Below are 57,671 nucleotides of genomic sequence, written 5' to 3'. Positions count from 1 at the left end.
CGGGACAGGTCGTGGTTCTGCCCCGGGCGCTGGCCGGGGTCTTGCCGCGCAGCCGCTCTCCGACCGGCCGGACCATGTCCTGATCGAGGGGCGGGATTTCGATGCCGCCATCGCGCGGACCAATACGGCCTTCCACGCAGGAGATGTCAGGGGCATCATCGGGACGCAGGCCTTTCCGGGACAGGGATGGGACGCGTCCGGATTCAACGCGCTCGTGCTCGGCACCAATCTGGCCAGCTTCGTCGCGATCAACCAGCTGCGCGGGTGGGCCTTGCGCATCGACCGCCGCAACCCTTCGAAATGCTCGAATATCTGGCATATCGCCGTCGTTCCGGACGCGCATGTCTCGGGGAAGGATCTCGAGGCCCTCGCGAGGCCCTTTGCCTGTTTCGCCCGGATCGACCGCGAGGCCCTCGAGATCCGGTCCTGGTTCGCGCCCGAAGCCACCAGCACCGTCCAGAACGAGAAGGCGCGGCGGCTGGCGGCCACCCATGGGGATCTCGCCCGGGACTGGGACAGAGCGCTTGAAACCGGCGCAGAGATCGGCGGCCGCCTGATGCAGGAAACCGGCATCGCACAGAGACAGAGCCAGCTGGTCCTGCCCCGCAGCAGAGGTCTCGCCAGCCTGTGGCGCCGCCTGTCCGGCCGGCCGATCCCCGAGCCCGAGATCCGCAGAACACTCGGCCGGATGGGCCATCTGGTGCTGGAAAGCCTGCGCCAGCTTGGCGATATCGGCCCCGACCGGGACATCGCGCCCTATGTCCTCGAAGGCCCCGAGGGACACCGCATCGGCCTCGACCGGGCGAGCCGCTACGAGGAGACCCTGTTCCACGAGACCCTCCGGCGGGTTCTCCATCCCGTGACCAATCCGCGATACTTGGTCGTTGTCCCCGCGGGCTTCCTGCGCGGCCGCTCCCAGCTCTTCGCCGTGCCGCCCCGGTTCGACGGCAACAAGCGGCGGGCCGGGATCTTCTGGAAGAACTGGCAGGCCATGCTGGGCCGGGGCCAGCTCGTCTATACCCGCACCGTGGCCGGACGCGGCCTCCTGCAATCCGCAAGATTGCGGACTTTACGGAACCGGACCACGCATAACCCGCAATGGAAGTGACGGCTTTGCCTTCGGGCCGGCTCCGTTCCGCCATGCGCAACAAGGCCCGGACCCTCCGGGGAGACGGATCCAGCCTGCCAGCCCCCGGGGCTCCGAACCGCACCAGATCTCCGGGACCGGCCTGCCTTGCCCGCCCCGCTTCGGAATGAAGGCCCGGCGCGCGCATGTCCGTCGAGGCCTTCATACGGTTCCGCTTCTCTTCCGGCCAGGAACCCCCCGCCGAAAACGCCAAGATCAAATGGCCCTGTTTTCAACGGGCGGGCCTGCGTCTTGTGCGGATCACAAAGACTTCGTCGCGATCAGGACCGCACGGCCCCTCAGGTCCCTCAGACAGTCCCGCGCGTCGGCACAGGGAATAACGAGCATCGAGTGCCCGGACCATTTCACATGTCGGCCGATACGGTCGCGGGCCTCCGGAACCTGTTCTCATGTTTCAGAGCCCGGACGCTGCTTGCCCCCCCACAGGCCGGGACATCGATGCAGATCGCCTCCATTCCCGCCGCCTTGCCTGAGGGTGGCATCACGCGGGACCGCCCTGCCCTCGAGCTCTGGCGGGAGCGGGAGCGTTTCCCGTTGAAAAGCGATTTGCACGCGCCTCCCGAAGCCAGGCCCCCGCACCTTTGAGACAGGCATAGCGGAGGGCCTGCATCGCCCCGCAAGGCATACGGCGGGAGCCCGCGGGCCGGGCAAGGGGAAAGCGGGGCGGATCGGGGCGCCGCCGGTGGCGGGGATATCGATCGGGCGCGACACCCGACCCGTTCGGATGACGGTGCGGCGATGGCCGGGGCCGCGCGCAAGACAGCCAGAATGCGTCTCCCGGATTCCCTCGAAACCGGGCCTGACCTTCAGCTCCGCGAACACGGGCGGCGGCCGCGAAGACCGGTCGCCCTCGTCACCTGAAATGCGGTTCCGACCTTGCCCGGGATGCGGCTTCTGCCCTCGGCGCGACAGAGGCCAGCGACCATGCGCGCGCGTTCCGTTGCGCAAGGATTTACGACGGACGGGACCAGCACCACGGCGGGATTGGGGCGGCGCTCAAAGCGAGGCTTCCGCATAGCCAGACGCCGCGACCCTGCTGCAAAGCTCATGCCACTCGCATCCGCCGCAGGCCGACCGGATCTTGCCGGCGGCGAAGGCCTGTCGAAGCCGACGCACCAAGCCCGCATCGAATCGCAGGCGCGTGCCGGGCCGGATGGTCCGCCCCAGAAGGCGCCCGACAGCAGACGCTGCCGCACGGTCGCGCGCCGTGACGCTGCAGCGGTGGCAATGAGGTTCGGGGCCGTCAAGCAGAGGGGCGCAGAGATCGTCCGGCCCGTCGACGATCTCGGCCTCTTCCCCGGCCCGCAGCCGACCCACGCTGGCCGTCATGTTGGCGGTGAAGGCCGGGCTGTACCCCCTGCCGACAAAGGTCAGGAGGCACAGGAGATGGTGCGGACGCAGGCGCAGCGTCATTCGGCGGCGCGGCGGGTCCGGCCGCACAGCAGCCTCAGCACCATCGAGCCAAGCGCCGATTTCAGCACCGCGCCGAGAAGGAAGGGCAGCACCCCGGCGGTGAAGGCCGCCTCGGCGCCGATCAGCAGCGCAAGCCAGGCCGCACCCAGCAGAAGGCAGGCGGCATTGCAGGCCAGCATGCCGAGGAAGGCCAGACCCATGCGCCGCCCGGTCCAGCCACGCTCGGCCAGCCAGCCCACGATCATGCCCGCAACCGGGAAGGCGAAGAGATAGCCGCCGGTCGGCCCGAAGAAATGCGGCAGCCCGGCCGCGCCGCCCGCCAGCACCGGCAGGCCCATCGCGCCCTCGGCAAGCCAGGCCGCGATGGTGATGCCGCCCATCCGCCAGCCGTAAAGCGCGCCGACCAGCCCGACAGCCAGCGTCTGCAGCGTGACCGGAACCGGGATCATCGGCACCTCGGCCTGCGAGGCGAGGGCAAGGAAAAGCGTGCCGACAAGCACCGCGCCGATCTTCCAGAGCAACGGGCGGTTCTGAAGATCGAGCGGCGAGAAAGCGGTTTCGGCGGGGGTCACAAGCGCGGTCATGGAGGCATCCCTCAAGATTATAGATAAAGATTCCATCTTATATCCGAGATTGACCGCAACCCGCGCGCGAGCGCAAGGCCCAAGCCGCGGCGCGCCCCCCTGCGGAAGGGCGCGACCGGACGAAACCGGGGGCCCGTCAGGTCTTTCAGGTCTGTCGGGCCGGGCCGGCCGCGGGGCGGCGCCCGGGGGCCGGGCCGACCCAGGTCACATGTCGTTCCAGCAGGGCTGCTGCCTGCTCGACATTGCCCGCGCGCAGCGCAACCAGAATGGCGCGGTGGTCGCGATCGGTCGGGGCGTCCCATTCCGCACGCCAGCCCGACATCAGGAAACGCGTGCTGGCGCTGTGAAGATCCTCGATGCTGCGCAAGAGCCGCGGCATGCCGCAGGGGGCCAGGATCGAGCGGTGGAACCGGCGGTTCGCCGCGTCCCAGTTCTGCACGTCGCGGGCGCGGTCCCCGGCACGGGTGGCCTCTTCCGCCTCGTCGAGGATGGCCGGGGTCAGATGCGGCGCCGCGTTGCGAAGCGCCAGCACCTCGAGCGCACCGCGCATCTGCGCGACTTCGCGGACCTCTTCCAGCCCGAAGGCCGCGACCCGGACGCCCCGGCGCGGCAGGCTTTCGACCAGCCCCTGCGCCTCGAGCTGGCGGAAGGCTTCGCGCACCGGCACATGGCTCGAGCCGAACTCGGTGGCGATATGGTCCTGCCTCAGCCGGGCGCCGGGCGGGATCTCGCCCGAGACGATGCGGCTGGCAAGCTGGCGGCCGATCCGGGCGGCAAGCGATTCTGAGGGCATCTGCGGCATGGCTCATGGATAATTCAGCCCGCGCCGCAGGTCGAGAGCGCCACGCGGCCGGTGTTGCCGGGGCAGCGGCGGCCCGTGGAGGGCTCAGCCGGGTGCCGGATCCGGGCCGGTGGCGAGGGTGGGAACGAGGGCCGCGAGATCGAGCCGTATCGTCATCCGCCCGGGCCCGGCCTCATGCGACAGGCCGATGCCGTGCTGGTCGGCCAGGGCGCGCACGATCGAGAGGCCAAGCCCGGTGCCGTCCGAGCCGGGGCGCCGTGCGAACCGGTCGCCAAGCAGCTCGGCCGGGCCATCGGTCGGGTTCGCGATCACCAGCACCGGGCCGGGACGCAGGACGATCTCGACCGGTCCGGTGCCGTGGTCCCGGGCATTGTCGATGAGATTGGCCAGCAGGATCGCCAGGCTGTCGGGCGCCAGCGCCAGGTCGAGCCGGTCGTGGTCGCCATCGTCGAAGCGGATCGTCGCGCCCGGCCGGTCTCGGATCAGCAGATCGAGGATCGCGATCAGGTCGGCGCGATCGCTGTCCAGTCCTGTCGGGGCCTCGGCCCGGGCCAGTTGCAGCAGCCGTTCGACGATGCGCCCCAGCCGCTCGATCGCCCGCAAGAGCCGGGTTGCGGCCTCGGGCCCGGCCTTGGCTTCGGCGATCAGCTGGGCCTGGGCGGCGGCGCTGGCAATGGGGCTGCGCAGCTCATGCGCGGCATCGGCGGCAAAGCGGCGCTCGGCCGCCAGCAGCGCCTCGATCCGGCCGAGATAGCCGTTCAGCGCGCGCGGGATCGGCGCCAGCTCGGCCGGAAGATCCGCGGCCGGGACCGGAGAGAGATCGCCGGCATCGCGCCGGGCCATCTGGGCCGCGAAATCGCGCGCGGGCCTCAGCGCGGCACGGGTGCCCTGCCGCACCGCCAGCACCGCCGAGACCAGAACGGCCGCCATCAGAAGCAGGAAGGCCCGCGCGCTTTCCATCAGTTCCTCGCGGCGCCAGCCGGTCGACTGGCCAAGCTCGACCGCGACCCGGCCATCGGCGCTGTCGCGGCGCATCACATGCCAGGCGGAGGTTTCGAGATGTGCCCCCGGGCCGATCCCGGGCCAGGGGGCGGACGGTGTCGGCATGTCTGCGCGCAGCACCCGCAGGCGCAGCCCGGCAGAGAGCGGCGGCACCGGCCGGTCGGCCTCGACCAGCGCCAGGATCAGCTCGGTCTGGGTCCGGAGGCCGCGATCGAGAAGCTCGTTCATCTCATGCGCGATGACCCCGAGCCCGACCGCGAGGCTCAGCAACCAGCCGGCGCCGACCACGGCCAGCACCCGCCGCATCAGGCGCCCGCTCAGCGACCGGCCGCTCACGGGATCTGGTATCCGATGCCGCGCCGGGTCTCGATCAGCCCGCGCCCGAGCTTGCCGCGCAGCCGCGAGACATAGACCTCGACCGCATTGCCCGAGATCCCGGCATCGAAATCATACAATCGGTCTTCCAGCACCTGCCGCGACAGCACCCGGCCCCGCGCCGCCAGAAGCGCGTCGAGCACCGCCCATTCGCGCGCGGTCAGGCGGATCTCGGCACCGTCACGCCAGACCCGGGCGCGGGCGCGGTCGATCCGGAGCGGCCCGAACGCAAGCTCGACCCCCGGCGCGCCCTCGCCGCGCCGGGCATTGGCCCGAAGCCGCGCCGCCAGCTCGCCCAGATCGACGGGCTTGACCACGTAATCGTCGGCGCCGCTGTCGAGCCCGGCGATGCGGTCGCCGATCCGGTCGCGCGCGCTCAGGATGACGACCGGCGTGCGCAGCCCGTCGCGCCGCCGCGCCCGCAGCAAATCGAGACCCGAACCGTCGGGCAACCCGAGATCGAGCACGATGCCGTCATATTGCGCCAGATCGAGCAGAAGCCCGGCTTCGGCGCAGTCGGCGGCCAGATCGACGGCATGTCCGTCCCGGCTCAGATAGGTCCGGATCGCCTCGGCCAGATCGGCGCCATCCTCGATGACAAGCACTCTCATGCTGCGAACTAACCGTTTTTCCCCGGTTTCGGGAAGGGGGCGTTTTTTTGCGGCGACTGTAAGCCGGGCGCAAGGCTGGAAGAACATCCCGGGGCCATCGCAGCAGATGGAGGTCTTTCCCATGCATCCCGCCCTTCCGCGTCCAGCCCTCGCGCTGCCGACCCCGCCGCTGCTGGCCTCGTCGCTGCCGGCAAGCGCGCGCTGTTCCGTGCCCAGAACCGGCTGGCGCCCGACTGAGGAGCTGAAGGCCCGGCGTGCCGCCCGCAGCGGGCAAAGGCGCAAGGTCAAGGCCGAGACTGGCTGCCACGGGACCTGTGCCCATGATGCCGGGACAGGCGGGCCGAGGTCTTCCCCGGTCCGGAGACCTTCGAGGAGCGGGGCTCGGATGACCGACCGGCCGGGCGGTGACAGGGTTGCAATCCGGGAGCGTTTCTTCCGGGCCCGCGCCGAGGTCCGGCGGTTCGGGCGCAAGGCCGCGGCCCATCTCCCCGGCGGGCGTCGGACCGTGGGTATCGTCCGAATTGTCCGGCGCGTCATCGGACCCCGTCCTGCCCGCTTTGCCGGTTTCATCCCTGGCCCGCGCGCGGGTCTGGGCGATCCCGGCCGGCTGGCCGTAGGCCATGCGCCGCGGAATCCGGGCCACGATCCGGCGGGCGGCGCGACGCTCCCGGCGTGTTCCGGCCCGACCGCACCTGCGCGTCCCGGCGGCTGGCGACCGACCGCCGAGGCGTTCCGGGGGGCCGAGCCGATGGCCGAGCGGCCTGAAATCCCCCTCCCCGGGGCGGTTGCGCTGGTTGTCGCCGGAGGGATCGTCGAAAGCCCGCGCCAGCGCGAGGCCCTCGGCCGGGCGATGCCGAGCGGCCACAGGCGCCGCCCGTCGGGGCCGCGCGGATGAGCCGCCTTTCGGGGACGGGCCGGGCGTTTCGGGTGGCTTTGCTTGGGGCCGGGCTGGCGCTCAGCGCCGCTGCCGGATGGGCCGGGTATCTGCAGGCAGGCGGCAATTTCCACGAGGTTCGCCCGCAGGAGCTGTTCCGTTCGGCGCAGCTCGATCCGCAGGCGCTTGGCCGGGTGATCCGGACGCATGGCATACGGAGCGTGCTGAACCTGCGCGGTGCCCGCGAGGATCGCGGCTGGTATCGCGACGAACTGGCCGCGACGCGCCAGGCCGGAGCGGTTCATGCCGATTTCGGGCTCTCGGCCGGGCGCCCCGTCTCGGTGACGGAAGCCGGGGCGCTGCTTGCGCTGATGAAAAGCCTGCCGAAGCCGATCCTGATCCATTGCCGTCAGGGCGCCGACCGCACCGGCCTTGCCGCGGCGCTTTATCTTGCCGGGCTCGCCCATGACAGCGAGGACAGTGCCGAATTCCAGCTTTCCTTCCGCTTCGGCCATGTCGGCATTCCCTATCTGTCGGCCGCCTATGCGATGGATGAAAGCTGGGAGGCGCTGGAACCGACGCTGGGCTTCGGCCAGAGCTGAGCCTTTGCTAAGCCCGCGGTCGGCCTGCCGCAGCCCTGCTCCCGGTTTCCCGTGGCGAAGGGCAAGAGGCCGCCATGGGGGCCGGTCCACGACAGGCAGATCCGCTTTGCCGCCCGGAACGGCGCCTCGTGCATATGTTGCGTGCGTGCCCGCGCGGCCGAGCGCCGACCGAGCACCGTCCGGTCAGGTTCCGGCAGCTGCACATGCAGCGCCTGCGGCGCGGCAGCCGTCCCAATACGATCCCCATGAGGTCCTCATGAATCTCGGCGGGGCCGCATGGCTCGCCGACGGCCCGCCCGAGCGCCTTCCCGGGAAGGTCCTGCGCGGGTGCGAGCGGACCTCGGCAGGCAGCACGGGATACCGTCGGAAGCGAACGTGAAGGCGCCGAAACAGTTGCCGGGGGAGCCCGCGGCGGCGAAGACGCAAAGACGTTCCCGACTGGCCGGCGCTGTATCCCGCAGATCGACGCATGCCGGGCCTGCACCGGTCTGCCCCGCCCGTCGCGGATGCCGGAACGCACCCGCGCCCCGGGCCCGTGTCACGCCTTCAGCGGAACCATTCGTCCCAGCCGTCATTGCAATATCTGCCCAGGGCATGGGATTGCAGGGTGTTGGGCGCGGCATCGATGCGGGACATGTCGGCACCGAAGACCTGCGCGCCGCGCCATGTCTCGGGGGTCAGATAGCGCATCCGGTCGGCCTGCGGGAAACTCATCTCGCGCAGAGGCAGGGCCGAGGCCATGACGAAGCCCCATTCCCCGAAGCTCGGCACATAGCTGTGATAGGGGGTCACATGCCAATGGCCGTCCATGAGCTGCGGCAGCTCTGTGCCCTCGATCGTTTCGACCACCGACCAGAAGGCCTGGCGCGCGAAGAGCGGCGATCCGGCCTGGGTGACAAGCACGCCGCCCGCGCTCAGCCTTTCGCTGAGAAGACGGTAGAACTGTCGCGTATAAAGCTTTGACAGAGCGATGTTCTTCGGGTCGGGCAGATCGACGATGATCACGTCGAAACTGTCCGGAGCGGTTTCGGCAAAGCGCCAGGCATCGGTGTTCAGGACCGTCAGGCGCGGGTCGTTGAGTGCGCCGTGGTTGAGCACCGCCAGATCGGGGCGGCCGCGGAAGATCTCTGTCACGCGCGGATCGAGATCGACCAGCGTCACCTGCCGGACCTTCGGGTATTTCAGCACCTCGCGGGCGGCCATGCCGTCGCCGCCGCCGAGGATCAGGACCGAGGCGCGCCGCGGCGCCATGGTCATCCTCGCAGACCAGCGTAGTCTGGCAGAAATCACAGCTGACAAGCCCGATCGCGCGCAGATCGCCGTCAATCTGCGCGCCGCATTTCAGACAGTTCAACGCGGACAACTCTGGGCAGGGTCATTTGCCCGCGGCATGCTAAACGGCGATGTCTCCGAGACGACACCCGATCCGTGGAAACGTCGCGACCCCGGCCCTGGCGTAGCCCTGGCGCCCGGGAAGGGCCCGTGTCCCCGCGCCCACATGCGCTATCATTATGACGCCGCCCGCTGAAAGGAGAGCGTTTTGACAGCTTCGCCCGATACCGATCCCGACACCGATCCGGGCCGCCAGGCGCTGCCCCGCGACCCGGCCCAGCATGCCCGCGAGCTGACCGGACATCTTGCCTGGCTCGACAGCTTCACCGGGGTTGCGCTCGGGGTGCTGGCGGCGGCCTCTGGGATCTACACCTATATCGGCGTGCGCTCGCTGCTCGATGACAGCGGCGCCTGGACAACCTTTGCAGCACTCGCCTATTCGCTGGCGGTCTCGGTCGCGATCTTCGTGTTCTGGACCTACATGATGCGGCTGCTGCCGGCGATGCGGACCGCCGCGTCACGGACCGGGCTGCTGCTGTCGATGGCCCTGGGCAGCGTCGCGATCATCGCCATGTCCTCCTGGCTGAATGCGGCGGCGCTTGCGGGGGCGGCTGCGGTGGAACAGCACCTGGCCCAGACCGTGCAGGACTATCAGGCCGCGCTGGAGCGGACCCATGCCAACACCATCGCGGGCCAGAGCCTGTCGCGGGATGTCGCGCGGGTGCGGGCCAGTTTCGAAAGCCTGTCCGATCAGGAAGAGGTCGGCAATCTTTCGGGCCTTGCCGGGCGTGGCGCGGTGTTCCGCATCCTGACCCAGAAGGCGGCGGAACTGGCCGCACTCGAGGAGCAGATCGCCGACCAGGGCCGTGCCGTCGAGGAGGCCTTCGCCGAGGGCAATGCCATTCTCAGCCGGATGCGGGCACTGACCGTCCAGGCGGGCGCGGTCGAGAACCGGTCAGTGATGTTCTCGGAAGAAGCGGTGCGGCTTTCGGGGATCGTGGCGCGCCTGCGCCAGCTCAATGCGGCCCCCCTCGTGGTGCGGGCGGCGGGCGATCTGCGCGACTCGGTCGTGCTGCCCGAGCTCGATGCGGGCTCGGCCCTCGGACGCCGGTCGCAGGAGGCGACCATCGCCTCGGTGCTGCAGGCGCTTCGCGACCGGGCCGACACCCTGAAGGCCGCCGCCACCGAGGTCGCCACCCGGCCCGAACCGGCCGAGGTCGAATACACACCCCTCTCGGCCGCCGATGCGGTCATCCGCTATGCGGGGAATTTCGTGCCCTCTTGGGCAGGCGCCATCGCCATCGACCTGTTGCCCGGCGTGCTGGTCTTCATCCTCATGGTGACGCAGCAGGCGATCCGGTCGAGCCGCGGCGTCAGCCCCCTGCAGGACACGATGACGGTGGCCGAACTGCGCGCCGCGCTCGAGGCCGCCCGCGCGCTCGGCCTCGAGGAGCGCGCGGCCCCGGCGACCGGGGCCAGCCCCCCTGCCCGGCCGAAAGCCGTGCCGTTCGGCGGGGCGGATTAGGCGATGGACGAGATCCGGCCCCCTTCCGCGCGCAGCCTGCGCCGGGCCATCCTCGCCGTCCTCGCGGTGCAGGCGGGCATCGCGGCAGTTCTTGTCGCGATGGATCTGCTGGCGGCCCTTCCGCGGCCGGGCGGCGCGCCGGGGGCGGGGCCTGCGGACCCGTCGGTGCGCCCCTATGTCCCCGACCGCCATCCCGCCGGTCCCGACACGCCGCGCGGGCGTCCGATGGCAGAGCGGCTGACCTTCGAGGGAACCGGCGACCGGCTGCAGATCTCGGGCCAGATCGCGCCGGGCGATGCCGATCGCCTGCTCGGGGAACTGTCCCGGCGCGCCCGGAACGGCGACGCCATCCGCCTGCTGGAACTCGACAGCACCGGCGGCTCGGTGCGGGACGCGCTGGCCATCGGCCGCACGCTGCGCGAGCGCGGGATCGACACCGCGGTCGGCGATGGCGCCATCTGCTTCTCGGCCTGTCCCTACATGTTTGCCGGCGGGGTCGAACGGAGCGTGGCCCCGGATGGCCGCCTTGGCGTTCACCAGCACTATTTCGGCGAGAACACCTTCCTGCCCGCCTTCATGGCCGTCAAGGACATCCAGCGCGGGCAGGCCGAGGTCATGGCCCATCTGCGGGAAATGGGGATCGATCCCGCCCTCCTGGAACCTGCGATGCGCACCCCTCCCGGCGAGATCTACCTGCTCGACCGGCAAGAGCTGATCGCGTTCCGGCTGGTCACATCGGAGGACTAGCCGAAGATCGCTGTCCAATGCCGCCAGCCGGCCACCTGCGTGCCACCCACGCTCCGGGCAGGGTCCAGGCAAGGGTGTCCGGATCACCTCTTCGAGCAGAACTCGGATTGTGCTGCAAAGGCAGGGACAACCAGGTCCCCAACACCGGTCCCCATAACTGGCCCGCAAAACTGGCCCCATGACGAAGCCGCGATCGCGGCAAGTCGCGCCGCCGAGAGGCACCGCCCCACAAGGTGCAGCCTTTTTCATGGGGAAGGTCCGCGGCCACCCCGTCGGACCGCAGGCGCGCCCCTCCCGAAACAATGCCTGCCTCTAATCCAGCCCTATCCGTCCCCCCGCAGAGGCAGCCCGGCCCACTCGGCCCGACGGGCGCGAAGGTCGAATGCTTCCGGCTTCACGACCGACCGGCCATCCTCTGCGCAGCTTCCGGGCGGGGCCCGGTCAGTCCGGAACGGGTGTTGCCTTCGGAGCCAGGATGTCTGCCGGAGCCCCGGCACAGGCCGCGCTGTCTCCGCCGCAGCAATCCTGAAGCAGGAAATGCACCAGCCCGTTCACCGCCTCGAAACAGGGCGCGTAAAGGATCTCGCGGTGGCGCCGCTCGGTCGTCACCAGCCCTGCCCGCTTCAGCGTGGCGAGATGCCCCGACAGGGTGGAGGGCCTGAGCTCCAGCAGGCGGCCGATCTCCATCGCCGGCGTGCCGCCCGGCCCGCGCTGCACGAGCAGACGGAAGATCGCCAGCCGCGCGTCATGGGCAAGGGCGCCGAAGGCGTCGATGGCGTGGCTCTGTTCCATATTTCGCCATTACGCGAAATGAGACGTCTTGACAAGGCCGCGGCAAGGCGTCAGCAATGATATCAATTCGTTATTACCCGAAATAACGGATCTGTATCGTGAACCGTTCCCCGGAGACAGACATGGCCGATACCGCAGCCCCGATGGGCCCCTTCGAACGATTGCTGACGCTTTGGGTGGCGCTGGCCATGGTGGCGGGGATCGCCATCGGAGCCGTGGCACCGGGGCTGGTGGGCGCCATCGCCGCGGCCGAGATCGCCTCGATCAACCTCGTGGTGGCGGTGCTGATCTGGGCCATGGTCTATCCGATGATGGTCAGCGTCGATTTCCGGGCCGTCGCCGGTGTCGCGCGCCAGCCGAAGGGGCTTCTGATCACGCTGGCGGTGAACTGGCTGATCAAGCCCTTCACGATGGCTCTGCTGGCGGTGCTGTTCTTCGAGCACATCTTCGCGCCCTGGATCGCGCCCGCGGACGCGGCCCAGTATGTCGCGGGCCTGATCCTGCTGGGCGCGGCGCCCTGCACCGCCATGGTCTTCGTCTGGAGCCAGCTGACCCGGGGCGATGCCACCTATACGCTGGTGCAGGTCTCGGTGAACGACCTGATCATGGTCGTGGCCTTCGCCCCCATCGTGGCGCTGCTGCTGGGTGTCACGCAGATCGTGGTGCCCTGGGACACGCTGGTCCTGGCGACCGTGCTCTATGTCGTCCTGCCGCTGATCGCGGGGCTCCTCACGCGGCGGCTGCTGGGATCGGCCGAGGCCATCGGGGCCTTCACCGCCCGGATCAGGCCGCTGTCGATGGCCGGGCTGATCGCCACCGTCGCGATCCTGTTCGGGCTGCAGGGCGGCACCATCCTCGCCCGGCCGGGCGTCATCCTGCTGATCGCGGTGCCGATCCTGATCCAGAGCTATGCCATCTTCGCCCTCGCCTATGGCGCGGCCTTCGCCCTGCGCGTGCCGCACCGGATCGCCGCGCCCTGCGCCATGATCGGCACCTCGAACTTCTTCGAACTGGCGGTGGCCGTGGCGATCAGCCTGTTCGGCCTGAATTCTGGCGCGGCGCTGGCAACCGTGGTCGGCGTGCTGGTCGAGGTGCCGGTGATGCTGTCCCTGGTCGCCTTCGCCAACCGCACCCGCACCCGCTTCGCCGGGCACTAGGCGGTGTTGACAAAAGGGGTTCGCCCCGCGCGGCAAGTGTGATCGAAGCTGGTATCGGCGATGGAGACCAGCTTGGCCCCCGCCCTTATGTCGGACGGGGAATGGGCGTTCTTTGAGCGGTTCATCCTGACTGTCAGCGCGCCGAACGGACTCAAACCGACCAACCACCGCCTTGTTCCGGATGGAATTTTCCGAATCGTCTGCCCCGGCGCGCCATGGCGCGACCTGCCCGAAGCGTTTGGAGAATGGTCGAGCCTCTGCCGGCACATCCGGCGCTGGACAGTGGCGGGGCCTTGGGAGCAGATCATGCATGCCCTGAACGAAAGCGGCGCGGTGCTCCATGCACTTCAGATGATCGACGGAACCGAGGGTGACGCCCATCATCAGGCAGCGGGCGCTCAAGGGGGTCTCCGAGACAGGGTCTTGGCCGCTCACCCAGTGGCTTCGCGACCAGGATCCACCTCCTCGTCAATGCCGCCGGGCTGCCCATGAGAACCGAGATCCCCGCCGGGCAAGGCTCCGATTATCCCGGCTTCGATCCGGTCATCGCCGAGACCCTGCCCGCCCCAAGCGTCTTGCTGGCTGACCGCGGCCAAGATGCTGACATCATTCGGAAAAGCAATAGCAGGCGCGCTGTGCTTCCGGTGATCCCGATGCGGCAATCACGCAGGATGCGCGTCGGGATCGACCGCTCCCCCGACCGGCGACGCAACCCGGTTGAACGCTGCTTCAACAAATCGAAGAACGCCCGCCGAGCCGCCACCCGTTGCGACAGGACCGCAGAGCGCTTCGTGGCTGTCGTCGATATCACGTCAATCCGCCCATGGCTGCGCCAATTGGCAACATGACCTGGGATTCCCCTCCCCCGGACCAGGACCCCGCCCTTTACCGAAGCCGTCATGCCTGTTTCGCGATTTCCCGGCGACGAGGCGGAACGGGCCGCTGGCCGCACCGCCACCGGCCCCGGTCCCGGTCCCGGTCCCGGTCAGCCTGACCGCGCCGGGTGCGGCCCGGCCCCAACCTGGCAGCGGCCTCCATGCCGACCCGGCCGGATCTGCACCGGCGCGGCCGGGACAGCCCGCTGGCGCCGCGAGATGGCAGAGCCGAGGACCTTTCCCGGTCTCGTCTCCCGGTCCCGTCGCCGCCCTTCCGGGCAGCGGGGACGTCATTGGCCCACCTGCCCCTGCCCATCGGGCAGGCACGATCAGGCGGACGGGGGCGCGCAGCTCACGCCCCACCCTGCCATCAGCAGTCGCTGCTGCGCGCGGGATCGAGGCGGTATTCGCCGGTGGTGCCCCATTCACGGGTGAAATCATCGGCCGGCTTCAGGGCCGCGCCCTCATCCACCACGTCGAAGGTGAAGACGCCGTTCGAGTTCAGTACCAGCCGGGTCGTGCCATCCACCTCCTGCAGGTCGATATCGCGCCGCACGAAGCCTTCGACCAGCAGGCTGGACTGCGAGCAGACATGCAGCTCCTTCATCAGCCCGTCCTCCTGCGAATTGACGAAGACCCCGGTCTGCACCCCATCGGCCAGCGCCGGCAGCGCCAGGGCGGCAAGAGCGGCGGCAAGACCTGCAGCAGTCATCATCGTTTTCTTCATGTTTTCCTCGTCACGTCAGGGATATAGCCAAAAATCCGCGACCTTCTGACAGGCCGCCCGCGCGAGGACAAGGCCCGTCCGCGACCTTGCGCCACATCGGCGAATTCGCACCGTCCGGGGGGCAAGCCCCGCGCCGCACCGGCGATTGCGAGGCGGCAGGACAGATGTCATGGTGCCGCCATGCTGCGCCCGATCGGCCATCTTGCCGTCATGACGGCCCTGACCCTGCTCACCCAGATCGGCGGGCTGGCCTGGCTGATCTCGATCCCGTTTCGACGACGGCTGCTCGCATTCACCCTTGCCTATGCCACCCTGACCGCGGCCTCCGTCGCGCTCGCACCCCGGTTTGGCCGCGTCGCCCTGAACTGTTTCGCTGACGGGCCCGTCGAAGTCCAAAGCTGGATCTACTGCGCGCTCAATCGCAACTATGTCCGCCCCGAGCTCCGCGACCTGCTCGTCGAGACCGCCGCAGAGCTGGAGCGCCGCCTCCCCGGTACCAGGACGCTTGTCCTGGACGCGAATTTCCCCTTCCTGAACGGCTTTCCCCTGCTGCCCCACCTGTCTCATGACGATGGCAAGAAGGCCGATATCGCGCTGTTTTACCGGGACGAGACAGGCTACCTGCCGGGCGCGACCCGTTCGCCGACAGGCTATTTCGCCTTCGAAGAGGGCCCGAGCGACTGCCCGGAGACCTGGCCCTCGCTCAGATGGGATCTCGGGCCTCTGCAACCCCTGTGGCGCGACCATGACCTGGACCGGGCGCGCACCGCCGCGCTCCTGAGGCTCCTGTCGGAAGACCACCGGGTCGGCGCGATCTTCATCGAGCCGCACCTCCTCCGCGATCTGGGCGTGTCGCATCCGGTCATCCGCTTCCAGGGCTGCCGGGCGGCGCGGCATGACGACCATATCCACCTCCAGCTCCGGTAGTCGTCAGGTACGTCTCAAGACGGCAGCCCCCACACCACACCGTTCGAGCTCCGTCACGTCGCGCCGGCGCCCCTTGCCCCGGGGACCGGGGGCATGTCAGCCGCCTGCGCTATCCGGACCACGCCCGCGGTGCCGGCCGTTCTCGATCCGGTCGAGGGTGCGGCGGGCGGGTCCCTAGGATCGCCCCGGAAACGCTCCGGCGCCGCGCCCTCCGCTCCGCACGCGATCGGTCGCAGCGGCGGCACCGTACCGGGGCCGGTGTTCCCGGAGATCGCCGGGCGCGGGCCGGATGATCGCTCCGGAACCGGGCCGAACCCTGCCCGAGCGGATGCCGAAGCTGCCGCCGCATCCCCCGCGGCGGGGCGGCGGCAGGGCGGCGGCATGTGGGAGGGCCGCCATTGGGCGCGTCGGGGCGGGGCCGGAGCTTTACGGGACGACCGGCCGGTCAAGGCGGCGGCGCCGCGTCCGTGCGGGCCCGCAGATCCCGCGGTCCGGATATGCGGCCCGGAAACGGCAAGGGCCCGCGGCGGCGGGCCCTTCCGGCAACCGGCGCCTGGGGCTCAGAACGTCATCTTCACCCCGATCCCGATCATGCGCGGCTCGACCAGGGTCGCCTCGTAGCCGCCGACAACCGCCCGGCTGGCGCGCATATAGGTGACCGCGTCCTCGTCGAAGAGGTTGTTGACATAGCCGTAGAGCTGCAGGTTGTCCCGCAGGTCATAGGCGATGCGGGTATTCGCCACCGTGTAGGACTCGACGAAGCTTGCCGACAGGTTGTCGTCATCCGAGAAATAGGACCCGCTGTAGCGCACATTGCCCGACAGCGTCAGATCGGGGCGGATCTTCCAGTCCGCGCCGAGGCTGATGGTCTGGCCGGGGGCGCGGCCGAACTCGTTGCCGCTGTAATCGGCATCCGCGCCCGAGAATTTCTCGATCTCGGTCGAGAGCAGGCCGAGGCTGCCATACAGGCGCAGCGCCGGGCTGGCCTCGTAATCGAAGCCCAGCTCCAGCCCGTAGGCATTGGCCTTCTCGGCATTCACCGTCACCGCCTCGTAATAGCCCGCCACGGCCTCCGAGGTGACATAGCGCTGCATGTCCTTGAAATCGGTGTAGAACAGGTTGGCACTCAGCCCCAGGCGGCCATCCAGCACCCGGGTGCGGGCGAAGAGCTCGTAATCGGTCGAGGTCTCGGGATCGAAGGCGACCCATTCGCCCGAGGTCAGCCCCAGCGTCACGCCGCCCGGATTGTAGCCCCTCGACACCATCGCGCCGATGGTGGTCGCCTCGTTCACGTCATAGGACAGCGACAGCTTGGGCAGCCAGTCGTCGAAGGTCTCGTCATAATCCAGATCCTCGGTCGCGAACGGGCTCGACCCCTCGCGCTGCACCCGGTCGCGCTGGTAGCGCAGCGAGCCGCTGAGCGTCCAGCGATCGGCGAAATCGTAATCGAGGCCCGCGAACAGGCCGAGGCTGTCCTTGGTGTCGTCGAAGGCGGTCATGCCGCGCAGGTTCAGCGTCTCGTCGCTGTCGGTATGCGAGAGATAGAGCCCGGCGACGCCGCTCAGCGCAGAACCGTCATTGCCGAAGGTCAGCCGGGTCTCGTTGGAATAGCTGTCCTGGTCGATCACCGCAGAGCCCGACGTCTCGGGCGAGGTGGTGCGCCGGGTATAGAGCGACGAGAATTGCGACTGGTTGGTCAGGATCGCACCATTGTCGAATTCCTGCCTCAGGTCGAGGATCGTGGTATTGGTGAACTGCTTCCAGCTGGGGTTCTGGGTGACGGTGCTGTCATAGTCGGAAAACGGCACGGTCGCCGCCTCCCAGGTCGGGCGGTTGCCGTCGGTATGCGAGAAGGTCAGCATCGCCTCGAAGCCCGGCATCGCGGCGGGCGTCCACAGGAGCTTGAACCGCGCGGTCTGCGAGAGGTGGTCCTGATCGGTCCCGCCCAGCGAGAAGGCCGGGTTGACATAGTCGATGACATTGTCCCGCGCAGTGTAATCCAGCGCGATCCGCGCGGCCAGATCCGGCGCCACCGCGCCCGAGGCCATCAGCGAGGCGCGACGCTTGCCGCCCGAGCCGTATTCCAGCCGCGCCGCCCCCTCGCGCTCGAAGGTCGGGTCCTTGGTCTTCACCACCAGCGCGCCGGCGATGCTGTTGGCGCCCTGGCTGATGGTCTGCGGACCGCGGAACAGCTCGATATGGTCGACATCCCAGATCGAGGTCGAGGAATAGACCAGCTCGTTATAGCTCAGGTAATGGCCATCGAGGTTGACCGCGACCCGGGGCACCGAGCCGCCGAAGAAGGCCGGCGCGCCCGAATTCGGCCCCTCGCCGTCCTGGCCGCGGATCGTCGGCGCGCCGCCCTGACCGCCCGAGGCGGCATAGGTCACGTTGGCCATGTCGGCGACAAGATCCCTGACGCTGTCCTTGCCCTCGGCCGCGTCGATATCGGCCTGCTCCACCGCCGTCACCGAGGCCGCCGTCTTCTGGAAGCTGCGGGTCAGGGTGTCGCCGATGATGAAGAGCGTGCCGAGGGAATAGGCGTCCTCGGACAGCTCCTGCGCCATGGTGAGGGTGGGGGTGACTGCGCAAAGCGCGGAAATGCTGGCGCCGCCGACCAGGCGGGCGACTCGTCGCTGTACCATTTCAAAGCCTTGATGTTTCGTGCTTGCGATATGGCTGGCGACGAGAGGGTGGAGATCTGCCCGCGTGGGGGCGTTGAATCATGCGTTGACCTGCGCAATTTCTAGCGCATGGCCCCCCGAACGCAATATAGTATATCGAAACAGTCAGGATTGGGTCAGTCTGCCGCAGCCTGCCCCGCCATACCTGACCGAAAAACTAATCTTTCCTGTTGAGCGGTCCCCGCGGCTCTGACATGCTCTGCCCAGGCAGCCAGGCCCGTCGGGGCCGATGCGCAGCGGCCCCCGCCCGGCCGGGACGCCCGCGGCACGCATCGCGCGACCTCCTTACCCCGTTTCCCCGGTCCCTCCATGTCCCCTGCGGGCGGAAACGCCCCGGGTCCGGAAGGCCCGATCCCGATGCGAAACCCGCATGACAAGCAGAACGCGGAGGTTGATGCGTGACCCTGCCCTTCCCCGATCCCGCCCAGACAGAGGCGCCCTCGCTGCCGCCCGACCAGCCCTTCACCTTTCGCAATGCCCATGACAAGACCGGTGGCCCGATCTGCGCGACCGGCCCCGTCCGCCCCCTCCAGCCGGGCAGCACCACGACCCTGAAAGACAGAATCACCCCATTCTTCGATGCTGGCCGGGAGGCTGACATTGACGACGCGGCGCTGATCGGCGGCGCGCTGCCCTTCGACAAGGCCGGGTCCGACTGCCTCTGGCAGGTCGCGGGCGGCCACGGGGCATGGCCGGGCGAGACCGCCCTGGCCCGGCCCCGGCCGGTTCCGGCGACGGGCGCCGCACGGCTCGAACGCCAACCCAGCCCCCAGCCCCCGGCCCGTGGCTACATGGACAGCGTCGCCCGCGCGCTCGAGATCATGCGGGCCGAACGCGGCCTGCCCGATGCCCTGACCAAGGTCGTGCTGGCCCGCAGCCTGCTGGTCGAGGACCGGATGGCCTTCGCGCTGCCCGGACTGATGGCGCGGCTGGCCGAGGATCCCGCCGTGACCGTCTTCCAGGTCGCCCTGCCGCCTGACGCTCGGACCGGCGCCCCCCGTCATCTCGTCGGGGCCACGCCCGAGCTTCTGCTGCGCAAACGCGGGGACAGCGTCGTCTCGCACCCGCTGGCGGGCTCTGCGCGCCGGTGCGACGATCCCGAAGAGGACGCACGCGCCGCCAATGCCCTGGCCCGCTCGGAAAAGGACCGCCGCGAACACGGGCTGGTGGTCGAATACATCCTCGACACGCTGGCCCCCTGGTGCAAGAGCCTGGGCACGCCCGGAGGCATGGCTCTCGCCGCCACCCGCTCGATGTGGCATATCGGAACCCGGATCGAGGGACGGCTGAAGGCACCCGGAACGCCCGCCATCCTGCTGGCCGCCGCGCTGCATCCGACACCTGCCGTCTGCGGCCTGCCCTGCGCGCGCGCCGCCCGGCTGATCCGCGAGCTCGAACCCGTAGCGCGCGATTTCTACGCCGGCGCGGTGGGCTGGTGCGACCGGCGCGGCGACGGCGACTGGTACGTGGCGATCCGCTGCGCCGAGCTTTGCGGCGCGCGCGCGCGGCTGTTCGCGGGCGCGGGGATCGTGCTGGGCTCGGACCCCCATGCCGAAGCCTCCGAGACCGGCGCCAAGTTCGGCGCCTTCCTCAGCGCGCTGGGGCTGCCCCCCGACGCGGCGCTGTCCGAGCCCTCCCTCCCCAGCCAGCCGAACGGATGATCCATGACCCTTCCAAAGATTGCCTCCTACCCATTGCCCGCGCCCGACGCCCTGCCGGCCTCCCGCGCCCCCTGGCGGCCCGAGCCCGGCCGCGCCGCCCTTCTGATCCATGACATGCAGCGTTATTTCTGTGCCCCCTTCCCGCAAGGCGCGGCGCCCCTGCCCGGCGTCATCGCCAATATCGCGGCGCTGGCGCGGGCCGCGCGGGCCGCGGGAATGCCGGTCTTCTACACCGCGCAACAGGGCGATCAGCTGCCCGCCGACCGCGGCCTGCAGGCCGATCTCTGGGGGCCCGGCATGTCGCGCCGCCCCGAGGATCAGGACATCCTGCCCGGGCTTGCCCCGGCAGAGGACGACATCGTCCTCGTCAAGCACCGCTACAGCGCCTTCCGGCGCTCGAATCTCGAGCCCCTGCTGCGGGCGCGCGGCCGCGACCAGCTGCTGATTGCGGGCATCTATGCCCATATCGGCTGCCTCGCCACCGCCGCCGAGGCGTTCCAGCGCGACATCCAGCCCTTCGCCATCGCCGATGCCCAGGCCGATTTCGACGCCGCACGCCATGACATGGCGATGCGCTGGGTCGCCGGGTGCTGCGGCGGCGTGATCGCCACCCGCGACGCGCTGGCCGCCCTGCCCGCGGAGGCCGCATGCGCCTGACCGGGTTCGAGGGGCGCACGGCCCTGGTGACGGGGGCGGCTGGCGGGATCGGCCGGGCCTGCGTCGACTTGCTGAGCCAAGCGGGGACCCGGGTCGTGGCCACCGACACCGCCGCCGCGATCGCGGCGCTGGCCCATCGCCCGCAGGCCACGGCCTGGCTGCCCTGCGATCTTCGCGACCCGCAAGCGGTCGGCGCGATGGTCGGGGCGGCCGAGACCCGCGCCGGGCCGCTGAGCCTTGGCGTTCATGCCGCCGGAGTGCTGGCGACGGGGCCGCTTCTGGAGATGTCGCCCGAGGACTGGCGGCGGGTGCAGGGCATCAATCTCGATGGCAGCTTTCATCTGCTGCAGGCGCTGGGGCGGCGGCTCGTCCGCCGGCCGGGTTCGGCGCTGGTGGTGGTCAGCTCGAATGGCGGGGGCATTCCGCGGCTCGACATGGGCGCCTATTGCGCCTCGAAGGCGGCGCTGACCATGCTGACCCGCTGCCTCGGGCTGGAACTTGCCCGCCACGGGGTGCGCTGCAACGTGATCGCGCCGGGCTCGACCCTGACGCCGATGCAGACGGGCATGTGGCAGGACGAGGACGGCGCCGGGCGGGTCATCGCGGGCGATCCGCAAAGCTATCGTGCGGGCATCCCGCTGGGCAAGCTCGCTACGCCCGAGGACATCGCACGGGCGGCGATGTTCCTCCTGTCCGAGGAGGCGGGCCATGTCACCATGGCCGATCTCTACGTCGATGGCGGCGCAACCCTGCGGGGCTAGAGCGCGACCGCCGTCATCACCCCCTGCTCATGGGCGATCAGCACCGGTTCGATCTGGCGCCCGGCCTCCCAGCCCGGCGCCAGATCGCAGGTCAGGCACAGCAGCGGCGGCCGCCGCGCGCCGCCGGGCATCATCCGCGCCGCGTCGAAATCGAACCGCCGCCCGATCCTCGGGCTCAACGCCTTGAACAGGCTTTCCTTGGCCGAAAAGATCAGCCCCACCCAGACCGGATCGGTCCCGAAGCAGGCACGCTCGCCCGGGGTGAGCGCCACCGGCGCGATCTCGGCCGCCACCTGCGTCGACAGCGGGCCCTCTATATCCACGCCCAGCCCGGCCCGATGCGCCGACGACCCAACCAGCGCCAGCGCCTGCCCGGCCGCATGGCTGATCGAGCCGGTCAGCCCCGCAGGCCAGTGCGGCGCGCCGTCCGGGCCCCGCCCGGCCAGGCAGGGCATCCCGGTCAGGGCAGCACTTGCCGCCGCCGCCGCCAGCCGCCCGGCCCGGAACTCGGCCGACCGGCGCGCCCCCGGCCCCTCGGCCCGGGCAACCGGAACCGCCACCGCCCGGCAATCGGGCAGGGCCGCACCCAGCCGGGCCAGCGCGAGGTCGACCCCCGCCCGGACGGGCAAGCCGTCAGCCATCGCGCCGGGCGTCGATCAGCGCGGCCCAGGCATCCAGCGTCGGCTCCCGCGCCAGATCCTCGAAGCCGACATGGATGCCATGAGCCTTCAGCTCGGCCGCCAGCTTCATCACGCGCAGCGAATCGAGCCCGTAATAGATCAGGCTCTCGGCCGGATCGATCGGGCCCTCGTCCTCGAGCAGGCTGTTCAGCCGCGCGCTCAGCCAGTCGCGGTCGGGGGCCGGGCTTGTGGTGGTCCGGGTCATGTCATCCTCTCCTCTCGGGCGTTTCGGGGGCGTTTCAGTGGGCGTCATCGGAGGCACCATGGGGGCTGTCATTGGGGGTGCAGCAGGGCGGCGCGCAGGGCTGTCTTGTCGGGCTTGCCCACGGGCGTCAGCGGGATCGTCTCGGCAAAGGCGAAGCGGTCGGGCAGCTTGTACTCTGCCACCCCCAGCGCGATCAGATGGCGGCGCAGCTCGACCGCACGCAGCGGCTTGCGCGCCACCAGGACCGCGCAGCCGCGCTCGCCCAGCCGGGCATCGGGCTGGGCCACCAGCGCGGCCTGCAGGATGTCGGGATGGCGCAGCAGAAGGCCCTCGACCTCTTCGGCCGCGATCTTCTCGCCGCCCCGGTTGATCTGGTCCTTCACCCGGCCGACGACGCTGAGATAGCCTTGGGCATCGCGCCGCACCAGATCGCCGCTGTGATAGAAGCCCTCGGCATCGAACACCGCGGCATTCTGCGCGGGGCTGCGGAAATAGCCCCGGAAGGTATAGGGCCCGCGCACCCAGAGCCGCCCGGTCTGGCCGGGCGCGCAGGGGCGGCCATCGGCATCCAGCACCCGGACCTCGTCATCGGGGCTGATCGGGCGGCCCTGGGTGGCAAAAACCCGCCCGGGCGGATCGTCGAGCCTGGTATAATTGACCAGCCCCTCGGCCATGCCGAAGACCTGTTGCAGCGCGCAGCCCAGCAGCTCGGGCACCTGCCGCGCCTGCGCCTCGGCAAAGCTCGCCCCGCCGACCTGCACCAGACGCAGGCTGTCGGGCACCGGCAGGCCGTCGCGCGCGGCCTCGAGCCAGAGCGCCACCGCCGAGGGGACCAGAGCGGCCATCGTCACCCGGTGACGGCGCATGAGCCCGAAGCACAGATGCGGCTCGGGGCTTTCGGCCATCACCACGGTGCCGCCGGCCCGGAACACCCCCAGCGCGCCGGGCGAACTCAGCAGGTAATTATGCGGCGCGGGCAGCGCGACCAGAAAGCGGGTTCCTTCATCGACGCCGCAGATCTCGACGCTGGCGCGGACGGAGTAGTCGTAATCGTCATGGGTGCGCGGGATCAGCTTGGGCGTGCCGGTACTGCCCCCGGACAGCTGGAAGAAGGCGACGCCCGCAGGATCGGGCGCGGGCAGCGGCGCCTCGGGCAGATCGACCTCGGGGTCCATCCAGCGCGCAAGGTCATGATCGGGTCCGGTCTCGTCCAGCCACAGGCCGAGGCGTGGTGCCAGCCCGTCCCGCCGCAGCGCATCGGAAAAGCCGTCATCCGCGAACAGAGGATGGGCGCGCGAGCCGACCAGCAGCGCCGGTTCCAGTTGCTCGACATAGGCCCGCATCTCATGGGCGCGGTGGCTGTAAAGCGCGTTCACCGGGCGGATGCCCGCCTTCAGCAGGGCAAGGAAGGTGATGTAGAACTCGGCCCGGTTCGGCAGCTGCACCACCGCGTGATCGCCCGGGCGCAGCCCGGCCGCGATCAGCCGCCTGGCCAGGACCGAGGACATCCGCTCGAACGCCCCATAGCTGAAGGATCGATTGCCGCAGAGGATGGCAGTGGCATCGGGCCGGGTGGCCGCCTGCTGGCGCACGCCTTCGCTCAGGGGCAGGCCCAGCCAATAGCCCCGTTCGCGATAGCGACGCGCCAGATCCTCGGGCCAGGGGGTGAAATCGTCCATCAAGATCCGGTCCCTGTGCAGCGGCCGAAATCGGCCGGAAATCAATACCCTGCCCGCCGCCGATTGCGCGCGCCACAGCCATGAGGGCGCCAGTTGGCTTGCGCCGATTTGCTCCGGTTGACGGGCGCTGATAGTTGAGTATTTATGTCAGGAACTGTCAACAGGGTCGTTGCCGATGTATGATCTGACGCCGATGCAAGCGGCCAGCTGGGTCAACGGACATGCCGGGGGCCAGGGGGCGCAGGGTCCCTCGGCGCATCTTTATGTCGAGCTCGACCGCACGGATGGTGCCCTCGATCCCGACCGGCTGGAGCGCGCGATTGCCGCCCTGATCGCCCGCCATGCCAATCTGCGGCTGGCCGTCGCGGCGGATGGCACGGCCCGGATACTGCCGCCGCGCCCGGGGCCGTTCCTTGACCGGCACGATCTCAGCCGGCTTGGCGCGCTCGACTGCCAGCTGGCCCTCGAACGCATCCGCGCGGACCAAAGCCATCAGCGGCTGGCGCTGGAGCGGGGCGAGGCCGTGGCGTTTTCCCTCAGCCTGCTGCCCGGAGGCGGCAGCCGGTTGCATGTCGATCTGGACATGATCGCGGCCGATCCTTCCTGCTTTCCCGACCTGATGGAGGACCTGGCCCGGCTCTACGAGGACGGCCCCGGTTCTGCCCTGCCGGAGGCAGGCGATTTCGCCGCCCATCTCGAGGCGCGGCGCAGCGACCCGGACGGCCCCGCCCGCGCGGCCGCCGCCCGCGCCTGGTGGCAGGAGCGCATCGCCGCCCTGCCCGCGGCCCCGGAGCTGCCGCGCCCGCCCGGACGGCGGGAAGACGCCCCCCGCACCGCCCGCCTGGCCGAGCGGCTGGACCCAGCCCGGACCCGGGGCCTGATGCGCCGCGCCCGCGAGATGCGGGTCACGCCCACCGCGCTGACGCTGGCGCTTTTCGCACAGGAGCTGGCCCGCGCCTGCGGCCAGCCCGCCTTGCGCCTGACCGTGCCGATGTTCCACCGCCCAGAGGGCGAGACCCCGATCATCGGCGATTTTTCCGATTTCGCGCTTCTCGGGGTCGCGGGCGCAGAGCCCGATCTGGCCGCCCTTGCCCGCCGGGTGCAGGCCGATCTGGCAGGCGCGATCGGCCACAGCGCCCATCCCGGCCCCGGCCAGATGCGCGATCTGGCCCGCCATCTGGGCCATGTCCCCGAGGCCCCCGTGGTCTTCACCGCCGGGTTCGATCACCCGCGCGGCTCGGTCCTGTCCGACCGCGCGCGGCGCTGCCTTGGCGATCTGGTCTGGTCGGTCTCGCAGGGGCCGGGCGTGGCGCTCGACGCGCAGATCGCGCGGCTGGGGGAGGGGCTGCTCGTCAACTGGGACATCCGGCTGGATCTGATCAAGCAGGACTGGATTACCCGCCTTTTCAAGATCTTCATGGATCGCCTTCATGCGCTGGCAGATGCCCCGTCCGCACCGGAAAGCTGGCCTCTCAGTCCCTTGCAGCGTGCCTATCTGGCCGGGCGCGAGGAGGTGCTGCCGCTGGGGGGCATCGCCATGCACGAGGCGCGGCTCTTTCGCGGCAGGCTGGACGAGGCGGCCCTCGGCGCGCGGCTTCAGGCGCTCTGCGACGCGCATCCGGCGCTGCGGCTGCGCATCGATGCCGATGCCGGGCGGCAATATCTGGCCCGGCACCCCAAGCTGCCGCTCGTGACCCACGACCTGCGCGCCGCGCCCGATGCCGAGGCCCGGCTGCAGGCGGTCTGGCAGGACTTCGCCCGCAGCCCCTGTCCGCTGGATGGCCCGCTGGATGGCCCGCTCTGGCAGGTCTGCGCCCTGCCCATGCCCGAGGGACAGGAGGACGCGCTGGCCGTCAAGTTCGACGGCCTCGGGCTGGACGGGCCCGCCATCGCCCAGATCTGCGCCGAGCTTTTCGCCACCGACCCGCTGTCTGCCAGCACACCCGCCGCCGCGCGCCTGCCCGTTCCGCCGCCGGTTCCGGCCGAGGAGCGGGCCGCCGATGCCGCCTACTGGGCCGAGGCCCTGGCCCGCGTCGAAAGCGCGCCGCGCCTGCCCTGGCGAAGACCGCCCGACCGGCCGGGACCGGCGCGTTACCGGCGCAGCTCTCGGATCCTTTCGCCCGAACTGATCCGTCCCCTGCGCCGCACGGCCGCCCGCGAGGGGCTGTTCCTGAACACGCTTCTCGGCTTTGCGATCCTCGAGGTGCTGGCCCGCTTCACTCCCGATCTGCAGATCTGCGCGGGCCTGCCCACCGCCCCGGCGCTCGACCGCGAGGATCTGGGCAACCGCGCCTCCTTCATCGCGCTCGACCATGACGCCGGCTCGGGCACGCCGCGCGCGAGGGCCGCCGCACTTCAGGCCCGGACCATGGCGGGGCTCGGGCATATGGGTTTTTCCGGGGTCGATCTGGCGCGCCAGCTGCTGGCCCGGACCGGCGGGCCGCTGGCCCTGCCGGTGGTGCTGACCAACGGGCTCGACTGGGAGACACCGCCCAGGGGCGCGGCCATGCGACAGGTGGACGGGCTGACCCAGACGCCCCAGGTCGCGCTCGACATCCGCCTGATGCGCGCGCCCGGCGGCGGGATCGAGATCGCCGCCGATCATGCCGAGGACGTCCTTGCCCCCGCGACCGTGACCGCCATGCTGGAGGCCGCCCTGCGCGCGCTGGAAAGCATGGCCGAGACCGGCGCGCTGAGCCTGCCCGACCCGCTGGTCGCCGTGGATCTGCCGCCCGACCGCCCCCATGTGGCCGATCCCGCCCCCCATCTGGTGAGGATCGCGGAGGCCCTGAACCACGCGCAGGGCCCCGCGCTGATCTGCGGCGAGGAAAGGCTCGACTACCCTGCGCTTCGCGACCGGGTCGCCGCCGCCCTTGCGGGGCTTGCCGCAGAGGGGATGGGCCCGGGGGACGTGCTGGCCCTCCATCTGCCGCGCGGGATCGATCACGTGGTCCTGCAACTGGCCGCGGCGATGGCCGGGATCGTCTGGGTGCCGGTCGATGCCGCCGCACCGCCTGCCCGCCGGGATTATCTGCTCGACCGCGCGGCACCCGCGCTGATCGTCTCGGAGGAGGAACTTCCGGGGCGGCGCTGCCTGCGCCCCGGCGATCTGCCCCGGCCCGGCGGCGCGCTGCCGGACGCGGCCAGCCTGCGCGCGCGCAGCCTCGATACCGGGCCGGGCTATTACCTCTTCACCTCGGGCACCACCGGCGCACCCAAATGCGTGGTGCTGTCGAACCGCGCCACCGCCAATGTGCTGGATCAGACCCTTTCCGCCTGGCAGGTGGGCCCGGAAGACGTGCTGATCTCGGTCACGCCGCTGCATCACGACATGTCGCTTTTCGATCTTTTCGGCGGGCTTGCCGCCGGGGCCTCTGTGGTGCTGCCCGCCGCCGGGCACGAGAAGGACGCGGTGGAATGGGCGCGGCTGGTCGCGCGACACCGGGTGACGCTCTGGGTATCGGTGCCGGCGATCCTGGACATGCTGCTGGCCTGCGCCCGTCCCGGACAGATCGAAAGCCTGCGCCTGATCGCCCAGGGCGGCGACTATATCAAGCCCGCCACGCTGGCGGAGCTGCGCAGGCTCTGCCCCGCCGCGCGACTGATCTCGCTGGGCGGCCCGACCGAAACCACGATCTGGAGCATCTGGCACGAGATCGGTCCCGGCTTCGAGCCCGACGACGGACCTGCGCCCGGGACCGCGCCGGTGCCCTATGGCCGTCCCCTCGACGGCGCCGGATACCGGATCTGCAACCCGCTGGGAGAGCCCTGCCCGCCCGGCGTCACCGGCCGCATACACACCCTGGGCGACTGCCTGTCGCTGGGCTATCTGGAGCCGGGCGGCTTGAGCCAGGACGGCTTCGTCACCCTGCCGGGCGCCGACGGCACGCCCCAGCGCGCCTTCCGGACCGGCGATCTGGGCCAATGGTCGCCCGACAGGCCGGGACAGATCCTATTTGCCGGACGGGTGGGCGGCTATGTCAAGGTGCGGGGTGTCCGCGTGAGCCTTGGCGAGATCGAGGCCGCGCTGGCGGATCACCCCGCCTTGTCCCGGGCCATGGTCGTCGATCTCGCCCCCGGCGACGGACGCGAAACCACGCTGGCCGCGCTTTACGCCGCGCGCGAGGGCCAGCCCCCCGGTCCCGCCGAGCTGCGCGCCTGGCTGCGCAGCCGGCTGCCGCAATCGCACCTGCCCGACCGCTTCATCGCCGTAACGGCGCTGCCGCTCTCGCCCAACGGCAAGCCCGACCGCGCCGCCGCCCGGGCGCTTGCCCTGCCTCCCCACACCGCGCCATGCTCCGACAGGCTGGGACGCGCGGTGCTCGACATCTACCTGCGGCAGACCGGCCCGGCCCCCGAGGCCACCATCGACAGCCCGCTGATCGATCTGGGCCTTCTGCCCGAGCACCTGATCGGCGTGGCCGCGGCGCTGAATGCCCGCTTCGGCACCGCGCTGCGCCCCTCCCGGCTGATCCCGGCGCGCACCGCCCGGCAGGCCGCGCAGTTGATCCCGGCCCCTCCCGAACCGGAGGGACCCCGATGACCGCGGAATTCCGGGACGCCGCCTGGCTGGAGCTGACCCTCGCCCAGCTCGATTTCTGGGAGGAGTTCCGCTTTCACCCGGACCGGCCGCTGTCCACCGTCGCCCATTGCATCGCGATCGAGGGCGCGGCGGACGAGGTCGCGCTTGTCGCCGCCCTGTCCCGGCTTGCGCGCGAGGCCGAGGTGCTGGCGCTGCGCTTTCGCGACGGGCCGGGCGGGCCGCGCCAGCGGGTCGATCCCGGGCGCATCCCGGCGGTGCGCGTGCAGGACCTGCAACGGACCCCCGCCCCCGAGGCCCGCGCCCGCCGGATGATGGCAGAGGACATCGCCCGGCCCATCGATCTGGAGCGCGACCCGCTTTGCGCGCTCTGGCTCTTGCGGGTGGGGCCGCGTCGCTGGCTGTGGTATCTGCGCGGCCATCATATCCTGCTGGACGGCTACGGCATGTCGCTGATCGAGCGGCGCGCGGCCGCGCTTTATGCCGAAGCCCTTGGCCACCGCGCCGGTCCCGGACCGTTCCTGCCCTTCGCCCGCTACCTCGAGGAGGAAACCGCCTATCGCGCGGGGCCCCGCCATAACCGCGATCAGGCCCATTGGGCCGGGGTCCTGCGCGACATCCCCGATCTCGGCGTCCTGCCCAAGGGGGGCGAGGACTACGCCCCCCCGCCGCTGGCCGCCGCCCCCGACCTGCCCGCCGGGCTGGAAGCTCAGCTGCAGCAGGCGGCCCGCACGGCGGGGATGGGCTGGCCCGACCTCCTGACCCTGCTCAGCGCCGCCTGGATCGCGCGCGACCACCCCGCCGGGGCGCCGGGCCTGCCGGTCTGGCTGCCCTATCAGAGCCGTCTGGGCAGCGTCGCCGCCGCCATCCCGGCACTTGTGGTGAACATCCTGCCCCTGATCGTCTCGCACCGGCCCGGCGAAACCCTCGGCGCCTTTCTCGACCGCTCCGGGCAGACGTTGCGCGGGTTGCGCCGCCACGGCCGCTACCGGGTCGAGCAGATGGCCGCAGATCGTGGCCTGCGCGCGGGCGAACGGTTCTTCTTCTCGCCGCTTGTCAACGTGCTGCCCTTCGATCCGCCCGAATTCCCCGGTTGCACCGCCCAAAGCGAGGTGCTGGCCGCCGGTCCCGGCGACGGCTTCAACCTGACCTGGAGCGCGCGCAGCGACGGCTCGGAACTGGCCCTGTCGATCGACGCAGATCCCGCCTCGGCCGGCGAGGTCGCCGCCGCGGCCCGCGCGCTTGTCCCCTTCCTTGCGCGCGCCTGCGCCCCGGATGCGCGGGACCGTCCGCTCGCAGAGCTGCTTGCAGAGCACTCCGCCGGGCCCGCGCCATGCCATCCCGCCCGTACCGCCCGCCCCATCGCCAGCCGACAGGAGAAGACATGAACCGCCGTTCCTTCCTGACCCTCGCCACCTGCGCCGCAGCACTTGGCAGCTCTGCCCGGGCCAGTTCCACGGGCGCCGCCCCCGGCTGGCCGCGCCGCCTGGCCAATGCCGATGGCAGCGAAACCGTCCTGCCCGCGCCGCCTGCCCGGGTGCTGTCGAGCTCGGTCACGCTCACCGGCAGCCTCCTGGCCATCGGCGCGCCGGTGATCGCCAGCGCCACCACCGTGCGCGGCGCCTTCTTCGAGCAATGGCAGGCCGAGGCCCGGGCCCGCGGCGTCGAGAAGCTCTGGCGCGCGGGCTCGATCGATCTCGAGGCCGCCTGGGCGCTGGAGCCCGACCTGATCGTGGTCTCGGCCGGCGGCGCCGATTCCGCGCTGGCGCAGCGCGCGGCCCTGGCCGAGGTGGCCCCGGTGCTGGTCCTCGATTACGGCGCGATGGCCTGGGAGGAACTGACCGCACGCCTCGCCCGTGCCACCGGCCGCGCGGCCGAGGCCGAGGCCCTGCTGGCGGGCTTTGCCGAGAGCCTCGCCACCACCCGCGCCACCCTGACCCTGCCCGGGGGCCGCGCCAATATCGTCAGCTATAACGGCCCCGGCGCGCCCAATCCCGTGGCCCGGGCCGGGGGCGCCCATGGCCGCCTGCTGACGGGGCTGGGCTTCGATCTCGAAGACCCGCCGACCAGCTGGCAAAGCGCCTCGATGCCCGCCTCGGCCGATGTGGTGCGCGCCTCCTATGAGCATCTCACCCAGCTGAGCGCCGAGACCACCTTCCTGCTGGCGGGCACCGACGCCGATGCCGCGCGCTTCATGGCCGACCCGATCCTTGCCAACCTGCCCTCGGTCGGGCGCGGTCAGGTCTACGGGCTGGGCAAGAACTCTTTCCGCATCGACTATTACAGCGCCCGCGAGATCGTCGACAGCATCGCCCGCCGCTTTGGCGGGGCCTGAGCCCATGGTCCGCGGCTCCCGGATCTGGCTGACCCTCGGCCTGCTGGCGGCGGTGACGCTGGCCAGCCTGTTTTTCGGCCCGCGCCAGATCGCGCCCGATGTCACGCTCGAGGCCCTGCTGCGCTTCGACCCGGCCGAGGGCGCGCATCTGCTGGTGCGCGACCAGCGCCTGCCGCGCGCCCTGCTGGCGCTGGTGGTGGGGGCCGCGCTCGGGGCGGCGGGGGCGATGATGCAGACGCTCACCCGCAACCCGCTGGCCGATCCGGGGCTTCTGGGGGTCTCGGCCGGGGCGACGCTGGCCATCGTCTGCCTGATCGCGCTGACCGGGCGGATCGATATCGCGGGCTCGCTCTGGGCCGGGATCTTTGGCGCCGGGCTTGGCGGCGCGGCGGTCTTCGCGCTTGGCGGCATGGCGCAGACCCGCGATCCGGTCCGGCTGGTGCTGGCGGGGGCGGCGCTCTCGATCGTGCTGCTGACCCTGACCCGGCTTGTCACCGTCAATGTCGAGGCCCATGTCTTCGACCAGTTCCGCCACTGGGCGGTCGGCTCGCTGCAGGGGCGCGACTGGCAGGTGCTGGGGCCTGCCGCGGCCCTTGTCAGCCTTGGCGCGCTGGCCGCGCTGGCGCTTGCCCGTCCGCTCGACGCGCTGGCGCTGGGGCAGGATTTCGGCCAGAGCCTCGGCGCCGATCCGCGCCGGATCTGGCTCGCTGCCGCCGGCGTCATCGTGGTGCTGGGCGGCGTGGCGACTTCGGCCGCGGGCCCCATCGCCTTTGTCGGCCTCTCGGCCCCGCATCTCGCGCGCCATATCGTCGGCCCCGCCCATCGCGGGCTTCTGCTGGCCTCGATGATCCTCGGCGGCGCGCTGGTCGGCATTGCCGATCTGGCCGGACGGGTGATCGGCGGACCGAGCCAGATCGATGTCGGCATCATGGCCGCGCTGATCGGCGGGCCGGTCTTCGTGGCGCTTGCCCGCCGGATGCGGATGAACGCGCTGTGAGCGGGGCCGCGCATATCGTCTGGCGCTGGCGCGGCCTGTCGCTCCGGAGCGGGCGGCGGGCGCTTTGGGTCAATCTCGCGCTGATGCTCCTGCTCGCGGCCGGGGCGCTGGTCTCGCTGCGACTGGGGCGGATCGCCATCGGCCCGGCCGAGATCTGGCAGGTGCTGGCGGGCGAGGCGCCGTCGCGGATGCTGGCCCATGTGGTGATGGATATCCGCCTGCCGCGCCTCCTGGTGACGCTGGGCGCGGGGGCTGCGCTGGGGGCCTCGGGCGCGATCTTCCAGACAGTGTCGCGGAACCCGCTGGGCTCGCCCGACGTGATCGGCTTCACCGCGGGCGCGGCCAGCGGCGCGCTGGTCTGGATCATCGGCTTGGGCGGCAGCGGGGCGGGCGTGGTGCCCGCGGCGCTGGCGGGCGCGATGCTGACCGGGATCTGCGTCTACCTGCTGGCGCGCAAGGACGGGCGGGTCGGCGCCTACCGGCTGGTCCTGACCGGCATCGGCGTCGGCGCCGTCCTCAGCGCCCTCAACGCGCTTCTGCTGGTGCGCGGAGACCTCGACGCCGCGATTTCCGGCAATCTCTGGCTCGCGGGCTCGGTCGAGGGCCGGAGCTGGGGCCATGTCTGGCCGCTCTGGCTGGGGCTGGGGCTTTTGATGCCGCCGCTTCTGCTGGGAATGCGGCCGCTGGGGCTGATGACCATGGGCGACGATCTCGCCGGCCCCCTGGGCGTGCCGGTCGAGCGGGTGCGGCGGTGGATGCTGGCGGGCGCGGTGACGCTGGCCGCGCTGGCCACGGCGGCGGCGGGCCCCATCGCCTTCGTGGCGCTGGCCGCGCCGCAACTGGTCCGGAGGCTCGCCCGCATGCCCGACCAGCCCCTGATCGGCGCCGCGCTGATGGGGGCTGCGCTGATGCTGGGCGCGGATCTTCTCAGCCGCCTCGCCCCCTGGGGCGCGATCCTGCCGATCGGCCAGGTCACCGGCGTCATCGGCGGGCTTTACCTGATCTGGCTGCTGACCCGCAAAAGACGGCGGGGATAAGCGATGCCCCCGCCCATCAGGAAGGACAGACCATGACCGCCCACGGCCCCGACCATGCCCTGCCCAGCCGTCCGTCCCGGCCCGCCGAGGGACGGGCCTGGCTGGCGCATCAGCAATCCGACCAGGGGCTCGCCCCCCGGATCGCCCAGGTTGCACTGCCCGATCACGCCGAGCCGGGCGCGGTGGCCGTCGCCCTGGCCGGGCGGCTGGCCGGGCGGGCCGAGCTGACGCGGCTCTACCGCTTCGACGAGGCTTGCGGGCTGCTGGTGACGCCCGGCCGGGGCCGTCCCGACCTGCGCCTCCGCTGGGCCGCAAGCGCGGACGGGATCGGCCCCGTTATCGACAGCTGCACCGCCGCGCCCTGGGATCTGTCGCACGAGCCGCCCCTGCGCGTCGTGCTGGTGCTGGCCCCCGGCGCCACGCGGCTGGCCCTGATCCGCCATCCGGTGGCCGACGATCTGCCCGACAGCGCCGCGCTTCTGGCCGAGCTGGTCCCCGGGGCGCAGCCCGCATCCGAAACCGGGACCGGGGACGCCATCGCCCGGCTCATCCTCGCCGAATTCCGCAGCGCGCTGGAGGCGCCGCAGATGACGGCCGATTGCGATTTCTTCGACATGGGCGGGCATTCGCTGACCGCCACCCGGGTCATCGGCCGGCTGGCCGCGACCCACGGGATCGAGCTGCGCCTGAACGATCTCTTCCTCCACCCGACGGCCGCGGCGCTGGCCCCGTTCGCGCGCCGAACCGGGCCCGGCCCCGAAACGGCGCCCGACCGCTGCGCCGACCCCGCCGGGCGGGCGCCGCTTTCCCTTGCCCAGGCCTCGCTGTGGAAGATCTACGCCGCGCTCGGCTTCGGTCCGATCTTCAACATCCCCTTCGTCCTGCGCTTCCTGGACCCGGTCGACGAGGCCGTCTTCGCCACCGCCTTTCGCGACGTGATGGAACGTCACCCGGCGCTGCGCAGCCGGTTCGCCGACAGCCCGGGCGGGGTCTTCCAGGAGGCCGTTCCGATGGAGACGGTCGACCGCATCGGCTGGTTCAGGCGCTCGGGCGATGTCGAGGATCCGGCCCCGGTCCTGACCAGCGAGGCCGCCCATGATTTCGACCTGGCCCGCGAGCTGCCTGTCCGGCTCCGCTTCATCCGGACCGGCGAGGGACAGCTCTTGTCCTTTCTCTTCCACCACATCGTGTTGGACGAGTGGTCGGTCAACCTGATGATGGACGAGCTCGCCCGCGCCTATGCCGCCCGCGCCGCGGGACGACCGCCGCTCTGGGCCGCGCCCGCCGCGCCCTTCCATGCCTTCGCCCGCAATCAGGCCGCCCGGGGGCCCGATCCGCGCGCCCTGGATCACTGGCTGAATGCGCTGCGCGACGCCCCGCCGCCCTGTCCGATCCGCCGTCCCGATGCCCCGCCCCTTCCCGCGCCCCAAGGCCCGGATGCCGCCAATGACGCGGGCGGCGCCTGGTGCGAGATCGCGCTGGAGCCCCATGTCTCGGACGGGCTTTATGCCCTGTCCAGGGCCTGCTCGGCCTCGCTGTTCAACACCGTCTACGCGGCGATTTCCGTGGCGCTGCAACGGCTGGCGGGGCTCGACGCGCTGACCGTCGGCACCTCGGCCTCGGGCCGGACCGATCCCGGTTATTTCGACACGATCGGCTATTTCACCACCGTCACCGCGCATTGCCTCGGCGCGCAGGGCGGGCTGACCCCACGCGCCCTGATCGGCCGCGTGCGCGACATGATCAACGGCTCGCTGCCCCATTGCGAGATCCCCATCGATCTCGTCGAGGAAGCCCTCTCCGACGGCCCCGCCGCCCCCGGCGCGCATATGTTCGAGGTCTTCATCCAGATCCATGCCCGGAACGCCCTGAACGGCGTGCTGGAGGGCCCCGACGGCCCGGTCCGCTTCCGCCAGGTGGACCCGGACAAGACCGACTCGGTGCTGGGGCTGCAATTCGAAGTGGTCGAGGACGTGATCGGCGGCGAGCGGGGCCTGCGCATGATGATGAGCTATCGCCACGCCCATTACAGCGCCGATGACGTGGCCGGGCTGGTGGCCGCCGTCACCCGAACCTGCACCGCCTTCGCCGGCGAGGGGGCCGCCGACCGGCCACTCGACGCCCTTCTGTCCTGACCCCAACCGCGCCCGCGCCAAGCCAGCCCGAGGTTCCCATGACCCGACCCGATCCCCGCCCCTTCCTTGCCGACACCCCCGCGACCGCGCCCCGGCTGACCGCCCATGCCCTCGGCCTCAGCTATGCCGGCAAGCCGGTCTGCCGGGACATCACGCTGAAGGTGCCCGAGGGCCGCGTCTCGGTCATCCTGGGGCCGAATGGCTGCGGGAAATCGACCCTCTTGCGCGGGCTCTGCAACCTGCTGCCGCCACAGAGCGGGCGGGTGCTGCTCGATGGCAGGGACATCGCCCGGATGCCCGCGCGCGCGCTGGCCTGCCGGGTGGGGCTGCTGCCGCAAAGCGCGCAGGCGCCCGCCGGCATCACCGTGGGCGATCTGGTGGCGCGCGGCCGCTATCCCCATCAGGGCCCGTTCCGGCAATGGAGCGCAAGGGACGAACGGATCGTCGCCGAGGCCATGGCCGCCACCGGCATCGCCGATCTGGCCGGGCGCGATGTCGACGCGCTCTCGGGCGGACAGCGCCAGCGGGTCTGGATCGCGCTGGTGCTGGCGCAGGAGACCCCGATCCTGCTGCTGGACGAACCCACGACTTACCTGGACATCGCCCATCAGCTCGAGATGTTGCGCCTGCTGCAGCGGCTCAACCGCGAACGCGGGCGCACCATCGTCGCGGTGCTGCACGATCTGAACCAGGCCTGCCGCTATGCCGACCACCTGATCGTGATGGCGGAGGGCGCGCTGGTGGCCGAGGGCACGCCGCGCGCGCTGATGACGCCGGCGCTCTTGCAAAAGGTCTTCGGGCTCGACGCGGTGATCCTCGACGATCCGGTCAGCCATACGCCCCTGATCGTGGCGCGTTGATCAGCCCGCCACCGACCAGCGCTTGCGCGCGCCCTGCGCGGCCCACATCCGGGCATAGCGCCCGCCCTGCCCGATCAGCGCCCCGTGGCGGCCCGCCTGCACCAGCTTGCCGTCCTCGATGACAAGGATCTGGTCGGCCCCGACGATGGTCGACAGCCGGTGCGCGATCACGATCACCGTCTTCTCGGCCACCAGCGCATCCAGCGCGGTCTGCACCGCCAGCTCGCTTTCGGTATCGAGCGCCGCCGTCGGCTCGTCCAGCACCACGATGGGCGCGTCCTTCAGAAGCGCCCGCGCGATCGAGATCCGCTGACGCTCGCCGCCCGAAAGCCGCCCGCCGATCTCGCCCAAGGGCGTCTGCCAGCCCTGCGGCAGCCTTTCGATGAACTCAAGGCATTGCGCGGCGGCGGCAGCGGCGCGGACCTCGTCCTCGCTCGCCTCGGGGCGGCCCATCCGGATATTGGCCGCGACGGTGTCGTTGAACAGGTACACATCCTGGAACACGACCGAGACCAGCCCGTCGATCCGGTCGGCCGGGATCTGCCGCAGATCCACCCCGCCGATGGTGACGCGCCCCTGATCGGGATCGAAATGGCGCAGCAGCAGCCGCGTCAGCGTGGTCTTGCCGCAGCCCGAAGGCCCGACCAGCGCGGTCAGCGAGCGTTCGGGCAGCACCGCGTCGAAATCGCGGATCGTGGGGCTTTCGGCATTGGCATAGGTGAAGCTCACGCCCTCGAACCGGATCTCGTGGCTCTCCGGCATGGCGGGCGGGTCCATCTGCGGCGCGGGCCGGATCGCCATCAGCGCCGCGATCCGTTCCAGCGCGGCCTCCATCACCTCGAGCATGGCGGTATAGAGGATGAAGGTCGACAGGGGTTCCGACAGCCGCACCACGATCACGAAGACCGCTCCAAGGGCCGCCGGATGCAGGCTGCCCGCCACCACCAGCCAGAGCCCCACGCCAAGCACCGCGACCAGCCCCAGCTCGACCACGCTGGCCACGATGATATTGGGCTTGGCGCCCTTGCGATGGCCGAAGATCTGGATCTCCTCGAGCTTGCGGAAGGTGGCCGAGAGCCGCTCGGCCTTCTCGCCCGCCCGGCCCACGGCGCGCAGGATCGGCAACCCCTGGGTATATTCCAGCACGTCGGCGCTGGCCTCCTGATGGGCCTGTCCGAGGATGCGCTTGCCCCGCCCCAGCGCCGGACGCCGCCAGCGATAAAGCGGCACGATGGCCGGGAAGACCAGCAGCAGCAAGAGCCCCAGCCGCCAGTCGAACAGCAAGATCCCCAGTGCCGCGCAGAAGGGTGTCACCACCGCGGTGAAGACGAGGTTCAGCACCGTCAGCGCGTAAAGCAGGTTCTCGTCGACATTGCCCAGCACCATCGAATTCAGCTCGCCCGCGCGCCTGTCCTGAAGCTGCTCGAGCGGAATTTCCCGCAACTTGGCGCCCAGACGGCTGCGCAGCCGCCAGGTCGCGCGCACCATGCGCCCGTCGAAATCGAAGCCCTGCGCGACCCAGCGCAGGCCCGAGGCCGCGCCCATCAGAAGCACCATCACCCCGAACCAGACCAGCGCCTCGCCCAGCCCCGGCCCGGTGGCCGCCGCCGTGAACAAGGGCGCGATGGCCGCCAGCCCGAAGCCCTGAAGCGCGGCCGCGGCGATCAGGCCTGCCAGCGCCCGGCGCAGCCCCGGCGCATCCTCGGGCCCGACGCTGTCCGCCAGCTGGCGGAAGGTGGTGAGAAAGGAGGTGGCGCCAGTCTTTCCCGTCTTGCCGGTCTTGCGGGGGATTGCCCCGGCTTTTGCTGTCGCGGTCATTGGGCTGCCTCCCCTGTCACGGTGGCCCGAGCCGCGCCCAGCGACCAGCTCTGTGCCTTTTCGTAATTCCGCCAGAGCCTTGCATAGGTTCCCCCGGCCTCCAGCAGCGCGTCATGGCTGCCCCTCTCGGCGATGCGGCCGCGCTCGAAGACAAGGATCTGGTCGGCATCGCGGATCGTCGCCAGCCGGTGCGCCACCATGATCACCGTGCGCCCGCGCATCAGCTCGGACAGCGCCGCGATCAGCTCGGCCTCGTTCTCCGGATCGGCAAAGGCCGTGGCCTCGTCCAGCACCAGCAGGGGCCGGTCCTGCAACAGCGCGCGGGCGATGGCGATGCGTTGCCGCTGGCCACCCGACAGGAACACGCCGCGCTCGCCCACCGGCGTGTCATAGCCCTGCGGCAACGCGCGGATGAACCCGTCGGCCTGGGCCGCCCGCGCCGCCGCGATCACCTGATCGTCGCTGGCATCGGGCCGCCCGATCCGGATATTGCCCGCGATGGTGTCGGCGAAAAGGAAGCTCTCCTGGAAGACGAAGGCCACCTTTTCCAGAAGATCGTCGGGGGCAAGCGCCCGGATATCGGTGCCGTCAAGGCAGATCCGCCCCGCCGTGACATCCCAGAAGCGCGGGATCAGCCGCGCCACCGTGGTCTTGCCGGCCCCTGACGGCCCGACCAGCGCGGTCACGCTGCCCTGCGCCACCGCGAAGCTGACATCCTGCAAGGCGGGCGCCAGATCCGGGCCATAGGCGAAGCTCACACCCTCGAAGCTCAGCGCCGAAGGGCCTTCGGCGGCGTCCCTGGGGCTGGCGGCGGCCAGATCGGCGCGCCGCTCCAGCTCGGGGGCCTGCATCACCTCCTGGATCCGGGCGACGCTGAGCCCGACCTTCTCGATCATGTGGCGCAGCATCATCATCGGCATCATCGCCTCGGCCATGCCGGTGCAGATGAGAAGCACCCCCAGCCAGCGCGACATCTCGAGATCGCCCATGGCGGTCAGGATCAGCCCCGCGCCCAGCACCAGCGTCAGGGTCGGCATCGGGCTGAGAACCAGCCAGGAGAACCGCGCCGGGAAGCCCGCCGCGCGATACCAGTCGAGCATCACCTTCAGATAGCCGTCGAGCGCCGCCTGATAGCGTCCGAAGCTCTGCTGCCCGCTGTCGAAATTGCGCACCACCGGCATTGCCTGGACATATTCGACCACCGCCGCGCTGACCTTCTCGCGGGCCGCGTTATAGGCCCGGACCATGTCGCGCCGCCGGCGCTGCGCCCGCGTGAGAATGCCATAGCCCAGTCCCAGCACCGCCAGCGCGACCAGCGCCAGCCGCCAGTCGAGCCAGAGCAGCAGTGCCAGCGTCACCGCAGGCGTCACATAGGCGCGGGCATAAAGCGGCGTGCTGTCGGCCACGAAGACATGCAAGGCCTTGACGTCGTCATGGATCACCTTGGCCAGCGCGCCCGCGCCCTGGGCCTCGACATAGCCCAGAGGCACCCGCGCCAGCCGCGCGGCCAGCCCGTTGCGCAACAGGCGCTCGAGCCGGAAGGCGGCGTAATGGGCCTGGTTGAAGGCCCCGAGCCGCGCCACATAGGCCCCGATGGTGCAGATCGCGACGCCCGCGAAGGTCCCCCAGGGCACGCTGCCCGGCGCCGCGACCAATTGCCCGACCGCCGTCATCAGAAGGACCATCACCGCCAGCGTGAACAGCGCCGAGCCGGCCGAGATCGCCATCGCCAGCCAGATCCGGAAGCGCACCGGTTTCAGGATAGCCCATGGGGAGACCCGCCTGCGCCTTGCGGGCGGCGCGTCCTGTGGGGAAATCTCGTGCCGGAACCTGTCCTGCCGCGCCCCGAGGGCCTGTCCATCCATCGCCATATGCCTGCCTTGCCGTCGATCTGCTTGTGCTGGCTGAAAGCCTGACGGGCGGGCTTGTGGCTGGATATCGGGGCCGACAATGGAGCCCCGGACGGGGAAATTCAAGCCTCCCGGCCCGGGCGCGTGCGGGGCCTTGCGCAGGGCCTTCCACATCGGCAGCCGGGGCAGGGTTTCCGGCAGGGGCCGTCATCGGCGCGACTGGCCTGCCACGCATTGCCGGGCTGGTGGCTCGATATCCCGGGCTTCTGTTCCGGCCCGGATTTCATGGCGCCGGCGACCACCCCGGAGCGGTCGATCCTCCGGGGCGAGACCTGATCGGCGCAGGCGTGCCCGTCCCCTTCCCGGCGCCGATAGGCAGAGCCCCCCGGGGTCGCGCCCGAAGGATCTGCCCCCGGATGGGCCGGGACCGGAAAACCTGTCCTTCCAGCTCATCCCAGTTTGAGATCTTGGAAGGTTGCTCCCTGTTCGGGACCGGACCCAATCGCCAGGCTCGAACCCGAGCCTCACAGGAAGGAACGCGCCTTCCGGATTTCACAGCTAGAGATCGATATTCATGTCCCGCGAGAAGCAGGCCAGGAACGGGCCGCCGGGACGGCCCGCGAAATAGAGCGGCAGGGCCGACAGCACCTCGCCGCCCGCATCGGTCGCGGCAACCCGGCGGTCCGAGAATTCCACGAGCCGCCGGTCCGAGCCGAAGGCCAGCGTGGCGCTCCGCGCTTCCTGGCGCGACAAGAGCGGCACCATTCCCGCGGCACGCTCCGACGCCCAGGGCGACCGGGCCAGGATCGTGTCGGCCGCCGCCCCCGCATCGGGTTTGCCCCAGATATGCGCCATCCGCGCCAGATAGGGCCCCGCGATCTCGACGAAGCCCTCGCGGTCGCGCCGCTCGACGGCCTGATGCAGCCGCGCCATCGCCTGCCACAGCGCGTCGCGGGTTTCGCCGTCATCCTCGAGCGGCTCGGTCCCGGCCCAGGCGACATCGCCCAGCGGCGCATCGTCGATCCGGAACTCGACCGGAACGATCCGCGTGAACTCCCGCGAGGGCTTGCCGTCGCCGAACCAGATCGTGAAGGGCCGCTCGGCCTCGGGTCTGGGCCGCGAGATATTGCCCAGATCGGGCTGACGGCCGCCCGCTGAACAGGGTCAGGGGCTCGGATACCAGCCGTTCCTCCTCCATGCCGTAGCGCGCGTTCAGGAGCGTGGCCTCGCCCAGGCGCCCCTGCGACAGCTGGATCTGCACCGAGACCTCGGGCGTGGGCGTATAGCTGCGCTTCTCGACATCGAGGGGTTCATAGACCACATCCAGCCGGTTCGCCCCGTCGCGCAGCAGCTCGGTCGCCGGGAAGGAAAAGACCAGATCCCCGGGGCTGGCATGCAGGATCGTCGGCGCGCCGTTCAGATAGACCTCCAGAACCGCATGATGCCCCATGCAGATCAGGGAATAGGCATTCTCCGCGGGCGCGGGGCCCGCAAGAAGCCGCGACGCGCTCCCCGGTAACGCCGCGAGGCCAATCGCAGTGGCGAGGAAATGGCGACGTCCGGCCTCTGACGGGCCGCGTCCCGGTGCGGTCGGCCCAGGCGGGGCGGCAAAGGCCGGAGCGGCAGGCTTCACTTCATGTGCCGCGAGAAACTGACGAGGAACGGGCCGCCTGGTTGACGGGCGAAATAAAGCGGAAGCGCCGCAAGGAAATCGCCCTCGGCATCCAGCGCCGTGACCCGGTGATCGGCAAAACAGGCAAGCCGCCGGTCCGATCCGAAAAGCAGCGCCGCGCCCCTGGCCTCTTCTCGCGACAGGAGCGGACGCAGGCTGGCAACCTTGTCCGACGCCCATGGCGCGGAGTCGAGGATCATTGCCGCCGCCGCGTCCGCATCGGGCTTACCAAGCATGTAGGCCAACCGCGAAAGATACGGCCGGGCGATCTCTACCAAGGCCACGCGATCCTTTCGTTCCACTGCCCGATGCAGCCGCGCCATAGCCTGCCAGAGCGCATCGCGCATCCCGGGCGTATCGGTCAGCGGCTCGGTTCCGGCCCAGGCGACATCGCCCAGCGACGGATCGTCGACCTGAAACTCGATGGCGAGGATCCGCGTGTATTCGGGACGCGTGGCGTTGCCCTTGCCGGACCGGATCACGAAGGGCTCTTCGGCCCCGGCACGGATCCGAGAAATGGTGCCCGCATCGCGGCGCACCGGAATCCCGCTGAAGATCTCCGTCTCGCGCGGCGCGAGCCGGCCCTCGTCCATATCGTAACTGGCATTGAACAGGATGGCAGGCTCCTGCCGTCCCTGCGCCAGTTCGGCCTGGATCGCGACATCCGGGTTGGGGGTGTAGTTGCGCTCCTCGGGATTGAGCGGCTCATAGGCGATGTCGATCCGGTTCGCGCCATCGCGCAGGAAATCCGGCACGAAGAACGTCCAGGCCATGTCCTTGAGCGAGGTGTGAAGCGCCGTCGGAGCGCCGTTTACGTAAAGCTCGACCGTCGCGTTCCGGGCGAAACAGGAAAGCGTGTAATTGTTTTGCGGTGCAGAAGTCATGTTGTCCTTCGCCATCAGGATTACGGGAGTGCCGGACGTTGCGGCGGCACCCAGAGCGGATGCCAGAAAGCGTCGCCGGTTCGGCCCGGTGTCATCTCCATCCATCTTCCTCTCCCTCCGGCTCCATAAGCTCCACGACGACATCTGGTTCGGCAGCATTCGTCGTCGCCGTCACACTGTCCTTGGTCGATGTCGAAGAGACGGTGCTTTGCCCGAAATGATCAAGGCTGTCCTCGGATTCTTCCGTCACCGACATTTCGAACTTGGCATAGGCCCTGAGTATGACCCCCTCGAAATAGTAGAGCCGCTCGGTCTTGCGGCCGCCATCGGCGCTGCGAATGACGCGGCCGCCGAAATGCCAGCCGGTGCTGACTTCTGCCCCGGCCGATGCCTCGGCCTTGAAAAACCACAGATCCGCGTCGAGACGGGCGGCAGCCTTGATCTTGCCGGTGATCTTGGCCTTCGCGGTGAAGGTATGCTCGATCTCTTCCAGGCGGGCCTCCCAGTCATCGGCATTGCCGATGGTGAGGCTGGCGATATCGCCCATGCCATAGATCAAATCGCCTTCGCCGGCGACCTTTATGAAGCACTCGGCGCTGGCCGAAACCGCATTGCCCGGATTGGCCAGACGCCGCCGGATCTCGGGGCCCCTGGGGAAGCGCGACAGGAACAGATCCAACAGGTCCATCTTGCCGGTCACCGACAGCCCGTAGGTCACCTCGCAGCCCGACAGCGCCAGCGCCAGATCGGGCGAGGCCTCCTTGCCCTTCAGTTCGAGATTGCCGATCTTCAGCCCCAGCCTGAGCTCGATCCCGATCGACGAGCCGAAGGCATCCGATTGCGGCGCCCGCAGCGCATCCGGCGAACCCGATTCGCCGGCCAGACCGTTCATCGCGTCCTGAATATCCTCGATGAAGGAGATCAGCGGAGTGCTTTCGCCCTGCTGCTGCCGCTCCTGCGCCCGGGTCGGGGGCGCCTGCTTCTCCTCGGCCTGACCGGTCTTCTCGAATTCCAGGGTCTGGTTGCCGACCTCGCCGGTGATCTTCCCGGTCAGCTTGGCCGACAGCGTCGGCAGGCGGCTCGTGAAGATCTTGATGCCGACGCTGCCCTCGATCTCGGCCTCGAGCTTGGCATGGGGCAGCGGGCAGACCGTCAGCCCGCCGAAGCCCGCCCCGACGCATTGATTGGCCGCGGCCACCGGGTTGCGCTGCGACCGGTAGGTCGAGCTCTGGATCGCGAGCCCCATGATATAGACCGCCGTGATCACCTCTGGCGGCAGGATCTTGCCCGACAGCGCGGGCATCTGGAACGGCGTGGTGACGATCCGCTCGTCGCTGTCGGGAATGACGGAATTGTCGTCGGCGAAGTTCGAGGGCCGCAGCGAGGGCACGCCCGCCTTGCCCTGCTTGCAGTCCTCCTTGCTGGTGATCTTCAGCCTGGCCTTGGCCGAGGGTTGGCCGCCATAAGGGTCCTTGCAGGTCAGAAACAGCGTGCGCGGTCCCTTCTCGGGCACGGGCCAGGTCACCTTGCGGCTGGCATCCGCGGCATCCTCGATCACGAATTCCCTGAGACAGCAGGGCTCGCCCGGGGCGCAGTCGCAGGCCGCGCCGCCATTGGCCAGATCGAAGGCCTCGGCCTCTTCCTGCGCGCGCAGCGCGTTGGCCTGTTCCACCGCCTGGTCGAGCTGCTCCTGCAGCATCCGGCGATGGCCGGGCGAGGTCTCGGCCGCGATCATCGGCGGGTTCATGGTCAGCGTGTTCAGCATAAAGGGCGGCTGCGGCATGTCGGAGCCCAAAGCCCAAAGCAGCGCCTCTTCGGCATTCATCGTCGTTCCCGCCATCATCCCTGTCCTGTCCTGAGTGCCGGCGCGGCCAGGCCCGCGCCCCCGCGTTCGCCAAGCGCCAGCGCCAGCCAGCGCAGCAGCCGGTCCTTGCGCTGGAACGGCAGCGCGCGGCGATCTTCGAGGATCTCTGCGGCCCGGCGGTCCCTCTCCGCGAAATCGACGCCGAAGAACAGCACCGCACGGGCCAGCGCGCCGACCTGCGCCCGCGACGGCATGTCGTGGAGTTCGCCCAGCCGCATTGCCTGGGTGGCGGCTTCGAGGCAGGCCTCTGGGCCCTTGTCCTGCCCGAGCGAGCGGTAAAGCCCGCGCGCCACCGACTGCGCGGTGCGCTGCCGCTTGAGCCGGTCGAAGCGGGCGAATTCGGCCTCGGTCACATGCAGATTGCCCGGCGCCACCGCCCGCCCGCGCGGCGCCAGCCGCAACAGCCGTCCCTGCAGCGTCGCCGGGTCGTCGAGCGGCCCGACCGTGGCGCCCGGCAGATGCGCGGCCAGCGACAGCTCGGCCGAGAGCGGCAGGAAGAAGCGCTGCACAGGCGCCGCGAAGCCCGCGAAACGCGCGGGCTCCAGCGCCTGGGCCATGTCCGACAGCACCCGCGGGTCGTGAAAGCGGAAATACAGCGGCGCCGCCTCGCGCCCGGGCAGCCAGGCCATGGTGTAACGCCGGAAATGCGCCCGCAGCGCCATCGCCCCGGCCTGGCTCTGGAAGCAGATCCCGGCATGGCTGTCGGGCGCCAGCGCCATCAGCGCGCGGCTGACCTGATCGCGGCCCGACAGCGGCACCAGCCAGGGCGCGGCGGCCTGCCGCTCGGCATCGGGCGTGGCATAAAGGCAAAGCGCGCCCTGCGAGCTGTCGCGCACAAGTTCCAGCGCATCGGGCCAGCAGACCGGGTCGATCAGCGCCCAGGCCGGGCTCGGCCCCTCGAACAGCGCAGGCCAGCCGCATTCCGCGAGATCGAGCGCCCTCAGCCCGGCCGCCTGCGGCCGCTCGCGGCTCGGGGCCGGGCTGTCGAGAAAGACCGGACGCCCGCGCCCGAGCCGGAGGCTCAGGGCCGGATCGAGCGGAAGGCTCTGCGGATCGAGCGGCTCGAAACTTGTCATCCGGTAGCCCTGCCCGAGCAGCGCCTCGGCGACATGCGCCCTGAATTCGGGATGGTCCGGCGCGCGCATCGCGACCTGTCCGCCGACCTCGGCGGCAAGCCGGTCGCGGGCGGTATAGCGGGCCAGCAGAAGCGGGGCGTACAGACGTGTCACAGCTCCGCCCCCGACCGGCAGACCGCAGCATCGGACCGCCGGTTTTCGTTTGAAACGAACAGCATGGTTCTCACTCGTTACAGTCGGGCCAGTACGGCGCAACGGCAACATAGAGGCATTCCAAGCAGCAGCAATCGCCACGGCCCGGATTCTCGGCGAGATCCTGCCGGTGCGATCCGGAAACTACCCGTCTTCCGCCGAACCCGGCGGCAGCAGTTGCAGATGCGCCAGCGCGGCCCCGGCGCCGCCGCCCCGCCCGGCGATTTCCTCCAGCAGGGCCGGCAGAAGCTGCGCGGCGGGGGTGCCGTCGGCGGCGGTCGCGGCCGCCGCCAGCGGCCGGGTCGCGGCCACCGCCAGCAAGAGCTGCGGCGCGGCGGGGGCGCCCTCGGGCAGGCTCAGGCCGAAGCGCAGGCTGCCATCCGGCCCGATCCGGTCGGTCAGGTCGTAGACCGCCCCGTCGGGCGCGACCAGCGCCACCCAGACCCGCGCCGGACCCGGCGCCGCGACCGCGGCACGCACCTCCGCGCCGCTCGCCACCTGCTCGGGCGTGGCCGACAGGACCGGCAGCGGGCCGGGCCGGGCCTGAAGGCTGCGGGCGAAATCGAGCACGGCGCATTGCGCCTCGCTCACCGGCCGCTCGAGCACCGCCGGGCGGCTGCCGAAACGGGCCTCATAGGCCGCGGCCAGCGCTGCATTGTCTTTTCCCTTGCCTTCGGCCGCCCCGCCGCGCCCGTAGCGCTCGACCACACCGGCACGCGGCCCGGTTTCGACCCGGGTCAGATAGCTGCAGGGCCCGCCGTCCCAGGCGGCCAGGAACCCGGTCCGGCCGGCCTCCTGGCGCGGCGGCAGCCGGGCCTCGATCCCGGCCTGGGGGCCCTGGCTAGGTCCGATCAGCCCGGCGCTCCAGCCATACCAGCCAGCCGCGCCCAGAAGCGCCAGGAACACCGCCCCGAGCCCGCCGATCAGCCGCAGCGCGGCCCGGTCGCGGGGCGGCTCGGGCGCCGGCTCCGGTTGCGGCTCCGCCCGGGTCGCGCGCGCGGCTCCCGGCCGGCCCAGCCCCGGCGGCAGGGTCAGCCCGCCGGGCACCGCCGCGCTGGGGCCGCCATAGCGCGGCGGCAGCAGATGCGGATGCTCGATCAGCCGCAGCACCTCGTCCATCGAGGCCGGGCGCGCGGCCGGGTCGGGCTCGAGCATGTGGGTCAAGAGCGGCCGGAGCGCGGGCGAGACGCCGGACAGGTCGGGCACCCTCTGGCGGCGCTCGGCCGCCTCCTCGATGCTGTTGCCCATCGGCAGCGCACGACCGGACAGCGCCGCCCCCAGCAACAGCGCCAGCCCGTAGATATCGGTCTCGGGGCCGACATGGCCGCCGAAATGGCCAAGCTGCTCGGGCGCGACATATTTCAGCTTGCCCGCGAAGGTGCCGGGCGCCTCGTCCTCGGACAGCCGTGCCGAGCGGGCGATGCCGAAATCGATCAGCCGGGCCTCGGCCACCGCGCCGCCGGGCAGCATCACGTTGTCTGGCGACAGGTCGCGATGGATCACGCCATAGGCATGGGCCCGGGCCAGCGCCCCGGCAAGCCGGCGGATCAGCGCCTCGGCTGCGGCCGGCGGCAACGGCCCCGAGCGCGCCATATGGTCCGAAAGCGTGATGCCCTCGATGAATTCCATCACCAGGAAATAGCGGTCGAGCGCATGGTCGTGGACGTAGTTGTAATAGCGCACGATGGCATCGTCGGCGAGCTGGCGCAGCATCCGCGCCTCGCTGCGGAACAGCGCGCCCGCGCGCGGATCGGCGGCCAGATCCGGCAGGATCGCCTTGATCGCGACCGGATCGCCGGTGCCGATCTCGACCCCGCGATAGACCGAGCCCATGCCGCCCGAGCTGAGCACCCCCACGATCCGGTAATTGTTGTTGATGACGGTTCCGGCCGAGAGCATCGGCACGCGGGGCGCGGCTTGCGCGGCGCCTGCACCTGCTTCGGACGGCGCAGGGGAGGCCGAGATGCGGGTCACATCCTCCCCGCCATGCGCGCCGCCCCCGCCCGGCGCCACGAAGGCGGTGCGCTCGTCGTCCGCGCCTGCGTCTCCGGGCGCATCCTCCCCGGCCGCCGCAGGCGGGCAAGAGACCCGCGTGAGGTCTGGCCCGGGGCCGGCATCGTCCTGCCCCTCCTTCCGCGGCGCCTCGGGGTCGCTCATAGCGGCGGTGCCGTCTTCTCGTCATCGTCATCGCCGCTGCGGCAGGCCAGCACCACGGCGGTGACATTGTCGCGCGCGCCGCGCGCCACGGTCTCGGCGATCAGCGCGTCGCAGGCGGCCTGCGGCGGCAGATCCAGCAGGATATCGGCGATCTCGGCATCGTCCAGATGCTCGGTCAACCCGTCCGAGCAAAGCAGGAACTGATCGCCCGGGGCGATCTTGCCCGAGACGATGTCGCATTCGGGTTCCGCCCCGACCCCGATCGCCCGGGTGATGACATTGCGCCGGGGCCAGGTCTTCGCCTCTTCCGGCGTGATCCGCCCCGCCTCCAGCGCCGCGCGCAGCTCGGTATGGTCGCGGCTTTGCTGCACCAGATGGCCATCGCGCAGCAGATAGCCCCGGCTGTCACCGCACCAGACCACGGCATAGCCGTCCTCATGGACCAGCAGCGCCGCCACGGTCGAGCCGATCGGCCCCGCCGCCAGCTCGGCCGAATAGGCGCGGATGCGCTCATTGGCGCGGATCAGCCGCTCCATGAAGCGGGCCTGCAGATCGACCGCCGAGACGGGCAGCCCGGCCCCGGACAGTTCGGCGACGATGGCCTGGCTGGCAAACTCGCCCGCCGCATGCCCGCCCATGCCGTCCGCCACCGCCCAGAGCCCCAGATCGGGCCGGGCGATCATGTCGTCCTCGTTGATCTCGCGGCGGCAGCCGACATCGGTCGCCATCCCGGTCTCGAGCAGGAACCAGCCGTTCCAATGCGCCTCGGGCCTCATTGCCGTTCTCCCGTGTCGCAGCCATCGGCGGCCACCCCCGCCAGCATCCAGGCCAGCGCCCGGGCCTCGGGCAGCCCGGTTCCGGCCAGCCATTGCGCGGCAGAGCGCTCATTGCCCGGGGTCCAGAACTGCGCCCGCACAAGGGCGGCCCGCTCGGCCTCGACCGGGCGCGCCGCGCGCAACAGCGCGCCGAGATCGCCATCGGGCCGATGCGCCCAGACCACGGGGCCTTCGGATGCGCGCTCGGCCGGCTCGGCCTCGATGGCAAGCTCGAGCCCGCGCAGAAGCGCGCGCGCCCCGTGCCCCGGCTCTGCCCGGTCCAGATGCTCCGACAGCGCCTCCCAGAGATCCTGCCCGCCCTCGCCGGCGGTCGGCGGCGCCACCTCGGCACCCTCGGTCAGCAGAAGCAGCGGATAGCGCCGCCCGACCCGGTCGCGCGAGGGCCGCAGCACCCCCGCCAGCGTCCGGCCCAGAACCGCACGCCCGACCCGGAAGCGCAGCTCCTGCGCCGCGTCCCAGAACGGCTCCCAGTCCCGGCCAAGCTCGTCGCGCAGCTCGGCCAGCGTGGCATCGATCCAGCCGGTCAACCCGTCGGCCACGCGGTCCGACAGCCCCGCGCGCAGGAAATCGCCATAGCCCGGATGCTTGCCCAGAAGCCCGATGCTTGCCCGTCCCGCCCCGGTCATTGCCGCGCCTCGACCGAGACCGGACAGCTGAATTGCGACAGCTCGGGCATCAGGAAGGGCACCGTCGTCGAATCGAAGGAGAAGCGATAGGTGATCGAGCGCCCGCCGACATCCTGGGTGACCTCGACCGAGGTGCCGTTCACCCGGCTCCGGCCCGTGCGCAGGAAGGTCACGATGTCCCAGCGGCCGGCATCGAAGCGGATGCCGTTGGGCCGCCCCGATTGCTGCGGGAACAGCGCCAGCGACACCCCCGATCCGGGGCCCGGCCAGCTGAGTTCGCCCGGGGTCGAGCCGGGCTGGGTCCGCAGCTCGGAGCCATTGATCCCCAGCACCGCCAAGTTGACCGAGGGCGAGGACGAGATATGGGTCACCGCCATGTCGACCCGCGGCTCGGAGGCGCCCGAGGCGAAGAAGGCCATCCGGATCGCCTCGATCCGGTCGAAGGCCTTCAGCAGATCGGGCGAGAGGCGTTCGCCGATGGCGCTGCCCGGGATCGGTTCCAGCCCGTCGGGGCCGCGCGTCACATGCGGCTGCAGATAGGTCGTGAAGAAGCGGTCGGCCCGTCCCCCCGGCGCGAAGAACTGTCCGAAAATGGCGGGAGAGACATGGCGTCCGCCCTCGGTGAAGGGGAAATAGGGCTCGATGAACTCGCGGCAGAAGGCGCCCACCTCGTCATTCATCGCCCGCTCGATCTGGCCGAGGCTGGCATCCTGCGCCTCCGAGCGGAATTCGGCCTCGACCGCGTTCAGCATCCGGCCGAGATCGGGCGGCAGGGCGCTGTTGTTCATGGTCAGCGCCGACAGCGTCTGGCGCAGCAGGGTCTCGTCGGCAGGGCTGGGGGCCAGCGCGGCATTGCGCCGGTTCTCGCGCAGCGCGGCGAGATTGGCCAGCACCGCATCGATGGGCCGGGCGCCGCGCTTGCCGGTCAGAAGCCGGTGCCAGTCGGCGAAATCATCCGAGATCCGCTGCACCTGGGCCCGCTGCGAGTCCTCGGACACCGCACCCGCCCGGGCCTGGCTCTTGCCCCGGACCTGAACCGCATCCAGAACCACGCGCTGGAACACGCCCGAGCGCGAATAGATCCGCGAGAAGACCGCGTCGCCCATGTTCCCCGCCAGATCGCCGCCCGCCGCGGCCTTGGCCGCATCCTCGGGCGACATCGCGTCGATCTGGTCGTAAAGGCGGCTCAGCCGGGTCTGGCGGCCGACTTCCTCGACCAGCCGGGCCAGCGGCGAATCGACCGGCGAGGCGGCGGCGGCGAGCGCGTCATAGCGCGGCGGATCGGCCGACATCGGCGCCATCGTCAGCCGCGACAGCAGTCCGGTCCAGGCGGCATCGAATTCCTGCCGGTAACGGCGGTGCAGGTCGCGTTCGAGGCTGCCCAACTGGCGGTCGTAATCGACCCGGTCGGCGGCCTCGCCCAGCACCCAGCGGTCATCCTTCAGCCGCGACCGGGCATTGGCAAGCTCGTCGAGGAAGAAGCCCCAATAGCCCTCGAAGGTATAGAGCCCGGGCAGCGACAGGTCCTCGAGCGGCGTTCCGTCGGTGGTTGCCAGCACCCGCCCGACCTGCCCGCCGATGGCCTCGGCCGGGGCAAAGGCCGGCAGGCCCGAGGTCAGCGCCCGGTCGCTGATCGAGGCATAGGCCTGATCGGCCAACGGCAGGGTGACGATGGCGTCGCGGGCCTTGCGTACGATCTCGGGGTCGATGCCGATGGTGATCCGGCGGTCGCCGTCCAGATCGAGCATGGCCTCGAGATGCTGGCTCAGCTCCTCGCGCAGCCGATACTCGCCCGGGGCCGAGAAGCGCGCCCGCCAGATCTCGTCGAAATAGGCCGCGACGACGGCATCGTCCTCGGCGCCGCGCGCTCCGCCCTGCCCGCCCAGAAGCAGATAGACCTTGAGCGCCCGGTAGATCGCGGCGGTATCGTCCTTTGCAATCAGCTGCGGCAGGCTGTTTTCCAGCGCCAGGATCAGCCGCGGCCGCAGCATCCGCTCGAGCCCGTCGGAATAGGCGCGGTCGGCGGCGGCGTGAAGCTCGTCATGGCGCGACAGGCCCAGCCCCTCGAACAGGCCCGGACGGCGCGGATCGACATAGCCCGCGGTCATCTGCCGAAGCCGTTGCAGCTCGGGCAGCACCACCGAGGCATCGGGATCGTCGATGACGGTGCGCGCCAGCTCGTTGCGCGCCGCGTCGCGATAGGCAGCGGCATCGGCATCGGCGGCGGCCAGAAGGCTGGCATTCTGCCAGAAGCTGTAGCCGAAGCCCGCCATGCCGCCCAGCGTGACCGCCGCGATCAGGCCCATCGCGGCACTGCGCAGGATCTGGCGGCGGCGCACCGCGCGGCGGTCGAAGCCGACCCAGTCGCGCTCCTCGAAGATCACCTTCTTGAGCAGGTCATGCAGGAAATAGCTGCGCCCCTTGCCCGACAGGAAGGCGGGCTGGAAGGCGGCCTCGTCGCCGCCCTTTGCCATCGCCCCCAGCACCTGGTCGATGGGCGTGCCCTCCTGGGTGCCCGAGGTGAAATAAAAGCCCCTCAGGATCGCGTTCGACTGGTAGCGCGTCGGCGCGAAGACCCGGCGCAGGAAGTCCGAGACGGTGTCGCGCAGCATCGCCATCTGCCCGGGCAGCCCGAAGATCGCGATCCGGGCCGCGCCGTCGGGCTCTTCGGTCATGCGGTCGCTGACCTCGTCCGAAAGCCGCGCCACCAGCGCGTCGAATTCGGCCGGCACCAGCTCGCAGGTGCGCGCGACGCGATCGCGGGTCTGGAAGGTGGTGCCCCAGACCAGCCGCCGCCGCGACTGGCTGAAAGAGCCGAAATATTCCCTGAAGCCCGAGATCAGGTCGGCCTTGGTGAACAGCACATAGACCGGCACGTCGATCTTGAGCGTCTCGTGCAGCTCGGCCAGCCGGCTGCGCACGGTCTCGGCATGGCGCGCCAGATCGGCCTCGGAGGCGGCCATCATGTCGGCCACCGAGAAGGCCAGGATCACGCCATTCACGGGCTGGTCGGGACGGCCCTTCTTGAGAAGCTGCAGGAACGAGGTCCAGCTCGCGCGGTCGGCCTCGGCATCGCTGTCCTGGGTGGTATAGCGCCCGGCGGTGTCGATCAGCACCGCCTCCTCGGCGAACCACCAGTCGCAGTTGCGGGTGCCGCCGAAGCCCTCGACGCCCGAACCGGGCCCGTCCCGGCCCGGAAAGCCGATGCCCGAATTCGCAAGCGCGGTGGTCTTGCCCGCGCCCGGCGGGCCGATGATCACATACCAGGGCAGATCGTAGAGCGCGCTCTTGCCGCCCGAGCGGCGCAGCTTGGCCAGCGCCTCCTGCATCCGCTCGGCCAGCACCCGGCCATCGCCCGCGGGCTCGGCCATCAGGCTGTCCTCCAGCGCCTCGGCGCGTCGGCGGCGGCGCAGCCAGCCGAGGCCATAGACCAGCCCCAGCGTGCCCGCGATCAGCGCGATCAGCCCGGCGCGGAACCAGACCGAGGCCAGGAGCGCCGATCCGGTCATCGGCAGCCCGAACCAGATCGCGGCGCCAAGCGCCATCAGCCCCAGAACGATCAGAAGGACGCGCATCCAGCGCGCCCGCCACATGGCGGCGAAGGCGGCGCCCACCGCCCGAAGAGCTCTTCGCATCCCGCTCAGTCCTCCCGCGGTATCATGATCTCGACGCGCCGGTTCATCGCCCGGCCGCCAGGCGTGTCGTTTCCGGCAACCGGATCGGTCGCGCCCTTGCCCTCGGCACTCAGCCGCGCCGGATCGGCGACCAGACCGCCCAGCCGTTCGGCCACCGTCTCGGCCCGGGCCAGCGACAGATCCTGGTTGCTGCGGAACCGGCCGCGGCCCGACATCGGCACGCTGTCGGTATGGCCGACCACCCGCACCGGGCCGTCCTCGCCATCGAGCATCGCCGCGATCTCGGCCAGCAGCGGCCCGGACCCGTCCTCGAGCTCGGCCGAGCCGGTGGCGAAGCGCAGCGCCTCGCGCAGCCGCACCAGCACCCAGTCATTGACCTGATCGACCTCGACCCGGCCCGCCTCGAGCGGTTCGGCCAGCGCGGTGCGGATCCGGTCCATCTGCGTCGTCTCGGGCGCCCGATAGGGCGCGATCACCGGCTCGGTCCGCTCGATCGCGATCTCGGGCTGTCCGGCATGCAGCGCCAAGATGTCGTCGCGCACCGTCGCCCCCTGCCGGGTCAGAAGCGTCGACAGCGTCGCGAACAGCGCCACCAGCATCGCGGCGGCAATGGCCGCGATCACCCAGAGCGGGGTCTGCCCGCCGCGCCTGCGCGCATCCAGCGGCACCGGCGTCCAGTGCGGCGAGACATCGTCATCGGGCCGCGGCGAGATCCGGCGCAGGGTCTCGTAGATGGCGCTGCGGATGCGCGCCAGCTCGGCCGCGCCCGAGGGCATCGCCCGGTACTGGCCCTCGAAGCCCAGCGACAGGCAGACCAGCATCAGCTCGAGCAGGTGATAGCGCTGCCCGGGCGCCTTCATCGCCTCGTCCATCTTGCGGAAGAAGCCGATCCCCGACGAGCGCTCGCCGAAGAACCGCGCCACCATCGAATATTGCAGCCACATCGCCCGGTCGGCACCGGGCAGGTTCTGCACGATGTCGTCGGCGGTGGCCGAGAGCGCATATTTGGCGTCCCGCACCTCCGAGGCGGCCAGCCCCGCGGCCAGGCAGCGCCGCTCGATATCGTCGATCTCGCGGGTGACATGGTCGATCAGTGGTTCGGCCTGCATCTCGACCAGCCCGGTCCGGAGCCGTCCCAGCAGGATCAGAAGCTGGGTCGCCTCGGCCAGAAGCGGGTTCGAGGCGGCCCCGCGGCCGGCATCGGCCGCCCGCAGCGCATCGTCGAGCGCGATCCGCGCCTGGACCGGGCGCGGCGCGGCCTCGGGGCGGCGGATCTCGGGGAAGATCCCGGCCGCCGCGCTGCGCTGGCCGGTGCCCGGCTGGTAGAAGGGATGCGGCCCCGGCCCCCCCGAGACGGGCGGCACACCGGTCCCGGGCGGCGAGCCGAAGGCGGTGCGCTCGGCCCCGGGCGGGGTCTGCGGATAGACATTCCAGCCCGAGCCCGGCGGATAGGTCAGCGGATGGGACGGCAGCGGCGGCGGCGGCAGCGGCTGCCCGAACACGGTCTTGTCGTCATCGTCGTCGCTGTCTGCCATCACGCCCCCTCAGGCACCGCCCAGAGTTCAAGCTTGAGATCGGGCCAGTTGCCCGCGAAATGCATCCCGATCGCGGGCGCGCTGGAAAACTCGCTCCAGAGTGGCGTCGAGCGGTCGAGCAGGAAATAGACATTGGTCGAGACCACCCGGATCTGCCGCGGCGGGTTGGGCAGATGCACCAGCCCGATGCCGGGAAGGTTGTTGTTGATGATGGTCTTCATCTGGGTCGAGGGCCCGACCTTGCAGAGCTGCGGGAACTGCTGCTGGACCTCGGCCAGAGGCAGGCCCGAGCTGACCTCCAGCACGAAGGTCGCCTGGGCGAAGAGGTTCCGGTCGTTGATCAGCGCGGCATAGGAATTGGCGCGCACCTCCTGCAGGGGCAGCCTGACGGCCCGGCCCACGTCGCGCGCCAGCAGCCGCTGGATATCGGCCACCACCGGCGGAAAGCTCGCCTTGGGATCGTCGTGGCGATAGGCCTCGTAGGCCGGGGCGCGGCGCTCGCCCTGATCAAAGGTCGCAAGCTCGCCCGCCAGCGAGACCAGCTTTTCATACAGCCGTTCGGGATGGACGCTGGCCATGGATTTCAGGTGCCGGAGCACCGGCAGCTCGCGGTTCAGAAGCATCAGCATCAGATAGTCGCCCGCCTGCATGCCGCCACCCGAGGACGGATCGGCCGCATAGCGCGCCAGCGTGTCGAGCTTCGATTCGATCCAGCCGATCACCCGGCCCAGATAGCCGTCATAGGCCGGATGCACCGCAAGCCGCAGCGCGGTCGGCGGCACCCGGTCGTCGAGCGTGACGATGCCGTCGCGCAGATCGAGCACCCGGCCGAGCCTGAGGCACTGATAGCCCGGGCGGGGGGTCTTGCGCAGCGCCAGCTCGAGCCGCGGATGGGCCACTTCCAGCACCTGTTCCGAGCGCGCGGCAGCGGCATTGTCGGCCACCGTCTCGCGGCCCAGCACATAGCGCGTGGCGGCATCGGCGGCCGCGGGCGCGACCTCCTGGCCGTCGACCGGCGCATCGGGCAGGGTCAGCCAGAGATCGAGCCCGGCCCCGTCCTCGGGCACATCGACCGCGACCGGCAGGGGCGAGGCCCCGGGCGCCTCGAAGGCGGTGCCGTCGGGCATCGTCCCCACCGCCGCCAACAGCCCGATCCGGCCCTGCTGCAGCATGTCGCGGTCGAAGCGCAGCTCGGCCAGGCCCCAGGGATAGGGCGACAGCGCGGCCACCTGCGCGCGGATCAGATGTTCGAGATGACGGTCGGCCTGCTGCAGGTGATGCGGCTGCAGGAACAGACCCTCTTTCCAGGCGACCTTGCTGAAACGGGACATGGCTCGAAAAGCTTCCTATCTCTTTGTCGTGTGTCTCGGGCAGGCGCCCGCGAAGGCCCGCGCCCCGGCCCGGGGCGCGGGCGCGCGTGCTAGAACTGGAACCGCATCTGCGCGGTCACGCCCCAGCCTTCCAGATCGTCGCCGAACCGGCTGTCGACCCGCACCGAGGCGTCCATCTGCCGGGCCGCCCCGGCCTGACCCTTGCCGAAGACGCGGGTATAGTTGAAGCCCGCGCTGAGCTCGCCATAGTTACCGAGCCCGTCATTCTCAGACAAGAGCGGAGCCCCGAGCGGCGCGCCGCTTGCATCGAGCTCGTAATACTTCGCAACCGAGCGGTCGGAAAAGTCGTGATAGGCGGTGGCGGTGGCGAACCCGTTCAGCACCGCCACCCCCGAGGGCAGAACCCGGCTGCGCGACAGCGTCAGCGAGGCGAAGCCGATCTCGTTGGTGATCGGGTCGAATTTCAGCACCCCGTCATCGCTGTCATCGGCCGGGTCGTTGCTGAAATAGAGATCGTCCGACCGGGTGCGGCTGATCGAGAAGCCAAGCGACGGGATCAGGCTGAAGCCGCTGTCCTCGCCCAGCGGGAAGGCATAGCCCATCGTGCCCGAAACCGTGTGCCCGGTGCTTTCATAGCTCTGGTCGTCGACCCCCAGCCGCTCGCCATAGGCGCCCGAGGCCACCCGGTTCTCCAGATCGAAATCGGTCTGGTTCACGGTGACCTGCAGATCGGCGAAGAACCGGCCCTTCGAGGCCCCGACATAGGCCCCGCCATAGAGCTGCTGGAAGTCGGTATGGTTGCGGCTGGTCTGGATGCCCTGGTTGACGGTGCCGGTATCGGGATCGAACAGATAGACCGGCTGCTTGATCGACCCGTCATTGAGCCCGAAAATGGTGCCGAAGCTGAGGTTCCAGCCATCCTCGCCGCCGTCGAAACAGCTGTAGTCGAGCCCGGCCTGCACCCCGCCATAGCTGGCATCGATCTCGGTCGAGAAACTGCCCAGAGCGGTATGCGAATTGCCGCTGGCGGTGGCCTTCCCGCCCATCGCCCGGCCCCAGCTGCCCCAGCCGCAGGGCGAGCCTTCGGTCGAGGCCAGCCCCGAGACATAGGGGCTGGTCGGCCGGTTCACCACCGAGCCGATCAGCGACTGGGTCAGGGCCAGCCCGCTGGCCAGCCCGCCGAAGGCCGGGTTCGCCCCCGAGATCAGCCCCCAGCCGTCGCCCGCGTCATTGCGGTCGAGCCGGTAGAGGATGCTGCCGCTGCCGGGCAACCCGGTGGAGCGGACCGACAGCCCGCCATCCGAGCCGTAGGACAGCAGGTCGAGCCGGTCCCGGATCTGGCCGTAATCGCCCGCGGTCAGGTCGTTGAAGGCCAGCACCACGCTGCCGCTTGCGACCCCGTCGATATAGATCGCATCGGCGCTCTGGGCGCCATCGGTCAGGTCGATATCCATCGCGATGGTGCCGTTCAGCTCGGCGTCGCCCGTCACGTCGAGACGGTCGCCGGTCGTGCCGTCGGCAAGGCTCAGCACCGCGCCATCCGACAGGGTCAGATCGCCGTCGATGGTCGCGCTGCCCGAGGCCCGCAGCTGGCCATACGAGACCAGATCGCTTGCCAGCCGGCTGCCATCGGCCAGCGTGACGCTGCCATAGCTCGTCAGCAGATCTCCGGTGACGGTGGCATTCTCGCCAAGGCTCAGCTGGGCGCCGGTCGCGCTCGCGCGGCCCGGGCTGCCCAGATCGAAGCTGCCGCCGAAATCGAGACTGCCCGCCACCAGATAGGACCCGAGCCCCGAGATGGCGCCGGTGATCGCGGCGGTATCGTCTGCCGCCACCGTGAGGGTGCCGTCATTTGCGAGCGTGCCGTCGATGGTGCCGCCAAGCGCGATCTCGCCGTCATTGTCCACCGCTCCGGCAACCGTGCCGTCGATATCGGCCTGCGCGCCTTCGGCATTGACCAGATCCGCTTCCAGACGGCCCTCCGCGCTCACGTTCAGCTGGCCGCCGTCGCGGTTCCGGAAGGTTCCGCCCTGAAGCGTGCCGGCGCCGATGGTGGCGCTGCCGTCATTCACCGCCGCGGTGCCATCGGCCAGCGTCAGCCGGCCCGATTGCAGGTCGAACCTGCCGCCATCCGCGATCCCGAGACCGCCGCCGAGCGCCAGATCGCCCGTCACCCGCGCCTCCGAGCCGCTGCCCGCGGTCAGCGCCCCGTCGATCCGGCCCGAAACCGAGGCCAGCGCCCCGCCCGTCGCCGCCACATCGCCGGAGACCGTGCCCGAGGACAGGAAGCTCCCGCCCGAGGCCGCCACCGAGCCGCCGATCGTGCCGCTGTTGTCGGTCCGGCCGCCCGTCACCGTCACATCGCCGGTGATCGTGCCGCTGTTGTCGGCCTGGCCCGCGCTGCTCAGCGAGGCCAGCCGCCCCGCCGTCTCGAGCCGCCCCGCGCTGCCGACCGTGGTCTGCCCCGCGACC

General features: G+C 70.7%; 44 protein-coding genes and 1 pseudogene (2 of these 45 only partly in view). 19 read left to right on the top strand and 26 right to left on the bottom strand.

What is annotated here, in order from left to right; genetic code table 11:
- Together B5V46_RS19120 and B5V46_RS19115 are read left to right on the top strand one after the other, a co-directional pair.
- Positions 1-83, top strand: the end of a protein-coding gene (locus B5V46_RS19120) for a DEAD/DEAH box helicase family protein (protein ID WP_080618277.1). It extends 1,228 nt beyond the left edge of the window; only the last 83 of its 1,311 coding nucleotides appear in the window; the start codon falls outside the window, past its left edge; its stop codon occupies positions 81-83.
- A 131-nt stretch (positions 84-214) separates the two neighbouring features.
- A complete protein-coding gene (locus B5V46_RS19115; protein ID WP_080618276.1) occupies positions 215-1,108 on the top strand; it encodes a hypothetical protein in 894 nt (297 codons plus the stop codon).
- Between the two features lie 1,035 nt (positions 1,109-2,143).
- Here B5V46_RS19115 and B5V46_RS19105 read toward each other — a convergent pair.
- The 5 genes from B5V46_RS19105 to B5V46_RS19085 all read right to left on the bottom strand — a co-directional run bounded on the left by B5V46_RS19105 (position 2,144) and on the right by B5V46_RS19085 (position 5,934).
- Positions 2,144-2,560 (bottom strand): DUF1284 domain-containing protein, encoded by a 417-nt coding sequence (locus B5V46_RS19105; protein WP_080618274.1) that lies wholly within the window; start codon positions 2,558-2,560, stop codon positions 2,144-2,146.
- On the bottom strand, positions 2,557-3,144 hold the full coding sequence (locus B5V46_RS19100; protein WP_080618273.1) for a biotin transporter BioY: 588 nt from the start codon (positions 3,142-3,144) through the stop codon (positions 2,557-2,559). Before B5V46_RS19100 ends, B5V46_RS19105 begins: the two co-directional genes overlap by 4 nt.
- 145 nt (positions 3,145-3,289) lie before the next feature.
- Positions 3,290-3,946: a GntR family transcriptional regulator gene (locus B5V46_RS19095; protein ID WP_080618272.1), complete on the bottom strand. Its 657-nt coding sequence runs from the start codon at positions 3,944-3,946 to the stop codon at positions 3,290-3,292.
- An 84-nt stretch (positions 3,947-4,030) separates the two neighbouring features.
- The gene (locus B5V46_RS19090; protein WP_080618271.1) at positions 4,031-5,284 is read right to left on the bottom strand and encodes a histidine kinase dimerization/phospho-acceptor domain-containing protein; all 1,254 of its coding nucleotides are present in this window, start codon (positions 5,282-5,284) and stop codon (positions 4,031-4,033) included.
- Positions 5,281-5,934 carry a response regulator transcription factor gene (locus B5V46_RS19085; protein ID WP_080618270.1) on the bottom strand — a complete coding sequence of 218 codons (654 nt, stop codon included), beginning with the start codon at positions 5,932-5,934 and terminating at the stop codon, positions 5,281-5,283. Before B5V46_RS19085 ends, B5V46_RS19090 begins: the two co-directional genes overlap by 4 nt.
- A gap of 385 nt (positions 5,935-6,319) precedes the next feature.
- Here B5V46_RS19085 and B5V46_RS19080 point away from each other — a divergent pair, with 385 nt between their 5' ends.
- Entirely contained in the window at positions 6,320-6,829 is a 510-nt protein-coding gene (locus tag B5V46_RS19080; protein ID WP_080618269.1) for a hypothetical protein, read from the top strand.
- Positions 6,826-7,410: a tyrosine-protein phosphatase gene (locus B5V46_RS19075; protein ID WP_080618268.1), complete on the top strand. Its 585-nt coding sequence runs from the start codon at positions 6,826-6,828 to the stop codon at positions 7,408-7,410. Before B5V46_RS19080 ends, B5V46_RS19075 begins: the two co-directional genes overlap by 4 nt.
- Positions 7,411-7,956: 546 nt before the next feature.
- Here B5V46_RS19075 and B5V46_RS19070 read toward each other — a convergent pair.
- Positions 7,957-8,661: a hypothetical protein gene (locus tag B5V46_RS19070; RefSeq protein WP_231119336.1), complete on the bottom strand. Its 705-nt coding sequence runs from the start codon at positions 8,659-8,661 to the stop codon at positions 7,957-7,959.
- Between the two features lie 289 nt (positions 8,662-8,950).
- Between B5V46_RS19070 and B5V46_RS19065 the strand changes: the two genes are divergently transcribed.
- Both B5V46_RS19065 and B5V46_RS19060 read left to right on the top strand, forming a co-directional pair.
- Positions 8,951-10,267 (top strand): hypothetical protein, encoded by a 1,317-nt coding sequence (locus tag B5V46_RS19065; RefSeq protein ID WP_369822854.1) that lies wholly within the window; start codon positions 8,951-8,953, stop codon positions 10,265-10,267.
- Between the two features lie 3 nt (positions 10,268-10,270).
- Complete coding sequence (locus B5V46_RS19060) at positions 10,271-11,014, top strand: hypothetical protein (protein ID WP_080618266.1); 744 nt, start codon at positions 10,271-10,273, stop codon at positions 11,012-11,014.
- A 441-nt stretch (positions 11,015-11,455) separates the two neighbouring features.
- Here B5V46_RS19060 and B5V46_RS19055 read toward each other — a convergent pair whose 3' ends face one another.
- The gene (locus tag B5V46_RS19055; RefSeq protein WP_080618265.1) at positions 11,456-11,806 is read right to left on the bottom strand and encodes a helix-turn-helix transcriptional regulator; all 351 of its coding nucleotides are present in this window, start codon (positions 11,804-11,806) and stop codon (positions 11,456-11,458) included.
- A 122-nt stretch (positions 11,807-11,928) separates the two neighbouring features.
- Between B5V46_RS19055 and arsB the strand changes: the two genes are divergently transcribed.
- Positions 11,929-12,963 (top strand): ACR3 family arsenite efflux transporter, encoded by a 1,035-nt coding sequence (gene arsB, locus B5V46_RS19050; protein ID WP_080618264.1) that lies wholly within the window; start codon positions 11,929-11,931, stop codon positions 12,961-12,963.
- A gap of 60 nt (positions 12,964-13,023) precedes the next feature.
- A protein-coding gene (locus B5V46_RS19045; RefSeq protein WP_155774210.1) for an IS5 family transposase occupies positions 13,024-13,811 on the top strand; the annotation gives its coding sequence in 2 pieces (ribosomal slippage) (positions 13,024-13,363 and positions 13,363-13,811; 789 coding nt in all).
- Positions 13,812-14,208: 397 nt separating this feature from the next.
- Here the strand turns inward: B5V46_RS19045 and B5V46_RS19040 are convergent.
- Positions 14,209-14,553 carry a hypothetical protein gene (locus tag B5V46_RS19040; protein WP_155774209.1) on the bottom strand — a complete coding sequence of 115 codons (345 nt, stop codon included), beginning with the start codon at positions 14,551-14,553 and terminating at the stop codon, positions 14,209-14,211.
- 192 nt (positions 14,554-14,745) lie between these two features.
- On the opposite strand from B5V46_RS19040, the gene B5V46_RS19035 reads away from it, so the two are divergent.
- A complete protein-coding gene (locus tag B5V46_RS19035) occupies positions 14,746-15,492 on the top strand; it encodes a hypothetical protein (RefSeq protein WP_080618262.1) in 747 nt (248 codons plus the stop codon).
- A gap of 560 nt (positions 15,493-16,052) precedes the next feature.
- Here B5V46_RS19035 and B5V46_RS19030 read toward each other — a convergent pair.
- Positions 16,053-18,137, bottom strand: coding sequence for a TonB-dependent receptor (locus B5V46_RS19030; RefSeq protein WP_080618261.1), 2,085 nt, complete (start codon positions 18,135-18,137; stop codon positions 16,053-16,055).
- Between the two features lie 437 nt (positions 18,138-18,574).
- On the opposite strand from B5V46_RS19030, the gene B5V46_RS19025 reads away from it, so the two are divergent.
- From B5V46_RS19025 to B5V46_RS19015, 3 genes are read left to right on the top strand one after another with little or no spacing between them, the layout of a single operon-like run.
- Positions 18,575-19,837, top strand: a complete 1,263-nt coding sequence (locus tag B5V46_RS19025; protein WP_231119335.1) for an isochorismate synthase MenF — start codon at positions 18,575-18,577, stop codon at positions 19,835-19,837.
- Between the two features lie 3 nt (positions 19,838-19,840).
- Positions 19,841-20,494 carry an isochorismatase family protein gene (locus tag B5V46_RS19020; protein WP_080618260.1) on the top strand — a complete coding sequence of 218 codons (654 nt, stop codon included), beginning with the start codon at positions 19,841-19,843 and terminating at the stop codon, positions 20,492-20,494.
- Positions 20,485-21,255: an SDR family oxidoreductase gene (locus B5V46_RS19015; RefSeq protein WP_080618259.1), complete on the top strand. Its 771-nt coding sequence runs from the start codon at positions 20,485-20,487 to the stop codon at positions 21,253-21,255. Before B5V46_RS19020 ends, B5V46_RS19015 begins: the two co-directional genes overlap by 10 nt.
- Here B5V46_RS19015 and B5V46_RS19010 read toward each other — a convergent pair.
- The 3 genes and pseudogenes from B5V46_RS19010 to B5V46_RS19000 all read right to left on the bottom strand — a co-directional run bounded on the left by B5V46_RS19010 (position 21,252) and on the right by B5V46_RS19000 (position 23,822).
- Positions 21,252-21,896 (bottom strand): 4'-phosphopantetheinyl transferase, encoded by a 645-nt coding sequence (locus B5V46_RS19010; RefSeq protein WP_080618258.1) that lies wholly within the window; start codon positions 21,894-21,896, stop codon positions 21,252-21,254. The two genes, B5V46_RS19015 and B5V46_RS19010, sit on opposite strands and share 4 nt — an antisense overlap.
- A pseudogene (locus tag B5V46_RS19005) lies at positions 21,889-22,107 on the bottom strand (phosphopantetheine-binding protein); the annotation flags it as partial. The pseudogene B5V46_RS19005 and the gene B5V46_RS19010, both read right to left, overlap by 8 nt.
- A gap of 101 nt (positions 22,108-22,208) precedes the next feature.
- Entirely contained in the window at positions 22,209-23,822 is a 1,614-nt protein-coding gene (locus B5V46_RS19000; RefSeq protein ID WP_196774420.1) for a (2,3-dihydroxybenzoyl)adenylate synthase, read from the bottom strand.
- A gap of 172 nt (positions 23,823-23,994) precedes the next feature.
- Here B5V46_RS19000 and B5V46_RS18995 point away from each other — a divergent pair, with 172 nt between their 5' ends.
- From B5V46_RS18995 to B5V46_RS18965, 7 genes are read left to right on the top strand one after another with little or no spacing between them, the layout of a single operon-like run.
- Positions 23,995-28,362: an AMP-binding protein gene (locus tag B5V46_RS18995; protein WP_080618255.1), complete on the top strand. Its 4,368-nt coding sequence runs from the start codon at positions 23,995-23,997 to the stop codon at positions 28,360-28,362.
- Complete coding sequence (locus B5V46_RS18990) at positions 28,359-29,747, top strand: condensation domain-containing protein (protein ID WP_080618254.1); 1,389 nt, start codon at positions 28,359-28,361, stop codon at positions 29,745-29,747. The genes B5V46_RS18995 and B5V46_RS18990 overlap by 4 nt, the downstream gene beginning before the upstream one ends.
- Positions 29,744-30,694 carry a Fe2+-enterobactin ABC transporter substrate-binding protein gene (gene fepB, locus B5V46_RS18985; RefSeq protein WP_080618253.1) on the top strand — a complete coding sequence of 317 codons (951 nt, stop codon included), beginning with the start codon at positions 29,744-29,746 and terminating at the stop codon, positions 30,692-30,694. Before B5V46_RS18990 ends, fepB begins: the two co-directional genes overlap by 4 nt.
- 4 nt (positions 30,695-30,698) lie before the next feature.
- A complete protein-coding gene (locus tag B5V46_RS18980; RefSeq protein ID WP_080618252.1) occupies positions 30,699-31,691 on the top strand; it encodes an iron ABC transporter permease in 993 nt (330 codons plus the stop codon).
- Positions 31,688-32,728, top strand: coding sequence for an iron chelate uptake ABC transporter family permease subunit (locus tag B5V46_RS18975; RefSeq protein WP_155774207.1), 1,041 nt, complete (start codon positions 31,688-31,690; stop codon positions 32,726-32,728). Before B5V46_RS18980 ends, B5V46_RS18975 begins: the two co-directional genes overlap by 4 nt.
- Before the next feature lie 32 nt (positions 32,729-32,760).
- Complete coding sequence (locus B5V46_RS18970) at positions 32,761-34,863, top strand: condensation domain-containing protein (RefSeq protein ID WP_080618251.1); 2,103 nt, start codon at positions 32,761-32,763, stop codon at positions 34,861-34,863.
- Positions 34,864-34,901: 38 nt separating this feature from the next.
- A complete protein-coding gene (locus B5V46_RS18965; RefSeq protein WP_080618250.1) occupies positions 34,902-35,723 on the top strand; it encodes an ABC transporter ATP-binding protein in 822 nt (273 codons plus the stop codon).
- On the opposite strand, the gene B5V46_RS18960 is transcribed toward B5V46_RS18965, so the two are convergent.
- The 14 genes from B5V46_RS18960 to B5V46_RS18890 all read right to left on the bottom strand — a co-directional run.
- Positions 35,724-37,541, bottom strand: a complete 1,818-nt coding sequence (locus B5V46_RS18960) for an ABC transporter ATP-binding protein (protein ID WP_080618249.1) — start codon at positions 37,539-37,541, stop codon at positions 35,724-35,726.
- Complete coding sequence (locus B5V46_RS18955; protein WP_080618302.1) at positions 37,538-39,406, bottom strand: ABC transporter ATP-binding protein; 1,869 nt, start codon at positions 39,404-39,406, stop codon at positions 37,538-37,540. Before B5V46_RS18955 ends, B5V46_RS18960 begins: the two co-directional genes overlap by 4 nt.
- 543 nt (positions 39,407-39,949) lie before the next feature.
- Positions 39,950-40,324, bottom strand: coding sequence for a hypothetical protein (locus tag B5V46_RS18950; RefSeq protein WP_080618248.1), 375 nt, complete (start codon positions 40,322-40,324; stop codon positions 39,950-39,952).
- 31 nt (positions 40,325-40,355) lie between these two features.
- Positions 40,356-40,841, bottom strand: a complete 486-nt coding sequence (locus tag B5V46_RS18945; RefSeq protein ID WP_080618247.1) for a hypothetical protein — start codon at positions 40,839-40,841, stop codon at positions 40,356-40,358.
- 179 nt (positions 40,842-41,020) lie between these two features.
- Positions 41,021-42,052 carry a hypothetical protein gene (locus tag B5V46_RS18940; RefSeq protein ID WP_155774206.1) on the bottom strand — a complete coding sequence of 344 codons (1,032 nt, stop codon included), beginning with the start codon at positions 42,050-42,052 and terminating at the stop codon, positions 41,021-41,023.
- Positions 42,039-43,790 (bottom strand): hypothetical protein, encoded by a 1,752-nt coding sequence (locus tag B5V46_RS20075; RefSeq protein WP_196774419.1) that lies wholly within the window; start codon positions 43,788-43,790, stop codon positions 42,039-42,041. Before B5V46_RS20075 ends, B5V46_RS18940 begins: the two co-directional genes overlap by 14 nt.
- A complete protein-coding gene (locus tag B5V46_RS18925; RefSeq protein ID WP_196774418.1) occupies positions 43,787-45,040 on the bottom strand; it encodes a DUF4123 domain-containing protein in 1,254 nt (417 codons plus the stop codon). The genes B5V46_RS20075 and B5V46_RS18925 overlap by 4 nt, the downstream gene beginning before the upstream one ends.
- A gap of 183 nt (positions 45,041-45,223) precedes the next feature.
- Entirely contained in the window at positions 45,224-47,236 is a 2,013-nt protein-coding gene (locus tag B5V46_RS18920) for a serine/threonine-protein kinase (RefSeq protein WP_080618242.1), read from the bottom strand.
- Positions 47,233-48,012, bottom strand: coding sequence for a PP2C family serine/threonine-protein phosphatase (locus B5V46_RS18915; protein ID WP_080618241.1), 780 nt, complete (start codon positions 48,010-48,012; stop codon positions 47,233-47,235). Before B5V46_RS18915 ends, B5V46_RS18920 begins: the two co-directional genes overlap by 4 nt.
- Complete coding sequence (gene tagF, locus B5V46_RS18910) at positions 48,009-48,698, bottom strand: type VI secretion system-associated protein TagF (RefSeq protein WP_080618240.1); 690 nt, start codon at positions 48,696-48,698, stop codon at positions 48,009-48,011. The genes B5V46_RS18915 and tagF overlap by 4 nt, the downstream gene beginning before the upstream one ends.
- Positions 48,695-52,333: a type VI secretion system membrane subunit TssM gene (gene tssM, locus B5V46_RS18905; protein WP_080618239.1), complete on the bottom strand. Its 3,639-nt coding sequence runs from the start codon at positions 52,331-52,333 to the stop codon at positions 48,695-48,697. The genes tagF and tssM overlap by 4 nt, the downstream gene beginning before the upstream one ends.
- A 5-nt stretch (positions 52,334-52,338) precedes the next feature.
- On the bottom strand, positions 52,339-53,868 hold the full coding sequence (gene icmH / locus B5V46_RS18900) for a type IVB secretion system protein IcmH/DotU (RefSeq protein ID WP_080618238.1): 1,530 nt from the start codon (positions 53,866-53,868) through the stop codon (positions 52,339-52,341).
- Positions 53,868-55,199, bottom strand: coding sequence for a type VI secretion system baseplate subunit TssK (tssK, locus tag B5V46_RS18895; protein WP_080618237.1), 1,332 nt, complete (start codon positions 55,197-55,199; stop codon positions 53,868-53,870). The genes icmH and tssK overlap by 1 nt, the downstream gene beginning before the upstream one ends.
- Positions 55,200-55,288: 89 nt before the next feature.
- Positions 55,289-57,671 carry the final stretch of a hypothetical protein gene (locus tag B5V46_RS18890; RefSeq protein ID WP_080618236.1) on the bottom strand. It continues 5,855 nt past the right edge of the window, so only the last 2,383 of its 8,238 coding nucleotides appear in the window; the start codon falls outside the window, past its right edge; it ends in the stop codon at positions 55,289-55,291.

Source organism: Rhodovulum sp. MB263 (assembly GCF_002073975.1).
GTDB lineage: Bacteria > Pseudomonadota > Alphaproteobacteria > Rhodobacterales > Rhodobacteraceae > Rhodovulum.
This window is presented reverse-complemented; position numbering and strand designations above follow the sequence as displayed.

Coding starts and splice junctions, on each gene's coding strand:
- B5V46_RS19085 (WP_080618270.1), bottom strand. CDS start 5,934: ATGAGAGTGCTTGTCATCGAGGATGGCGCCGATCTGGCCGAGGCGATC.
- tssM (WP_080618239.1), bottom strand. CDS start 52,333: ATGCGAAGAGCTCTTCGGGCGGTGGGCGCCGCCTTCGCCGCCATGTGG.
- B5V46_RS18960 (WP_080618249.1), bottom strand. CDS start 37,541: ATGACCGCGACAGCAAAAGCCGGGGCAATCCCCCGCAAGACCGGCAAG.
- B5V46_RS19055 (WP_080618265.1), bottom strand. CDS start 11,806: ATGGAACAGAGCCACGCCATCGACGCCTTCGGCGCCCTTGCCCATGAC.
- B5V46_RS18955 (WP_080618302.1), bottom strand. CDS start 39,406: ATGGATGGACAGGCCCTCGGGGCGCGGCAGGACAGGTTCCGGCACGAG.
- B5V46_RS19040 (WP_155774209.1), bottom strand. CDS start 14,553: ATGATGACTGCTGCAGGTCTTGCCGCCGCTCTTGCCGCCCTGGCGCTG.
- B5V46_RS19070 (WP_231119336.1), bottom strand. CDS start 8,661: ATGGCGCCGCGGCGCGCCTCGGTCCTGATCCTCGGCGGCGGCGACGGC.
- B5V46_RS19100 (WP_080618273.1), bottom strand. CDS start 3,144: ATGACCGCGCTTGTGACCCCCGCCGAAACCGCTTTCTCGCCGCTCGAT.
- B5V46_RS18965 (WP_080618250.1), top strand. CDS start 34,902: ATGACCCGACCCGATCCCCGCCCCTTCCTTGCCGACACCCCCGCGACC.
- B5V46_RS19095 (WP_080618272.1), bottom strand. CDS start 3,946: ATGCCGCAGATGCCCTCAGAATCGCTTGCCGCCCGGATCGGCCGCCAG.
- tssK (WP_080618237.1), bottom strand. CDS start 55,199: ATGTCCCGTTTCAGCAAGGTCGCCTGGAAAGAGGGTCTGTTCCTGCAG.
- icmH (WP_080618238.1), bottom strand. CDS start 53,868: ATGGCAGACAGCGACGACGATGACGACAAGACCGTGTTCGGGCAGCCG.
- B5V46_RS19030 (WP_080618261.1), bottom strand. CDS start 18,137: ATGGTACAGCGACGAGTCGCCCGCCTGGTCGGCGGCGCCAGCATTTCC.
- B5V46_RS18995 (WP_080618255.1), top strand. CDS start 23,995: ATGTATGATCTGACGCCGATGCAAGCGGCCAGCTGGGTCAACGGACAT.
- B5V46_RS18915 (WP_080618241.1), bottom strand. CDS start 48,012: ATGAGGCCCGAGGCGCATTGGAACGGCTGGTTCCTGCTCGAGACCGGG.
- B5V46_RS19060 (WP_080618266.1), top strand. CDS start 10,271: ATGGACGAGATCCGGCCCCCTTCCGCGCGCAGCCTGCGCCGGGCCATC.
- B5V46_RS18950 (WP_080618248.1), bottom strand. CDS start 40,324: ATGGCGCGGCTGCATCAGGCCGTCGAGCGGCGCGACCGCGAGGGCTTC.
- fepB (WP_080618253.1), top strand. CDS start 29,744: ATGAACCGCCGTTCCTTCCTGACCCTCGCCACCTGCGCCGCAGCACTT.
- B5V46_RS19020 (WP_080618260.1), top strand. CDS start 19,841: ATGACCCTTCCAAAGATTGCCTCCTACCCATTGCCCGCGCCCGACGCC.
- B5V46_RS19080 (WP_080618269.1), top strand. CDS start 6,320: ATGACCGACCGGCCGGGCGGTGACAGGGTTGCAATCCGGGAGCGTTTC.
- B5V46_RS18945 (WP_080618247.1), bottom strand. CDS start 40,841: ATGGGGCATCATGCGGTTCTGGAGGTCTATCTGAACGGCGCGCCGACG.
- B5V46_RS18920 (WP_080618242.1), bottom strand. CDS start 47,236: ATGAGCGACCCCGAGGCGCCGCGGAAGGAGGGGCAGGACGATGCCGGC.
- arsB (WP_080618264.1), top strand. CDS start 11,929: ATGGCCGATACCGCAGCCCCGATGGGCCCCTTCGAACGATTGCTGACG.
- B5V46_RS19075 (WP_080618268.1), top strand. CDS start 6,826: ATGAGCCGCCTTTCGGGGACGGGCCGGGCGTTTCGGGTGGCTTTGCTT.
- B5V46_RS18970 (WP_080618251.1), top strand. CDS start 32,761: ATGACCGCCCACGGCCCCGACCATGCCCTGCCCAGCCGTCCGTCCCGG.
- B5V46_RS18980 (WP_080618252.1), top strand. CDS start 30,699: ATGGTCCGCGGCTCCCGGATCTGGCTGACCCTCGGCCTGCTGGCGGCG.
- B5V46_RS19015 (WP_080618259.1), top strand. CDS start 20,485: ATGCGCCTGACCGGGTTCGAGGGGCGCACGGCCCTGGTGACGGGGGCG.
- B5V46_RS19035 (WP_080618262.1), top strand. CDS start 14,746: ATGCTGCGCCCGATCGGCCATCTTGCCGTCATGACGGCCCTGACCCTG.
- tagF (WP_080618240.1), bottom strand. CDS start 48,698: ATGACCGGGGCGGGACGGGCAAGCATCGGGCTTCTGGGCAAGCATCCG.
- B5V46_RS18940 (WP_155774206.1), bottom strand. CDS start 42,052: ATGGATGGAGATGACACCGGGCCGAACCGGCGACGCTTTCTGGCATCC.
- B5V46_RS19010 (WP_080618258.1), bottom strand. CDS start 21,896: ATGGCTGACGGCTTGCCCGTCCGGGCGGGGGTCGACCTCGCGCTGGCC.
- B5V46_RS18990 (WP_080618254.1), top strand. CDS start 28,359: ATGACCGCGGAATTCCGGGACGCCGCCTGGCTGGAGCTGACCCTCGCC.
- B5V46_RS20075 (WP_196774419.1), bottom strand. CDS start 43,790: ATGATGGCGGGAACGACGATGAATGCCGAAGAGGCGCTGCTTTGGGCT.
- B5V46_RS19105 (WP_080618274.1), bottom strand. CDS start 2,560: ATGACGCTGCGCCTGCGTCCGCACCATCTCCTGTGCCTCCTGACCTTT.